Source organism: Streptomyces sp. NPDC006332 (assembly GCF_040612855.1).
Classification (GTDB): domain Bacteria; phylum Actinomycetota; class Actinomycetes; order Streptomycetales; family Streptomycetaceae; genus Streptomyces.
This window is the reverse complement of record NZ_JBEXRA010000019.1, coordinates 57,501-115,171: the sequence shown is the minus strand read 5'-3', so window position 1 is coordinate 115,171 and position 57,671 is coordinate 57,501. Positions and strand designations below refer to the sequence as shown.

At 71.3% G+C, this 57,671-nt stretch carries 50 protein-coding genes (2 of these 50 cut by a window edge); 37 read left to right on the top strand and 13 right to left on the bottom strand.

Annotation, left to right across the window (positions count from 1 at the left end):
- The 10 genes from leuS to ABZ027_RS19195 form a co-directional block, all read left to right on the top strand.
- On the top strand, positions 1-285 hold the 3' portion of the coding sequence (gene leuS / locus ABZ027_RS19240; protein ID WP_356769760.1) for a leucine--tRNA ligase. Its footprint begins 2,652 nt before the window's first position; only the last 285 of its 2,937 coding nucleotides appear in the window; its start codon lies off the left edge, out of view; the stop codon is at positions 283-285.
- Between the two features lie 154 nt (positions 286-439).
- The gene (locus tag ABZ027_RS19235) at positions 440-1,180 is read left to right on the top strand and encodes a hypothetical protein (RefSeq protein WP_356769758.1); all 741 of its coding nucleotides are present in this window, start codon (positions 440-442) and stop codon (positions 1,178-1,180) included.
- 71 nt (positions 1,181-1,251) lie between these two features.
- Positions 1,252-2,097, top strand: coding sequence for a DegV family protein (locus ABZ027_RS19230; protein WP_356769756.1), 846 nt, complete (start codon positions 1,252-1,254; stop codon positions 2,095-2,097).
- Positions 2,098-2,331: 234 nt separating this feature from the next.
- Positions 2,332-3,624 (top strand): ComEA family DNA-binding protein, encoded by a 1,293-nt coding sequence (locus tag ABZ027_RS19225; RefSeq protein WP_356769755.1) that lies wholly within the window; start codon positions 2,332-2,334, stop codon positions 3,622-3,624.
- On the top strand, positions 3,621-6,260 hold the full coding sequence (locus ABZ027_RS19220) for a ComEC/Rec2 family competence protein (RefSeq protein WP_356769753.1): 2,640 nt from the start codon (positions 3,621-3,623) through the stop codon (positions 6,258-6,260). The genes ABZ027_RS19225 and ABZ027_RS19220 overlap by 4 nt, the downstream gene beginning before the upstream one ends.
- A 4-nt stretch (positions 6,261-6,264) precedes the next feature.
- A complete protein-coding gene (locus tag ABZ027_RS19215) occupies positions 6,265-7,080 on the top strand; it encodes an arylamine N-acetyltransferase (RefSeq protein ID WP_356769751.1) in 816 nt (271 codons plus the stop codon).
- A gap of 113 nt (positions 7,081-7,193) precedes the next feature.
- Positions 7,194-8,075 carry a YceI family protein gene (locus ABZ027_RS19210; protein ID WP_356769749.1) on the top strand — a complete coding sequence of 294 codons (882 nt, stop codon included), beginning with the start codon at positions 7,194-7,196 and terminating at the stop codon, positions 8,073-8,075.
- A gap of 91 nt (positions 8,076-8,166) precedes the next feature.
- Positions 8,167-8,412, top strand: coding sequence for a hypothetical protein (locus ABZ027_RS19205; protein ID WP_356769747.1), 246 nt, complete (start codon positions 8,167-8,169; stop codon positions 8,410-8,412).
- 116 nt (positions 8,413-8,528) lie between these two features.
- On the top strand, positions 8,529-9,518 hold the full coding sequence (gene holA, locus ABZ027_RS19200; RefSeq protein ID WP_356769745.1) for a DNA polymerase III subunit delta: 990 nt from the start codon (positions 8,529-8,531) through the stop codon (positions 9,516-9,518).
- Between the two features lie 241 nt (positions 9,519-9,759).
- Entirely contained in the window at positions 9,760-10,158 is a 399-nt protein-coding gene (locus ABZ027_RS19195) for a nuclear transport factor 2 family protein (RefSeq protein ID WP_356769743.1), read from the top strand.
- Between the two features lie 193 nt (positions 10,159-10,351).
- Here the strand turns inward: ABZ027_RS19195 and rpsT are convergent, their stop codons facing one another.
- A complete protein-coding gene (gene rpsT / locus ABZ027_RS19190; RefSeq protein ID WP_030042978.1) occupies positions 10,352-10,618 on the bottom strand; it encodes a 30S ribosomal protein S20 in 267 nt (88 codons plus the stop codon).
- Positions 10,619-10,864: 246 nt separating this feature from the next.
- Between rpsT and lepA the strand changes: the two genes are divergently transcribed.
- Together lepA and ABZ027_RS19180 are read left to right on the top strand one after the other, a co-directional pair.
- Positions 10,865-12,733, top strand: a complete 1,869-nt coding sequence (gene lepA / locus ABZ027_RS19185; RefSeq protein WP_356769740.1) for a translation elongation factor 4 — start codon at positions 10,865-10,867, stop codon at positions 12,731-12,733.
- 271 nt (positions 12,734-13,004) lie between these two features.
- On the top strand, positions 13,005-14,879 hold the full coding sequence (locus ABZ027_RS19180; protein WP_356769738.1) for an AMP-binding protein: 1,875 nt from the start codon (positions 13,005-13,007) through the stop codon (positions 14,877-14,879).
- Positions 14,880-14,956: 77 nt separating this feature from the next.
- Here the strand turns inward: ABZ027_RS19180 and ABZ027_RS19175 are convergent, their stop codons facing one another.
- Positions 14,957-19,120 (bottom strand): HAMP domain-containing protein, encoded by a 4,164-nt coding sequence (locus tag ABZ027_RS19175; protein WP_356769736.1) that lies wholly within the window; start codon positions 19,118-19,120, stop codon positions 14,957-14,959.
- A gap of 351 nt (positions 19,121-19,471) precedes the next feature.
- On the opposite strand from ABZ027_RS19175, the gene ABZ027_RS19170 reads away from it, so the two are divergent.
- Together ABZ027_RS19170 and hemW are read left to right on the top strand one after the other, a co-directional pair.
- Entirely contained in the window at positions 19,472-21,334 is a 1,863-nt protein-coding gene (locus ABZ027_RS19170) for an ATP-binding SpoIIE family protein phosphatase (protein ID WP_356769816.1), read from the top strand.
- A gap of 135 nt (positions 21,335-21,469) precedes the next feature.
- On the top strand, positions 21,470-22,702 hold the full coding sequence (hemW, locus tag ABZ027_RS19165; RefSeq protein WP_356769734.1) for a radical SAM family heme chaperone HemW: 1,233 nt from the start codon (positions 21,470-21,472) through the stop codon (positions 22,700-22,702).
- A gap of 165 nt (positions 22,703-22,867) precedes the next feature.
- Here the strand turns inward: hemW and ABZ027_RS19160 are convergent, their stop codons facing one another.
- Both ABZ027_RS19160 and ABZ027_RS19155 read right to left on the bottom strand, forming a co-directional pair.
- Positions 22,868-23,680 (bottom strand): DUF3097 domain-containing protein, encoded by an 813-nt coding sequence (locus ABZ027_RS19160; RefSeq protein ID WP_356769732.1) that lies wholly within the window; start codon positions 23,678-23,680, stop codon positions 22,868-22,870.
- Positions 23,681-23,723: 43 nt separating this feature from the next.
- Entirely contained in the window at positions 23,724-24,455 is a 732-nt protein-coding gene (locus ABZ027_RS19155) for an MBL fold metallo-hydrolase (protein WP_356769730.1), read from the bottom strand.
- 170 nt (positions 24,456-24,625) lie between these two features.
- Between ABZ027_RS19155 and hrcA the strand changes: the two genes are divergently transcribed.
- The 10 genes from hrcA to ABZ027_RS19105 all read left to right on the top strand — a co-directional run bounded on the left by hrcA (position 24,626) and on the right by ABZ027_RS19105 (position 35,508).
- A complete protein-coding gene (gene hrcA, locus ABZ027_RS19150) occupies positions 24,626-25,642 on the top strand; it encodes a heat-inducible transcriptional repressor HrcA (RefSeq protein WP_356769728.1) in 1,017 nt (338 codons plus the stop codon).
- Positions 25,643-26,779 carry a molecular chaperone DnaJ gene (dnaJ, locus tag ABZ027_RS19145; RefSeq protein WP_356769726.1) on the top strand — a complete coding sequence of 379 codons (1,137 nt, stop codon included), beginning with the start codon at positions 25,643-25,645 and terminating at the stop codon, positions 26,777-26,779.
- A 145-nt stretch (positions 26,780-26,924) separates the two neighbouring features.
- The gene (locus ABZ027_RS19140; protein WP_356769724.1) at positions 26,925-28,007 is read left to right on the top strand and encodes a nitronate monooxygenase; all 1,083 of its coding nucleotides are present in this window, start codon (positions 26,925-26,927) and stop codon (positions 28,005-28,007) included.
- The gene (locus tag ABZ027_RS19135; RefSeq protein WP_356769722.1) at positions 28,007-28,765 is read left to right on the top strand and encodes a 16S rRNA (uracil(1498)-N(3))-methyltransferase; all 759 of its coding nucleotides are present in this window, start codon (positions 28,007-28,009) and stop codon (positions 28,763-28,765) included. The genes ABZ027_RS19140 and ABZ027_RS19135 overlap by 1 nt, the downstream gene beginning before the upstream one ends.
- A gap of 37 nt (positions 28,766-28,802) precedes the next feature.
- Positions 28,803-29,195, top strand: a complete 393-nt coding sequence (locus tag ABZ027_RS19130) for a VOC family protein (RefSeq protein ID WP_356769720.1) — start codon at positions 28,803-28,805, stop codon at positions 29,193-29,195.
- Positions 29,196-29,273: 78 nt separating this feature from the next.
- Positions 29,274-29,804, top strand: a complete 531-nt coding sequence (locus ABZ027_RS19125; RefSeq protein ID WP_356769718.1) for a hypothetical protein — start codon at positions 29,274-29,276, stop codon at positions 29,802-29,804.
- 74 nt (positions 29,805-29,878) lie between these two features.
- Positions 29,879-33,106: a S41 family peptidase gene (locus tag ABZ027_RS19120; protein ID WP_356769716.1), complete on the top strand. Its 3,228-nt coding sequence runs from the start codon at positions 29,879-29,881 to the stop codon at positions 33,104-33,106.
- 123 nt (positions 33,107-33,229) lie between these two features.
- Positions 33,230-33,583, top strand: a complete 354-nt coding sequence (locus ABZ027_RS19115; protein WP_356769714.1) for a histidine triad nucleotide-binding protein — start codon at positions 33,230-33,232, stop codon at positions 33,581-33,583.
- Positions 33,584-33,589: 6 nt separating this feature from the next.
- Complete coding sequence (locus tag ABZ027_RS19110) at positions 33,590-34,495, top strand: ribonuclease Z (protein WP_356769712.1); 906 nt, start codon at positions 33,590-33,592, stop codon at positions 34,493-34,495.
- A 20-nt stretch (positions 34,496-34,515) separates the two neighbouring features.
- The gene (locus ABZ027_RS19105; RefSeq protein ID WP_356769710.1) at positions 34,516-35,508 is read left to right on the top strand and encodes an adenosine deaminase; all 993 of its coding nucleotides are present in this window, start codon (positions 34,516-34,518) and stop codon (positions 35,506-35,508) included.
- Between the two features lie 10 nt (positions 35,509-35,518).
- Here ABZ027_RS19105 and ABZ027_RS19100 read toward each other — a convergent pair whose 3' ends face one another.
- A complete protein-coding gene (locus ABZ027_RS19100) occupies positions 35,519-36,862 on the bottom strand; it encodes an MFS transporter (protein WP_356769708.1) in 1,344 nt (447 codons plus the stop codon).
- A 209-nt stretch (positions 36,863-37,071) separates the two neighbouring features.
- Positions 37,072-37,854 carry an IclR family transcriptional regulator gene (locus tag ABZ027_RS19095; RefSeq protein ID WP_356769706.1) on the bottom strand — a complete coding sequence of 261 codons (783 nt, stop codon included), beginning with the start codon at positions 37,852-37,854 and terminating at the stop codon, positions 37,072-37,074.
- Positions 37,855-38,035: 181 nt separating this feature from the next.
- On the opposite strand from ABZ027_RS19095, the gene ABZ027_RS19090 reads away from it, so the two are divergent.
- From ABZ027_RS19090 to ABZ027_RS19045, 10 genes are all read left to right on the top strand, one after another.
- Positions 38,036-39,331, top strand: coding sequence for a glucarate dehydratase family protein (locus ABZ027_RS19090; protein WP_356769704.1), 1,296 nt, complete (start codon positions 38,036-38,038; stop codon positions 39,329-39,331).
- Positions 39,332-39,552: 221 nt separating this feature from the next.
- On the top strand, positions 39,553-40,674 hold the full coding sequence (locus ABZ027_RS19085; RefSeq protein ID WP_356769702.1) for a PfkB family carbohydrate kinase: 1,122 nt from the start codon (positions 39,553-39,555) through the stop codon (positions 40,672-40,674).
- A 150-nt stretch (positions 40,675-40,824) separates the two neighbouring features.
- Positions 40,825-41,883: a PhoH family protein gene (locus tag ABZ027_RS19080; protein ID WP_356769700.1), complete on the top strand. Its 1,059-nt coding sequence runs from the start codon at positions 40,825-40,827 to the stop codon at positions 41,881-41,883.
- A gap of 12 nt (positions 41,884-41,895) precedes the next feature.
- Complete coding sequence (ybeY, locus tag ABZ027_RS19075; protein ID WP_356769698.1) at positions 41,896-42,393, top strand: rRNA maturation RNase YbeY; 498 nt, start codon at positions 41,896-41,898, stop codon at positions 42,391-42,393.
- The gene (locus ABZ027_RS19070) at positions 42,390-43,700 is read left to right on the top strand and encodes a hemolysin family protein (RefSeq protein WP_356769696.1); all 1,311 of its coding nucleotides are present in this window, start codon (positions 42,390-42,392) and stop codon (positions 43,698-43,700) included. Before ybeY ends, ABZ027_RS19070 begins: the two co-directional genes overlap by 4 nt.
- Positions 43,697-44,056 (top strand): MmcQ/YjbR family DNA-binding protein, encoded by a 360-nt coding sequence (locus tag ABZ027_RS19065; RefSeq protein ID WP_356769694.1) that lies wholly within the window; start codon positions 43,697-43,699, stop codon positions 44,054-44,056. The genes ABZ027_RS19070 and ABZ027_RS19065 overlap by 4 nt, the downstream gene beginning before the upstream one ends.
- A 45-nt stretch (positions 44,057-44,101) precedes the next feature.
- Positions 44,102-44,452: a cytidine deaminase gene (locus ABZ027_RS19060; protein ID WP_356769692.1), complete on the top strand. Its 351-nt coding sequence runs from the start codon at positions 44,102-44,104 to the stop codon at positions 44,450-44,452.
- 286 nt (positions 44,453-44,738) lie between these two features.
- Positions 44,739-45,215: a hypothetical protein gene (locus tag ABZ027_RS19055; RefSeq protein ID WP_356769690.1), complete on the top strand. Its 477-nt coding sequence runs from the start codon at positions 44,739-44,741 to the stop codon at positions 45,213-45,215.
- A 204-nt stretch (positions 45,216-45,419) separates the two neighbouring features.
- Complete coding sequence (locus ABZ027_RS19050) at positions 45,420-46,766, top strand: beta-xylosidase (protein WP_356769689.1); 1,347 nt, start codon at positions 45,420-45,422, stop codon at positions 46,764-46,766.
- A 109-nt stretch (positions 46,767-46,875) separates the two neighbouring features.
- Positions 46,876-47,889, top strand: a complete 1,014-nt coding sequence (locus ABZ027_RS19045; RefSeq protein ID WP_356769687.1) for a DUF916 domain-containing protein — start codon at positions 46,876-46,878, stop codon at positions 47,887-47,889.
- Here the strand turns inward: ABZ027_RS19045 and ABZ027_RS19040 are convergent.
- Together ABZ027_RS19040 and ABZ027_RS19035 are read right to left on the bottom strand one after the other, a co-directional pair.
- The gene (locus tag ABZ027_RS19040) at positions 47,783-48,121 is read right to left on the bottom strand and encodes a P-II family nitrogen regulator (protein WP_356769685.1); all 339 of its coding nucleotides are present in this window, start codon (positions 48,119-48,121) and stop codon (positions 47,783-47,785) included. The genes ABZ027_RS19045 and ABZ027_RS19040 overlap by 107 nt on opposite strands.
- Positions 48,118-49,428 carry an ammonium transporter gene (locus ABZ027_RS19035; RefSeq protein WP_356769814.1) on the bottom strand — a complete coding sequence of 437 codons (1,311 nt, stop codon included), beginning with the start codon at positions 49,426-49,428 and terminating at the stop codon, positions 48,118-48,120. Before ABZ027_RS19035 ends, ABZ027_RS19040 begins: the two co-directional genes overlap by 4 nt.
- A 177-nt stretch (positions 49,429-49,605) precedes the next feature.
- Here ABZ027_RS19035 and era point away from each other — a divergent pair, with 177 nt between their 5' ends.
- On the top strand, positions 49,606-50,574 hold the full coding sequence (era, locus tag ABZ027_RS19030) for a GTPase Era (RefSeq protein WP_356769683.1): 969 nt from the start codon (positions 49,606-49,608) through the stop codon (positions 50,572-50,574).
- A 4-nt stretch (positions 50,575-50,578) separates the two neighbouring features.
- On the opposite strand, the gene ABZ027_RS19025 is transcribed toward era, so the two are convergent.
- Positions 50,579-51,433: a helix-turn-helix transcriptional regulator gene (locus ABZ027_RS19025; RefSeq protein ID WP_356769681.1), complete on the bottom strand. Its 855-nt coding sequence runs from the start codon at positions 51,431-51,433 to the stop codon at positions 50,579-50,581.
- Positions 51,434-51,552: 119 nt separating this feature from the next.
- Here ABZ027_RS19025 and ABZ027_RS19020 point away from each other — a divergent pair, with 119 nt between their 5' ends.
- Positions 51,553-52,407 carry an NAD-dependent epimerase/dehydratase family protein gene (locus tag ABZ027_RS19020; protein WP_356769679.1) on the top strand — a complete coding sequence of 285 codons (855 nt, stop codon included), beginning with the start codon at positions 51,553-51,555 and terminating at the stop codon, positions 52,405-52,407.
- Positions 52,408-52,498: 91 nt separating this feature from the next.
- Here the strand turns inward: ABZ027_RS19020 and ABZ027_RS19015 are convergent, their stop codons facing one another.
- The 4 genes from ABZ027_RS19015 to ABZ027_RS19000 all read right to left on the bottom strand — a co-directional run bounded on the left by ABZ027_RS19015 (position 52,499) and on the right by ABZ027_RS19000 (position 56,538).
- A complete protein-coding gene (locus ABZ027_RS19015) occupies positions 52,499-53,785 on the bottom strand; it encodes an MFS transporter (protein WP_356769677.1) in 1,287 nt (428 codons plus the stop codon).
- The gene (locus ABZ027_RS19010) at positions 53,782-55,098 is read right to left on the bottom strand and encodes a GH1 family beta-glucosidase (protein ID WP_356769675.1); all 1,317 of its coding nucleotides are present in this window, start codon (positions 55,096-55,098) and stop codon (positions 53,782-53,784) included. Before ABZ027_RS19010 ends, ABZ027_RS19015 begins: the two co-directional genes overlap by 4 nt.
- 82 nt (positions 55,099-55,180) lie before the next feature.
- Entirely contained in the window at positions 55,181-55,447 is a 267-nt protein-coding gene (locus ABZ027_RS19005; protein WP_356769673.1) for a protealysin inhibitor emfourin, read from the bottom strand.
- A gap of 20 nt (positions 55,448-55,467) precedes the next feature.
- Positions 55,468-56,538 (bottom strand): M4 family metallopeptidase, encoded by a 1,071-nt coding sequence (locus ABZ027_RS19000; RefSeq protein ID WP_356769671.1) that lies wholly within the window; start codon positions 56,536-56,538, stop codon positions 55,468-55,470.
- A 334-nt stretch (positions 56,539-56,872) separates the two neighbouring features.
- Between ABZ027_RS19000 and leuA the strand changes: the two genes are divergently transcribed.
- Positions 56,873-57,671 carry the start of a 2-isopropylmalate synthase gene (leuA, locus tag ABZ027_RS18995; protein WP_356769669.1) on the top strand. The gene runs 923 nt beyond the window's last position, so 799 of the gene's 1,722 nt are visible here — the first part of the coding sequence; it begins with the start codon at positions 56,873-56,875; its stop codon lies off the right edge, out of view.

The window sequence follows — 57,671 nt, the reverse complement described above, 5'->3', positions numbered from 1 at the left end:
CACATCGCCGAGGAGCTGTGGCGCAAGCTGGGCCACACCGACTCGGTCGTGCACCGGGACTTCCCGGTCGCCGACCCGGCGTACGTCGTGGACGAGACCGTGACCTGCGTGGTCCAGGTCAAGGGCAAGGTCAAGGCCCGCCTGGAGGTCTCGCCGTCCATCTCCGACGACGAGCTGGAGAAGATCGCGCTGGCCGACGACAAGGTCATCGCGGCGCTGGACGGGGCGGGGATCCGCAAGGTGATCGTGCGGGCGCCGAAGCTGGTGAACATCGTCCCGGCGTAGGCGGTCGTCGGCTGGGCCGGAGTGCCGGGAGCGTACGCATAGGGGTCGTCCCCTACGGGCAGGTTCGGGGTTTTTCTGGAACTCCGGGCCTGCCTGTTGCGTTTACCGTTGAGGAGAGGCGCGGAGTGCGCCGAGGCCGGTCGAGGAGGAGCTTGTGGACGCAGTGATCGCAGTAATCGCCCTGCTCTTCGTGCTCTTCGTGGTGCTCGGCGTCTATGCCACCGTCAAGGTGGTCGGTGCCGCCAAGCGCGGAGTGGACCGCACCATCACGCAGGCCCGCCGCACGGTCGAGGACCACACACTGCGCGCCAAGTCCTTCACGCAGATCGGCCCGGCGGGCGAGATCGCCCAGCTGCGGCTGAAGCTGCGCACGTCGATGCGTGCCACGCAGGAGGCGCTGGGCGCGGGAGTGCTCGAGGACGAATCACTCAAGGAGTCCCTCGGGCTCTTCGAGCGGCTCAGCGTGCACGGACACGAACTGGACCGCGAACTCAGGCGCCTGGAGTCCGAGCCCGACCGGACCACGCTCGCCGCACGGCTGCCCGGGCTGCGCGATCGCACCGAGCGCATCATCAAGTCGGCGGACTCACTGCGCTGGGCCACCCGCGACCGCGCCCACCGTTTCGCCGACGACGACCTGGACTCGCTGAGCACGCAGATCGACGTGGAGGCCGGCGCGCTGCGGCACTGGACGACCACGGAACCCACAGCCACCACACCGTCGCCCCCGTGGCCCGAGGCTCAGAGGGCAGAGGGCGCCTCGACCCAGCAGACCTGGCCCGAGACTTCCCGCGCCCGCGCCGCCGAGGAGCCGGATCGGCCCGCGATCACCCCGCCGGGCCCGCGGCCCACCTACCCCTGGCAGAAGAAGGCCCGCCCCGAGAGCACGACTTGATCCGGACACGGATGCCCAGGTGAGAGGGGCCGGGCTGCCGCGTGCGCGCTACGGCAGGTAACCTCCAGCTCATGTCCCGCCATGTCGCGATCGTCACCGATTCAACGGCCTACCTGCCGCAACGGACGATGGAGCGGCACGGCATCACCGCGGTCCCCCTGACCGTGGTCCTCGGTGACCAGGCTCTCGAAGAGGGCACCGAGATCTCGACCCGCTCCCTGGCCCAGGCCCTCCAGAAGCGACGGCCCGTCACCACGTCGCGGCCCAGCCCCCAGGTGTTCGCCGAGACCTACCGCAAGGTCGCCGAGTCCGGCGCCACCGGCATCGTCTCCCTCCACCTGTCCGCCGAACTCTCCGGCACACACGACGCGGCGGTGGTCGCGGCGCGCGAAGCGCCGGTGCCGGTGCGGGTGGTGGACACCGGCATGGTCGCCATGGCCCTCGGGTTCTGCGCGCTCGCCGCGGCCGAGGCGGCGGAGTCCGGTGGCACGGTGGACGAGGCCGTCACCGCGGCGGAGAAACGGGCCGCGGGCACATCCGCGTACTTCTACGTCGACACCCTCGACTTTCTGCGCCGCGGCGGTCGGATCGGTGCCGCGCAGGCCCTCTTCGGATCCGCGCTCGCGGTGAAGCCGTTGCTGCAGCTGCGCGGTGGCCGGATCGAGCCCTTGGAGAAGGTGCGGACGGCGTCGAAGGCCATCGCCCGGCTGGAGGAGATCGCGGCCGACCGGGCGGGCAGCGCGCAGGTCGACATCGCCGTCCACCATCTCGCCGCCCCGGACCGGGCGACCGCGCTCGCGGACCGGTTGCGGGCGCGGCTGCCGGACCTCGCCGACCTGCATGTGAGCGAGGTGGGGGCGGTGATCGGGGCGCACACGGGGCCCGGATTGCTGGGGGTTGTGGTCTCACCGCGTTGAGACGGGGCCTCCTGGGGGCGGGGGCTGTGCGCCGGGGCGGCGTGTCCGGCGGTGTGGCTGAGTGCGTGTCGTGGGCGTGGTGTGGGCGCCGGTGCGGGGGCGTGGGCGTTGGCCACTGCGTGCCGAGGGGGTCGCTCACTCCCATGGGTGGCGGAGTTATCCACAACCGGGTGGCAGTCCACGGGAAATGACCAAGATCATCGCGATGGCGGCGAGGTGTCAGATCCTCGGCACATGGCACTTCGATCACGTTCACGCACAGGCACCGCGACCAGTGGCCCGGGGCGCGGGCCCACCTCCGACGGCCGGACCCGTACCTCTTCACGGGCCACCACACGCACCCGTCACCGCCGTCCACCCACGCGCGGCCGTGTCGCCCGGCCCCGGCACGCGTCCGCCGACGAGCTCCGCCGCAGGGCGGAGGCGTTGTTCGCCGAACGCGCCGGGGAATGGCGGGAGTCGGGGAAGGGGCCGCCGGGCGGGGAGCAACGGGTTGCCGATGTCAGTGGCGGCACTGAGGGCACTGACGGCACCTATGTCAGTGACGGCACTGAGGGCTCTGGCGGCACCGATGCCCCCGACGTCACCGACATCAGCGGTGGGGGATTACGGGCCTCCGGCGCGGCCATAGGAGCTGTGGCCTCCCGTGACCACGTGGCCTGGGACGGCGTGGCGCCCCCCGACCGTTTGACCCGAGACGGCATGGCGCCCCCCGACCGCCGGTCCCCGAGGGGTTTCTTCGACGAGGTTGACACGGACGTGGGGTTCAGTGACCAGGCGGGGCCCGCTGTGGGCGGGCGGCGGGCGCGGCTCGGGTTGGCTCTGCGGGAGCGGTTGCCGGTGTGGCTGCAGACGCGATGCGGTCTGGAGCGGCGAGGTGTGTTCGCGCTGACGGTGCTGCTCGTCGTCGCCGGCGCGTTCGCCGTGCAGCACTTCTGGACCGGCCGGACCGAACCCGTCCGTGCGCCTGAGGTGGTGCGGGCGGCCCAGCCGTACGGTGCGGTGGAGCCCGGCGAGGAGTCGGCGCCCGCTGTGCCGGCCGGTGCACCGAGCGCCGCGGGCACGGCAGCCGCCGAGATCGTCGTGGACGTCGGTGGCAAGGTGCGCGAGCCCGGAATCCACAGTCTGCCGGCCGGTTCACGGGTCGCCGACGCGTTGCGAGCGGCCGGTGGAGTGCGGCCGGGGACGAACACCGACGGCCTCAACCGCGCCCGCTTCCTGGTGGACGGAGAACAAGTGATCGTCGGGGGCACCGCCGCCCCCGCGGTGCCCGGCTCGGGGGGCGCTCCCGCCGTCGGCGGTGCGGGCGGCGCCATGGCGGGCACCGGGCCGGCGGCCCCCGTCCTCCTCAACACGGCGACCGTGGAGCAACTCGACACCCTGCCCGGCGTGGGCCCGGTGCTGGCCCAGCACATCATCGACTACCGCACCCAGCACGGCGGCTTCCGTTCGGTGGACGAGCTGCGCGAGGTCAACGGCATCGGCGACCGCCGCTTCGCCGACCTACAAAATCTCGTACGGCCATGAGTACGCCGACCACGCCCACGCCCCACACGCCGCCCGACCCCACCACCGCCCCACCCCGTCACACTGTCCACGCCACCTCGGGAAAACGGCTCGGAGCCGCCCACCCACGGCAGGAAGGACCGACGGACCTACGGCTCGTACCGCCCGCACTCGCCGCCTGGGCGACGGCCTCGCTGACGCTGAGCGCGTCGCCGGGCCGGGTGATCGGCCTGGTGGCCGTATGCCTTGCCGCAGCCGGTGTCCTCCTGGTGTCCGCGCGGGTGCGTACTCGTCCCGCGCGGGTGACCTGGGCGCGGGTCTCGGTCGCCGCCGTGTTGCTCTGTGTCGCGGCGGCCGCGGCCTCCGCCGGGCTCCACGGGGCCGACCTTCGGCGGGGGCCGGTCCCGGCGCTGGCGCGGCAGTACGCCACGGTGACCGCGGAGGTCCAGGTGACCTCCGATCCACGGCTCACCCGCGCTCGGATCAGAGGGGACCACGCGGCACCGACGTCCGTGCTGATCAACGCCGACGTACGACGCGTCGAGACGCCGGACGGTACATCGGTGACGACTCGCGCGCCGGTGCTGATGTTCGTCGACGTGGCTGCCACGAGGACCGGTCCGCCTAACGTGGACGGGGCGCCGAGGAGACCGCGCGCTGACGCGGCAGGGGCGACGGAGGGCCCGTCTCCCGGCGTCGAGGGGCCGGGACGGTCGCCCTGGCTGGAACTGCTGCCCTCCACGAGGCTGCGGGTGACCGTGCGACTGGCGCCCGCGATGGTGGGTGGCGACCGAGTCGCGGCCGTGCTGCGGGTACGGGGCCGGGCGGCGCCGGACGTGGTGGGCGAGCCGTCGGCGCCGCAGCGGTTCGCGGGCCGGCTGCGGGCCGGGCTGAGGGAGGCAACGGACGGGCTGTCGGGGGACGCGCGGGCGCTGCTGCCCGGGCTGGTGGTCGGAGACACCGCGCGGATCACTCCGGAGCTGGACGAGGCCTTCAAGGAGACCGACCTGGCGCACACGCTCGCCGTCTCGGGCAGCAACCTCACCATCATCCTGGCCCTGCTCGTGGGGCCGCCCGGACTGGCCCGACTCGTCGAGCGGCGCGGGCTCGCGCCCCGGCTCGGGCTGTCGCTGCGGACGACCGCGCTGGCCGGCGGCGGGCTCACCCTCGGGTTCGTCGTGGTGTGCCGACCGGACCCGAGTGTGCTGCGGGCGGCGGCCTGCGGGGCAGTCACCCTGGTCGCGCTCGCCACCGGACGCCGCAGATCGCTCATCCCGGCACTGGCGACGGCCGTACTGCTCCTGGTGCTGTACGACCCCTGGCTGGCCCGCAGCTACGGCTTCCTGCTCTCCGTCCTGGCCACCGGAGCCCTGCTCACCCTCGCGCCGCGATGGAGCCGCGCGCTGCGGGCGCGTCGGGTGCCGCCGCGGCTGGCGGAGGCGCTGGCCGCCGCGGCTGCCGCGCAGGCCCTGTGCGCACCCGTCATGGCGGTGCTGTCGGCGCGGGTGAGTCTGGTGGCGGTGCCCTGCAACCTCCTGGTGGAGTTCGCGGTGGCGCCCGCCACGGTGCTGGGCTTCGCGGCGCTGGCCACGGCACCGTTGGTGATGCCGGTGGCCAAGGGGCTGGCCTGGTGCGCGAGTTGGCCGACGGAGTGGATCGCCCAGATCGCCCGCGCCGGGGCGGCGCTGCCCGGCGGGGGAGTGGACTGGCCCGGCACCTGGGCCGGGGCGGCACTGCTCCTCCTCGTCACGGTGGTCGTCCTGCTGCTCGGCCGCCGGCTGGTCGGACACCCCTGGCTGTGCGGGGCGTGCGGGCTCCTGCTCGTGCTGGTGGTGGTGCAGCCCCCGCCGCTGACCAGAGTGATCACGGGCTGGCCACCGCCGGACTGGCGGCTGACGATGTGCGATGTGGGACAGGGTGACGCGACGGTGCTCGCGGCGGGCGAAGGCACCGGGGTGGTGGTGGACGCCGGGCCCGACCCGGCGCTGGTCGACCGCTGTCTGCGGGCGCTCGGCATCACCAGGGTGCCGCTCGTGGTGCTGACCCACTTCCATGCGGACCATGTGGCGGGGCTGTCCGGGGTGCTGCGGGGGCGTTCGGTGGGCGCGATCGCCACGACGGGCTACGAGGAGCCCGTGGACCAGGCCGAGTTCGTACGCAGGGCGGCCGCGGACCGGCATATTCCGGTGACGCCTGCCCTGGCCGGAGAGCGACTGCGTACCGGTCAGCTGTCCTGGGAGGTGCTGTGGCCGCCCCTGCGCCCGGCACCGGAACCGGAGGGACCGAACGACGCCAGTGTCACTCTGCTGGTCCGGTCGGCGGGGCTGAGGTTCCTGCTGCTCGGAGATCTCGAACCCCCGGCTCAGCGGGCTCTGTTGCGGTCGCCGGCGAGCGTGGCGCTGGCCGGGGTGGACGTGCTCAAGGTCGCCCACCACGGCTCGGCCTACCAGGACCCGGACCTCATACGCCGGGTTGCCCCACGCCTGGCGCTCATCAGCTGCGGTGCCGACAACCCTTACGGCCACCCGGCTCCTGGCACGGTCGAGGCGCTGCGGGCCGGGGGCGCGACAGTGCTGCGCACCGACCAGGACGGAGCGGTCGCGGTGACGGGAGGTGAGGGCACGGGCGGCGGACAGCTCCAGGTGGCGCGAGACTGAGGCCATGGATTCCACACAGGTCGATGCCTATCTCCGCCGCATCGGCGTCGAGCGGCCCGCGCGGCCCACCCTTGACGTCCTGCGTGAGTTGCAGCTGCGCCATCTGCGGACGGTGCCCTTCGAGAACCTGTCGGTCCACCTCGGCGAGGAGATCGTGCTGGAGGAGAAGCGGCTGTTGGACAAGGTGGTGGGCGCGCGCAGGGGCGGGTTCTGTTACGAACTGAACGGCGCGTTCGGATCGTTGCTCACCGCCCTCGGCTTCGATGTCAGGTTGCTCGCGGCGCGGGTGCACGGAGACGAGGGGCGGCTCGGGATTCCGTACGACCATCTCGCCCTGCGGGTGAGGGCGGTGGACGGGAGCGAGTGGCTGGCCGACGTCGGGTTCGGGGCGCACAGCCACTATCCGCTGGCGTTCGAGGCGCGGGGGGAGCAGAAGGACCCGGGCGGCATGTTCCGGATCGTCGAGGTGGCCCAGCGGGGCGGGGTGGACGGGGTGGACCTTGATGTGGTGGTCGACGGCAGGGCCCAGTACCGGCTGGAGACACGGCCCCGGGTGCTCGGTGACTTCGTGGCCGGAGCCTGGTGGCACAGCACCTCGCCGGCCTCGCACTTCACGCAGTCGCTGGTCTGCTCACGGGTGACGGAGGACGGGGGGAGGATCACACTCAGCGGGCGCACCCTCAAGGTGACGGGCCCGGACGCGGCGCGGGAGGAGCGGGAGCTCGGTACGGACGAGGAGGTGCTGGAGGTGTACCGGGAGCGGTTCGGTATCGAGCTGGATGGCGTGCCGACAGTGCGAAATCCCAACCGGAGTGGCTAATACGGGCCAGACGGTTCGGTTTCCCACGATGTGAGCCCTGTTGCCTCGAATACCTCATCAGTGGTCGAATGCGTCTTCGGCAACACTGATATCAAGTCGCAGGGACGTCGAAGATGATCGGCCGCTGGCTGGGAAACCGTACTAACCGGGTGCAACGGGCGAGTCCGTGGGGGGCGCTGCAGACCCCGCCGAGTGCCGGGGTGCTCAGCTGCCGGGTGCTGGACCCGGTGAACGAGCCGGTGGCGAACGCCGAGTTCGCGGTCAGCGACGCCATGGGGCGCAAGGTGGTCAGCGGGGGTACGGATCCCTACGGGTCGTTCATGACGACGGTGCCGGCGGGGGAGTACCGGCTCGCGGTGTCGGCCGACGGGTACACGCCGTACCGGGCGACCGCGATGGTGGGTGAGAACGCGCTCGCCTCCCTCGGTGATGTGACCCTCCAGGTCGCCCAGCCGCTGGAACTGCCGGGGCCGGGTGACTGGGAGGTCGAGCTGGCGCACTCCTCGGTCGGCTTCACCGCACGGCACATAGGGATGGCCCGGGTCCACGGGCGGTTCAACTCCTTCGCGGGCGCGGTACGGATCGGCGACCGGATGGACCAGTCGGCGATGCACGTGGTGATCGACGCGGCGTCCATCGACACGAACGTGCGGATGCGGGACGACCACCTGCGGTCGGCGGACTTCCTGGACGTACGGCGGTTTCCGACGCTGGAGTTCTACAGCGAGCGGTTCGTGCACAAGGGTGGCAACCGGTGGGCGGTCACGGGGGCGTTGTCGCTGCACGGGGTGACGCGCACGGTCACGCTCGACACGGAGTACCTCGGCCTCGGGAACGGGATGGAGGGTGAGGTGCGGGCGGCGTGCCGGGCCACGACCGAGTTGCACCGGGACGACTTCACCGTGAGCTGGCAGACGATGCTGGCGCGGGGGATCGCGGTGGTGGGGCCGAGTATCCGCATCGAGCTGGATGTGCAGATCGTGCCCAAGGGCTGACACCGGGGCGCTGCGGGACCGGGCTCTCGGTCTGGGGTGGGCCCCACTGGGGGGATGCCTCGGTGCGGGTGCGGTGCCGGAGAATGGCGGCGTGAGCGATGTGAGACATGTGCTGGTGCTGCCCGACCGTGATGCCGCGGAGGAGGTGGCGGGGGCGCTCGGGGAGCGGTTCGGGGTCGTCGAGGAGCCGCGACTCGTCCGGGACGCGCTGGCCGGTGAGGACGACGCCGAGGACGCGCAGTGGCTCGTGGTCCTGCGGGACGAGGAAGAGCGGCTGGATCCCGGGGAACTGGACGCGTTCGCGGGGGAGTGGGACGGGTGGCGTGAGGAGCCGTAGGGGCACCGCCCGGGCTGCGGTGAGCCGGGCCGCCGGGGTGGGCGGGACGGCACGTCCGCTGTCGGACTCGCTGTCGTCGGGGCTCGTTGTCAGTGCCCCGTGCGATGCTTTACGCGATGGCCAGAAAGACTGCGAATGACGACCTCCTCGCCCCGGTGACCCTGGCCGTGGGCCAGGAGGACCTCCTGCTCGACCGTGCGGTGCGGGAGGTGGTGGCTGCTGCCAGGGCCGCCGACGCCGACACGGACGTACGTGACCTGACCCCGGACCAGTTGCAGCCCGGGACGCTGGCGGAGCTGACCAGCCCGTCGCTCTTCGCGGAGCGGAAGGTCGTCGTCGTGCGCGATGCGCAGGATCTGTCGGCCGACACGGTCAAGGACGTGAAGGCGTATCTCGGGGCGCCCGCCGAGGAGATCACCCTGGTGCTGCTGCACGCGGGCGGAGCCAAGGGCAAGGGGCTGTTGGACGCCGCCCGCAAGGCGGGGGCCCGGGAGGTGGCGTGCCCGAAGATGACCAAGCCGGCGGATCGGCTGGCCTTCGTGCGGGGTGAGTTCCGGACGGCCGGGCGCTCGGCCACTCCCGAGGCATGTCAGGTTCTGGTGGACGCCATCGGCAGCGATCTCAGGGAGCTGGCGTCCGCCGTGTCCCAGCTGGTCGCGGATGTCGAGGGCACCATCGACGAGGCGGTCGTCGGGCTCTACTACACCGGGCGGGCCGAGGCATCCAGCTTCACGGTCGCCGACCGGGCGGTCGAGGGCAGGGCCGCGGAGGCGCTGGAGGCGCTGCGGTGGTCGCTGGCCACGGGTGTCGCGCCGGTGCTGATCACCAGCGCGTTGGCGCAGGGGGTACGGGCGATCGGGAAGCTGTCGTCGGCGCGTGGCGGCCGCCCGGCCGATCTGGCGCGAGAGCTGGGCATGCCACCGTGGAAGATCGACCGGGTACGTCAGCAGATGCGGGGATGGACGCCGGACGGTGTCTCCGTCGCGCTGCGGGCCGTCGCCGAGGCGGACGCGGGAGTGAAGGGCGGCGGCGACGACCCCGAGTACGCCCTGGAGAAGGCCGTCGTCGCGATCGCGCGCGCGGCACGTTCCCGGGGGCGCGGGTAGGAACGCGGAGGACTCCCTGACGGTCGGCGGCCCCGTGTCCCGACGCGACCCGCCGCCTCGCTTCCCTGCCCCTCTCCACTGCGCCCCCAGGCCCCGTCTCGCCCGGTTCCGCCTCCACCTCCGCGACGCCTCCAGCTAATCCCGCCGACTCTCGTCCTCGCCCTGGTGTGCTCGCCCTCACACGGAGGAGAATCGGACATGCCAGCCGAAATCGCCGAGCAACGGAGAGGTGGCGGTTGTCATGGCTGAACACCCGCACGCAGCGCTCGTCCGCAAGGGGTACGAGGCTTTCACGCGTGGGGACATGGACACCTTGCGCGGACTGATGACAGCGGACTGTACGCATCATGTTCCCGGCAGCCACCCGCTCTCGGGTGACTTCAAGGGGCTGGACGCGACCATCGACATGTACGGCCGCCTCTACGAGGAGACCGGCGGGACCCTGCGGGTCGAGGTGGAGAGCGTGCTCGTGGACGGGCGGGGCCACGCGGTCGCCGTGCACCGTTTCTCGGGCGAGCGGCCCGACAAGCGGCGCATCGACGAGAAGGGGTGCATCGTCTTCCGGATCGTCGGCGACAAGATCAGCGACCTTGACGAATGCGTCGAGGACATCGACAGGGCGAACGAGTTCTGGGCGTGAGCCGATCAGGCACGCCGAAGGCCCCGGTGCCGCCCTGGGGAAGGGCGGGCGCCGGGGCCTTTGGTTCAAGATGTCACAACGGTGGAACCGCGCCCGCGTGGCGAACGCAGGCCGCGCGCGGTTCCGGGGTGCCGGACGGGAGCGGATGAGAGAGGGCCCGCTCGATTCCCTCCGGCGGTCAGATCAGAAGGGTTCAGCCCTTGAGGGAAGCGACCTTCGAAGCAAGCGCCGACTTCTTGTTGGCGGCCTGGTTCTTGTGGATGACGCCCTTGGAGACGGCCTTGTCGAGCTGACGCGCGGCAGCGCGCTGGTACTCGGTGGCCTTCTCGGCGTCACCCGCGGCAGCGGCCTCACGGGCCTTGCGGATCGCGGTCTTCAGGGAGGACTTGACGGCCTTGTTGCGCAGCCGCGCCTTCTCGTTGGTCTTGATCCGCTTGATCTGGGACTTGATGTTCGCCACGAATGAGCCTCTACAGGTTCAGGCACGCGAGAACGGGGACCGTTTGCGGTCCGCTCCACGTACCGGTGATTTCTTGATGACGCGCCTCCTGCTGAGAGGGCATGAGGCGCAGCCACTCAGAGTACCAGCGGCCCTCCGAGTGGCCCAAACCGATCGCACCGCCCCACGCGTGGGACCATGGAGGCTACGTATCGATCCGACCCGAGACCGCAGACACTGCGGACGCCTCAAGAATCAGGACCCTGCGTGCCCGCGATCCCTAGCCATGTGCCCGAGCCGAGCCGTACCGCCCCGGCTCAGATCCGCAACTTCTGCATCATCGCGCACATCGACCACGGCAAGTCCACGCTCGCCGACCGGATGCTCCAGCTGACCGGTGTGGTCGAGCAGCGGCAGATGCGTGCTCAGTACCTCGACCGCATGGATATCGAGCGTGAGCGCGGAATCACGATCAAGTCACAGGCGGTGCGTCTGCCATGGGCTCCCACCCATGACGAGAAGAACACGCACATCCTCAACATGATCGACACCCCGGGGCACGTCGACTTCACCTACGAGGTCTCGCGGTCGCTCGCGGCCTGCGAGGGCACCGTGCTCCTCGTCGACGCCGCCCAGGGCATCGAGGCCCAGACCCTCGCCAACCTCTACCTGGCGATGGAGAACGACCTCAAGATCATCCCCGTACTGAACAAGATCGACCTGCCGGCCGCCCAGCCGGAGAAGTTCTCCGAGGAACTCGCCAACCTCATCGGCTGCCAGCCGGAGGACGTCCTCAAGGTCTCCGCCAAGACGGGCCTGGGCGTCGACGCGTTGCTGGACCGGGTCGTGCAGGACGTCCCGGCGCCCGTGGGCGTCAAGGACGCCCCCGCCCGCGCGATGATCTTCGACTCGGTCTACGACTCCTACCGGGGCGTGGTCACCTACGTCCGCGTCATCGACGGCCAGCTCAACAAGCGCGAGCGCATCAAGATGATGTCGACCGGCGCCACCCACGAGCTCCTCGAGATCGGCGTCTCGTCCCCCGAGATGACACCTGCCGACGGCATCGGCGTCGGTGAGGTGGGCTACATCATCACCGGTGTGAAGGACGTCCGTCAGTCCAAGGTCGGCGACACCATCACCAGCAAGGAGAAGGGCGCCACCGAGCCCCTCGGCGGGTACAAGGACCCCAAGCCGATGGTCTTCTCCGGCCTCTACCCGCTGGACGGTTCGGAGTACCCCGACCTCCGCGAGGCACTGGACAAGCTCCAGCTCAACGACGCCGCCCTGGTCTACGAGCCGGAGACCTCCGCGGCCCTCGGCTTCGGCTTCCGCGTCGGCTTCCTCGGACTGCTGCACCTCGACGTCATCCGTGAGCGCCTGGAGCGCGAGTTCAACCTCGAACTCATCGCCACCGCGCCCAACGTGGTCTACCGCGTGATCATGGAGGACGGGAAGGAGCACACGGTCACCAACCCGAGCGAGTTCCCCGAGGGCAAGATCGACAAGGTCTTCGAGCCGGTCGTGAGGGCCACGATCCTCGCTCCCAGCGAGTTCATCGGATCGATCATGGAGCTCTGCCAGGCCCGCCGCGGCACCCTCCTCGGCATGGACTACCTCTCCGAGGACCGCGTGGAGATCCGCTACACGCTTCCCCTCGCCGAGATCGTCTTCGACTTCTTCGACAACCTGAAGTCCAAGACCCGCGGTTACGCCTCCCTGGACTACGAGCCCACCGGCGAGCAGGACGCCCAGCTGGTGAAGGTCGACATCCTGCTGCACGGCGACCGCGTCGACGCGTTCTCCGCCGTCACCCACAAGGACGCCGCCTACGCGTACGGCGTACGGCTCGTCGCCAAGCTGCGCGAGCTGATCCCGCGCCAGGCCTTCGAGATCCCCATCCAGGCCGCCATCGGCTCCCGGGTCATCGCCCGCGAGACCATCCGCGCCATCCGCAAGGACGTCCTCGCCAAGTGCTACGGCGGTGACATCTCCCGTAAGCGGAAGCTGCTGGAGAAGCAGAAGGAAGGCAAGAAGCGGATGAAGATGGTGGGTTCCGTGGAGGTTCCGCAGGAGGCCTTCATCGCCGTACTGTCCAGCGACGACAGCGCGGGTTCCGGCAAGGGCAAGAAGTAGCCCTCTTTCACCGCGAGAAACCGGGGCCTGCCGCGTGTCATCGCGGTGGGCCCCTACGCGTGCGTAGCGTCGCTCTCTGTGGGAAGTGACAGGCCGTCGCCCCTTACGCACCGGCCGGTCGCGCCTTACCCTGTCTCTGCTCGATGGTTACTCGCGAGTTAAACAACGGCTCGCGGGTGAGAACAGCCGCAAGCCCAGCCGCAAAGACCCAAGCCGCAATGACCCCAGCCGCACTGAGCCAGCCGCGCTGTCGCGGGCCCCGGAGGATGTCGTGAGCGACACACAGACCCTGATCGAGAACCGACCGCCGAGCGTGGCGAACCTCTTCCTGGAGCGGGTGGCGGCCACCCCGGACGCCGAGGCGTACCGCTACCCGGTACCCCCTGCCTCCGGTGAGGGCCCGGACGACTGGAAGTCGCTGAGCTGGGCGCAGGCCGCCGAGCGGGTCTACGCGGTCGCGGCCGGCCTGATCGAGCTGGGCGTACAGCCCGAGCAGCGCGTGGCGCTCGCCTCCTCCACCCGGGTCGAGTGGATCCTGGTCGACCTCGGCATCATGTGCGCCGGGGCCGCCACCACGACCGTCTACCCGCAGACCAACGCCGACGAGTCCGCGTTCATCCTGTCCGACTCCGACAGCAGGGTGCTGATCGCGGAGAACGCCGCCCAGCTCGCCAAGGCGGTCGAGAAGCGGGCCGAACTGCCCGACCTCACCCACGTGGTCGTCATCGACCCCGCAGGAGTCGAGACCGCCGACTGGATCCTCACCCTCGACGAGCTGGAGAAGCGCGGAGCCGCCCGGCTGGAGAAGGACCCCGACCTGATCAAGGAGCGGGTCGGCGCGATCACCAAGGACCAGCTCGCCACCCTCATCTACACCTCCGGCACCACCGGCCGCCCCAAGGGGGTGCGCCTGCCGCACGACAACTGGGCGTACATGGCGAAGGCGACCGCCGCGACCGGGCTGATCAGCGCCGAGGACGTGCAGTACCTGTGGCTGCCGCTCGCGCACGTCTTCGGCAAGGTGCTGACCTCCGGGCAGATCGAGGTCGGGCACGTCACCGCCGTCGACGGCCGGGTCGACAAGATCATCGAGAATCTGCCGGTCGTCGAGCCGACGTACATGGCGGCCGTGCCGCGCATCTTCGAGAAGGTCTACAACGGGATCGCCGCGAAGGCCCGGGCGGGCGGCGGCGCCAAGTACAAGATCTTCCAGTGGGCCTCCGAGGTCGCCCGCGAGTACGCCAAGGCCGCGCAGGACAACTTCCGGCGCACCGGATCGCCGTCCGTTCCCTTCGGACTCGGAGCCAAGCACAAGGTCGCCGACGCACTCGTCTTCGCGAAGATCCGAGAGGCGTTCGGCGGGAACCTGCGGGCGTGTGTGTCCGGCAGCGCCGCCCTGGCGCCCGAGATCGGCTACTTCTTCGCCGGCGCGGGCATCCACATCCTGGAGGGCTACGGGCTCACCGAGTCCTCCGCGGCCTCCTTCGTGAACCCCGGCGAGGCATACCGCACCGGCACGGTCGGCAAGCCGCTGCCCGGCACGGAGGTGCGGATCGCCGACGACGGCGAGATCCTGCTGCGCGGGCCGGGCATCATGGAGGGCTACCACGGGCTGCCCGAGAAGACCGCCGAAGTGCTGGAGTCGGACGGCTGGTTCCACACCGGGGACATCGGCGAGCTGTCGCCCGACGGGTATCTGAAGATCACCGACCGCAAGAAGGACCTCATCAAGACGTCCGGCGGGAAGTACATCGCGCCCGCGGAGGTCGAGGGGCAGTTCAAGGCGGTGTGCCCGTACGTGTCCAACATCCTGGTGCACGGGGCCGACCGGAACTTCTGCACGGCGCTCATCGCGCTGGACGAGGTCTCGATCCTCGACTGGGCGAAGGAGAACGGGCTGGAGGGCAAGTCGTACGCGGACGTGGTCGCCGCGCCGGCGACGGTCTCGATGGTCGAGGGATACGTGAAGGAGCTCAACGCGGGGCTTCAGCGGTGGCAGACGATCAAGAAGTTCCGGCTGCTGCCCAGGGATCTCGACGTGGAGCACGGTGAGATCACGCCGAGCCTGAAGCTGAAGCGTCCGGTTGTCGAGCGGGAGTACAAGCACCTGATCGACGAGATGTACGCGGGGTCGCGGGAGGCGTAGGGCGTGGCGGGGGCTGTTCGGCGGCTGACGGTCCGTTGTGGCTTGTCGCACAGTTCCCCGCGCCCCTTAGAAGCAGGTCACTCGTCCGTGGGCGGGACCGCGGTCTGCTCGGCGTCGGCGGGCCGCGGCTCGTCCACGCTCTCGGGGTCCAGGAGCGCGCACACGACGGTCAGCAACTGGTCGACGTCCACCGGCTTCGGCACGTAGTCGTTGGCGCCCCGGGCGATGGACTGCTCGCGGTCTCCCGGCATCACCTTCGCGGTGAGCGCGACGATGGGCAGGCCCGCCCAGCGCGAGGAGCGGCGGATGGCGGCGATGGTCTCGTAGCCGTCCATCTCCGGCATCATGATGTCCATCAGGACGAGTTCGACGTCCGGGTTGCGCTCCAGCGTCTCGATGCCCTCGCGGCCGTTCTCCGCGTAGAGGACCGGCATGCCGACCCGGCCCAGGACATGGGTGAGGGCGAAGACGTTGCGGATGTCGTCGTCCACGATCAGCACCCGGCGCCCGGGCAGGACCTGGCCGGCCCGCCCCCACTTCCACGCCTCCAGCTTGGTGGGCGCGGGCCAGGAGTCGTCCGGGTCGTCGTCGGCGGCGTAGGGCTCGGTCGGCAGTTCCTCCGGCCCCAGCGGCGTACGGTCCTCCGGGACCGGGCCGGTCGCCGGGTGGCCGGGGCTGACGACCGGGACGTACAGCGTGAAGGTGGACCCCTTTCCGGGGTCGCTCTCGGCGACGATACGGCCGCCGAGCAGGCCCGCGATCTCGCGGCTGATGGACAGCCCGAGGCCGGTGCCCCCGTACTTGCGGTTGGTCGTCCCGTCGGCCTGCGCGAACGCCTCGAAGATCACCGGGAGTTTCTCGGCGGCGATGCCGATACCGGTGTCGGACACCGCGAAGGCGATCACCTCGTCGCTGCCCTGGACTCCCCCGCTCTCGACTTCCCTCGAGGGCGACCCCCATCGGTGTTCGGGGTCCTTCACCCGGTTCACCCGCAGCTCGACCCGGCCCGTCGCGGTGAACTTGATCGCGTTGGAGAGCAGGTTGCGCAGGATCTGCTGGAGACGCTGCTCGTCGGAGTACATCTCGCGCGGTACGTCCTCGCCGACCGCCACCTCGAAGGCGAGCCCCCGGTCGATGGTGAGCGGCCGGAAGGTCGCGTGGACGTAGTCCAGCAGCTTGATGAGCGGGAGCCGCTTGGGGCGTACGTCCATCCGGCCCGCCTCGATCTTCGAGAGGTCGAGGATGTCGTTGATCAGCTGGAGCAGGTCCGAGCCCGAGCGGTGGATCGTCGTCGCGAACTGCACTTCCTGGTCGGAGAGATGGCCGTCCGGATTGTCGGAGAGCAGCCGGGCCAGGATCAGCAGCGAGTTCAGGGGGGTGCGCAGCTCGTGCGACATGTTCGCCAGGAACTCCGACTTGTACTGGGAGGACGTGGCCAGCAGGGCCGCCTTCTCCTCCAGTTCGGCGTTCGAGCGGCGCAACTCCGCCTGCTGCATCTGCAGTTCGTCCGAGCGCTCCTGGAGCTGCATGGCCAGCCGCTGGGACTCACCGAGCAGGGACTCGGTACGGGAGTTGGCGATGATCGTGTTGATGGCGACGCCGATGGTGTTCACGAACTGGTCGAAGAACGCCAGGTGCACATCGGAGAAGCGGGAGAAGGAGGCCAGCTCGATCACGCCGAGCAGTTTGTCCTCGAAGAGGATCGGGATGATGACCACGCTCGTCGGGGCGGCTTCCCCGAGCCCGCTGTTGATCTTGATGTAGTCCGGCGGGGCCTCCTCCACCAGGATCCGTTTCTTCTCCCGGGCGGCCTGCCTGACCAGGCCGTGCACGGGGAGTCCGCCGGTCTCCACGGTGGCCTCCTGGGCGGCCCCGTACCCGGCGATGAACGCCAGCCCCTTCGCGGGCACGGTGGTGCGCAGCGAGGTGCCGTCCTCGTCCGGGTCGGCCAGGAAGAACGCCCCGTACTGGGCGTTCACCAGCGGGGTCAGTTCACGCAGGATCAGGTCGGCGACCTCCATCAGGTCCCGGTGCCCCTGCATCAGCGCGGCCAGGCGGGCCAGGTTCGACTCGAGCCAGTCCTTCGCCCGGGTCGTCTCGCGGAGGTTGGCCACCATCAGGTTGATGTTGTCCTTGAGTTCGGTGACCTCGCCCTGCGTCTCCACGGTGATGGAGCGCGACATGTCGCCCTGGGCCACCGCGGAGGCCACCTCGGCGATCGCGCGGACCTGGGTGGTGAGGTTCAGCGCGAGTTCGTTCACGTTGGTCGTGAGGCGCTTCCAGGTGCCGTAGACGCCCTCCACCCGGGCCTGTCCGCCGAGTTGGCCCTCGGAGCCGACCTCGCGGGCGACGCGGGTGACCTCGGAGGAGAAGGAGGACAGGGTGTCGACCATCGTGTTGATGGTGGTCTTCAGCTCCAGGATCTCGCCGCGGGCGTCCACGTCGATCTTCTTCGACAGGTCGCCCTGCGCGACGGCGGTCGCCACCTGGGCGATGTTGCGGACCTGCGACGTCAGGTTGTCCGCCATGTAGTTGACGTTGTCGGTCAGGTCCCGCCAGACGCCCGAGACGCCCAGTACCTGGGCGCGACCGCCGAGCCGGCCGTCGGTGCCGACCTCGCGGGCCACCCGGGTGACCTCGTCGGCGAAGGCCCGCAGCTGCTCCACCATCGTGTTGACGGTGTCCTTCAGTTCGAGGATCTCGCCGCGGGCGTCGACGGTGATCTTCTTGGACAGGTCGCCGTTGGCGACGGCGGTGGTGACCTGGGCGATGTTGCGGACCTGCGAAGTGAGGTTCACCGCCATGAAGTTGACGTTGTCGGTGAGGTCCTTCCAGACGCCGGACACACCTCTTACCTGGGCCTGACCGCCGAGGTTGCCCTCGGTGCCGACCTCGCGGGCGACGCGGTTGACCTCGTCGGCGAAGGCGGAGAGCTGGTCGACCATCGTGTTGATGGTGGTCTTCAGCTCCAGGATCTCGCCCTTGGCCTCCACCGTGATCTTCTTGCCGAGGTCGCCCTGCGCGACGGCGGTCGACACCAGGGCGATGTTGCGGACCTGGGAGGTCAGGTTGTCGGCCATGAAGTTGACGTTGTCGGTGAGGTCCTTCCAGACGCCGGAGACGCCTCTTACCTGGGCCCGGCCGCCGAGGTTGCCCTCGGTGCCGACCTCGCGGGCGACGCGGTTGACCTCGTCGGCGAAGGCGGAGAGCTGGTCGACCATCGTGTTGATCGTCGACTTCAGCTCCAGGATCTCGCCCTGCGCGTCGACAGTGATCTTCTGGCTCAGGTCGCCGTTGGCGACGGCGGTGGTGACCTGGGCGATGTTGCGGACCTGGGACGTCAGGTTCGACGCCATGAAGTTGACGTTGTCGGTGAGGTCCTTCCACACCCCGGACACGCCCCGGACCTGGGCCCGGCCGCCCAGCTGACCCTCGGTGCCGACCTCGCGGGCGACGCGGGTGACCTCGTCGGCGAAGGCGGAGAGCTGGTCGACCATCGTGTTCACGGTCAGCTTCAGTTCGAGCAGCTCACCCGTCGCCTCGACGGTGACCGTGCGGGTCAGGTCGCCACGGGCGACCGCCGTGGTCACCAGCGCGATGTCGCGGACCTGGGCCGTCAGCCGGGACGCCATCGTGTTGACCGCCTCGGTCACGTCCCGCCAACTGCCGGACAGACCCGTCACCTTGGCCCGGCCGCCGAGCCGTCCCTCGGTGCCTACCTCGCGGGCGACCCGGGTCACCTCGCCGGTGAACAGGGAGAGCTGGTCCACCATCTTGTTCACGGCCTGACCCAGCCGGCGCATATCACCGCGTAACTGCCGACTGCCGTCGTGCAGATCGACCCGCTGGGTCAGGTCGCCGCCGGCCACCGCGTCCAGTACCCGGGCCGCGTTCGCCGCCGGCGCCACCAGGGCGTCGAGCACCTGGTTGACGTCGTTGACCCGGGAGGTCCAGGAACCCTGGCCCGGGCTCGCGCCGAGCCGTTCGTCGAGTCGGCCGTGCCGGACCACCTCCCGTTTCACGCGCTGCACTTCGGTGTTGAAGTGGGTGCTGCGGTCCATGATCTGGTTGAAGATGGCGGTCAGCTCGGCCACCGGGCCGGGACCCGACTCCGGCACCTTGGCGAAGTCCCCGTCCCGGGCCGCGGTCATCGCGGCGAGCAGTGGGCGCAGATCCGATGCTCGAATCCGGCCATCTTCGTGGCCGTCTTCGAGCACACGCGTAGCACTGTTCTCACTCATGGCGGCACTGTTCTCACTCATGGCGGCCCACTTCGGTAACTCGGCGCTTATGGGCGTGGTCAGTCTGTCACTCTGTCCGCATCGACTGAGGTGTATTCGTCCGAACCGTTCGGGGAGCTGCCCATGGGGGCCATTCCGACGCACCGGGAGACCGTTTCCCGCGCCTCTGACGCGCCCGTGCCCGCGGGCGCGTACCCGAGTGCCGAGGAACCTCGGCACGCCGTAGCGCCCCCACGCGGGCGCCTCGACGCGCCCCCGCGCGCCGAGGCACAACCGGCCACCGTCGCGCCCCCGCGCGCCGAGGCACAACCGGCCACCGACTCCACTCCGGCCACCGACTCCACTCCGGCAATGGACGCGTGTCCGGCCACCGGCTGCGCACCCGCACGCGCCGGGACGCCGGAGACACACGCCACCCTGCCCGGCAGTCCGCTCGCCCCGGGTGCCGCCCGCGCGCTGTTACGCGCCGCGCTCACCGAATGGGGCGAGCGTGAGCTGCCGGGTACCGAGCACCTCAGCGACCGGCTGGCCGGTGACGCGGTGGTGGTCGTCAGCGAACTCGTCACCAACGCCGTGGTGCACGCCGGCACCGACGTCGAGGTGAGCTGCCGGCTGGAAGCCGAGACGGGCGCCCTCGTCGTCGAGGTCCTGGACCGCCACCCCTCGCGCGCCCCACGGGACGCCGAACCGTCGTACGAGACACCGGAGCACGGCCGCGGGCTGCGGCTGGTCGCCGCGCTCGCCGAGTCCTGGGGCGTCACCTACCGCACGGGCGCCAAGACGGTGTGGGCGCGGCTGCCCGCGCACGCCGCCCCGTCCGCCGAGGAGAGCGCTCCGCACGCGGGGGAGCGCGGGCTGCGGGTCGCCGGGATACTCGCCCCCGAGCCGCAGCGCACCGAGCGGGAACGGGACTGGCTGGGCCGGGGCGCCCTGTCCTTCCTCGCCGAGGCCTCCGACCTGCTCGCCGGGCAGCTCGACGAGAACCTGGTGGCCGCGCTTGCCGGGCAGCTGATCGTGCCGCGGCTGGCCGACTGGTGCGCGGTGTGGCTGGAGGACGAGGTCACCGCCCGGGCCGGCTGGACGGCCGACGGGACCGCGGGCGCCGGGCCGCAGCTGGCCCGGGTGTGGCACGGCAGCGAGAACCGGATCGAGGAGCTCCGGCAGGCACTGGAGAAGGAACCGCCGCAACCGCCCGACCCGGCCCGCTCCGGACCCGTGCCCTTCCCCTGGCCGGCCCAGGCCCTCGGCCCGGACGGTTCCGCGCTCGCCTACCGCCTGACCGTGGGCGGCCGTCCGCTGGGTACCCTGGCCATCGGCCGGGCCGGACTGCTGAGCTTTCCCGACGAGATCACCGGGCTCGTCGAGGACCTCAGCCGCCGCGTCGCCCTGGCCGTCTGCGCGGCCCGCCAGTACGCCCGGCAGGCCACCATCAGCGCCGTGCTGCAGCGCGGCCTGCTGCCCGGCTCGGTCGCCGAGATACCGGGGATGCGCAGCGCCCTGGTGTACGAGCCGTGCGACAAGGGCGGGCCCAGCGGCGACTTCTACGACCTCTTCCCGGCCGGCGACGGACGCTGGTGCTTCGCCGTCGGGGACGTCCAGGGCAAGGGGCCCGAAGCCGCCGTGGTCATCGGCCTCGCGCGGCCCTGGCTACGGCTGCTGGCCCGGGAGGGCTACCGGGTGGCCGACGTCCTCGACCGGCTCAACCAGCTGCTCCTGGACGACGCGACGGAGGCCGCGGACGCGGCGGCCCGCGCGCTGGCCTCGGCGGGCGGCCGGCCGCCCGGTCCCGGCGACGGCCCGCAGACCCGGTTCCTGTCCCTGCTCTACGGCGAGCTGGCCCCGTTCCGGGGCGGAGTGCGCTGCACCCTCGCCTCCGCCGGACATCCGCTGCCGCTGCTGCTCGGCGCGGGTGGCGAGGTCCGTACGGCCGCACGTCCGCAGACGCTGCTCGGGGTCATCGAGGACGCCACGTACACCAGCGAGACCTTCGAGCTGCGGTCCGGAGACAGCCTGCTGTGCGTGACGGACGGGGTGACCGAGCGGCGCAGCGGCTCACGCCAGTTCGACGACGAGGACGGGCTGGCTCAGGCGCTGGCCGGATGCACGGGGCTGGACGCGGAGCAGATCGCGGAGCGCATCAAGCGGCTGGTCCACGAGTTCGGACCGCGTCCGCCGGAGGACGACCTGGCGTTGCTGGTCCTGCAGGCGGAGTAGGGGCCGTGCCGGTCTGGAAGAGGGGGGTGGGTGCTCCCGCCGGTGTGCGGGACAGAGGCAGGGGGCGGGCATTCCTGGCGGTGCGGGACAGAGGCGGGGTGTGGGTGCTCCCGGCGGTGCGGGACAATGGGGGACATGCCTTCCGCACTCCCCGACGGCGAGCCCGTGCCCGACGACGGCGCCCTGCCCGCGTCCGCGCTCGCCGGGGCGGCCGACCGTCCCCTCGGGTTCTACCTGCACGTCCCGTACTGCGCGACCCGCTGCGGCTACTGCGACTTCAACACCTACACGGCGACCGAACTGCGCGGCACCGGCGGCGTCCTCGCCTCCCGCGACAACTACGCGGACACCTTGACCGACGAGATCCGGCTCGCCCGCAAGGTCCTCGGCGACGACCCGCGCGAGGTCCGCACGGTCTTCGTCGGCGGTGGTACGCCCACGCTGCTGGCCGCGGACGACCTGGTGCGGATGCTGGGAGCGATCCGCGACGAGTTCGGCCTCGCGGCCGACGCGGAGATCACCACGGAGGCGAACCCGGAGTCGGTCGACCCGAGCTATCTGGCCACGCTCCGGGAAGGCGGCTTCAACCGGATCTCCTTCGGTATGCAGAGCGCGCGCCAGCACGTGCTGAAGGTCCTGGACCGCACGCACACGCCGGGCCGCCCGGAGGCCTGCGTCGCCGAGGCCCGTGCGGCCGGCTTCGAGCATGTGAACCTCGACCTGATCTACGGCACCCCGGGCGAGTCCGACGACGACTGGCGAGCCTCCCTGGCGGCGGCCCTCGGCGCCGGACCCGACCACGTCTCGGCGTACGCGCTGATCGTCGAGGAGGGCACCCAGCTCGCGCGCCGGATCCGCCGGGGCGAGGTCCCGATGACCGACGACGACGTCCACGCCGACCGCTATCTGATCGCGGAGGAGACCCTGTCGGCGGCGGGCTTCGACTGGTACGAGGTGTCCAACTGGGCCACGTCGGAGGCGGGCCGCTGCCGCCACAACGAGCTGTACTGGCGCGGCGCCGACTGGTGGGGCGCGGGGCCGGGCGCGCACAGCCATGTGGGCGGGGTGCGCTGGTGGAACGTCAAGCACCCGGGGGCGTACGCGGGGGCGTTGGCGGCGGGGCGGTCGCCGGGGGCCGGGCGCGAGCTGCTGTCCGAGGAGGACCGGCGGGTGGAGCGGGTTCTGCTGGAGTTGCGGCTGGTGGAGGGGGTGCCGCTGGATCTGCTGCGCGAGGCGGGGCTTGCGGCGGCGCGCCGGGCGGTGGGGGACGGGCTTCTGCAGGAGGGGGCGTATGCGGCGGGGCGGGCGGTGCTGACGTTGCGGGGGCGGTTGTTGGCGGATGCGGTGGTGCGGGATCTGGTGGACTGAGGTCGGGCTCTCCCCGGGGGGAGGGGGAGGGGGAGGGCGGAGGGCAGGGCGGGGTTTTCTCGCCCCCGCCGCCCCTACCCGTCCCGTCCCTGGGGGCTGCCGCCCCCTGGCCCCTGCTTCGGCCCTGAAGGGGCCTCGTCCTCAAACGCCGGACGGGCTGAATGCTCAGCCCGCACCCGGTGCCGTGACGAAGTCGATCAGTTCCTCCACTCGCCCCAGCAGTTCCGGTTCCAGGTCCCGGTAGGAACCCACCCGTTTCAGGATCGCCTGCCACACCGCGCCCGTGTTCTCCGGCCAGCCCAGCGCCCGGCAGACCCCGGTCTTCCAGTCCTGCCCGCGCGGTACGCGGGGCCAGGCGGCGATCCCCAGGGACGACGGCTTCACCGCCTCCCAGATGTCGATGTACGGGTGGCCCACCACCAGGGCGTGCTCGCTGGTGACCGCCTGGGCGATGCGCCACTCCTTGGTGCCGGGGACCAGATGGTCCACCAGGATGCCCAGGCGGGCGTCGGGGCCGGGTGCGAAGTCCGCCACGATGGACGGGAGGTCGTCCACGCCCTCCAGGTATTCGACGACCACGCCCTCGACGCGCAGGTCGTCGCCCCACACCTTCTCGACCAGCTCGGCGTCGTGCCGGCCCTCGACGTAGATGCGCCCGGCGCGGGCCACGCGGGCGCGTGCGCCGGGGACGGCGACCGAACCGGACGCGGTACGGGAGGCACGTACCGGAGCCTGCCCGGTCGGTCGGACCAGGGTGACCGGCCGGCCCTCCAGGAGGAAGCCCCGGGGCTCCATCGGGAAGACCCGGTGCTTGCCGAAGCGGTCCTCCAGGGTGACCGTGCCCGCCTCGCAGCGGATCACCGCACCGCAGAAACCCGACCCCGGTTCCTCGACCACCAGGCCGGGCTCCGCCGGGACCTCCGGTGCGGGCTGGGGCTTCTTCCACGGCGGGGTCAGGTCCGGAGAGTACTGGCGCATTCGGATGACGATAGGAGAAGACCGGGCCGTCCGGCCGTACGGGTCACCGCGACACGCCGAAGCGCTCCGCCAGCGCGTCCCGCTGTGCCCGTACGAACCCCGCGTCCACGACCGCTCCGTGACCGGGCACGTACCGAGCGTCCTCGCCGCCCAGCTCCAGCATCCGGTCCAGCGCGGCCGGCCAGCGCGACGGTACGGCGTCCGGGCCCGCCATGGGCTCGCCGGACTCCTCGACCAGGTCGCCGCAGAAGACCACCTCGGGCGAGCCCGGCACCAGGACCACGAGGTCGTGGGCGCTGTGGCCGGGCCCCACGTTCGCCAGCAGGACCTGCCGGCCGCCCCCCAGATCGAGGGTCCACTCGCCGGAGACCCGGTGCCGCGGCACCACCAGGGCGTCGACCGCCTCGTCCGCCAGGGCCTCCGCCAGACCGTTGCGCACCCCGTCCGTCCGCAGCTCCTCCCGCGCGACCCGCCCGTCGAGCACCGTGTCGATGCCCACCGCGCCGAACACCTCCGCCCCCGCGAACGCCGCGGTGCCGAATACGTGATCGAAGTGGGGGTGGGTGAGCGCGAGATGGGTCACACGATGACCGGCGAGCTCCTCCGCCGCCGCCCGCAGCCGCGCACCCTCCTGGAGGCTCGACCCGGCGTCGATCACGAGGGCCCGGCCCTCGCCGACGACCAGCCCCACCGTGCAGTCCCAGCCGGGCAGCCGACACCGCCCGACCCCGGCCGAAACCCGCTCCCATCCCAGCTCTTCCCAAGTCACCCTCATACCGCGACGCTAACCGGAGCGGCGCGCCGGGGCACGGCCTCGTGGGACCGGCCTTGCCCGGGGCGTACCCCACGGCCGTACACTGGGCCGGGGACGCTGGCACTCGGATATGACGAGTGCCAGGCCGGGAACCCAGGGGACTGGGGGACGACTTCTGGAGGTGGGCGCGGATGCTGAGTGAACGCAGGCTCCAGGTGCTGCGCGCCATCGTCCAGGACTACGTCGGTACCGAGGAGCCCGTCGGGTCCAAGGCGCTCACCGAGCGGCACAACCTCGGCGTCTCCCCGGCGACGGTCCGCAACGACATGGCCGCCCTGGAGGACGAGGGGTTCATCGCCCAGCCGCACACCAGCGCCGGGCGGATCCCCACCGACAAGGGGTACCGGCTGTTCGTCGACAAACTGGCCGGCGTCAAGCCGATGACCGGGCCGGAGCGGCGTGCCATCCAGAACTTCCTCGACGGCGCCGTCGACCTCGACGACGTCGTGGCGCGGACAGTGCGGCTGCTCGCGCAGCTGACCCGGCAGGTCGCCGTCGTGCAGTACCCCTCGCTGACCCGTTCGACCGTGCGCCACGTCGAGCTGCTGTCACTCGCCCCCGCGCGGGTGATGCTCGTGCTGATCACGGACACCGGGCGGGTCGAACAGCGGATGGTCGACTGCCCGGCGCCGTTCGGCGAGAGCCCGCTCGCGGATCTGCGGGCGCGGCTCAACAGCCGGATCGCCGGCCGTCGTTTCACCGACGTCCCGCAGCTGGTGGAAGACCTGCCGGAGGCCTTCGACATCGAGGACCGCGGCACGGTCACGACGGTGCTCTCCACCCTCCTGGAGACGCTCGTCGAGGAGAACGAGGAGCGGCTGATGATCGGCGGCACCGCCAATCTGACCCGCTTCGGGCATGACTTTCCCCTCACGATCCGTCCCGTCCTGGAGGCGCTGGAGGAGCAGGTCGTGCTTCTCAAGTTGCTTGGCGAGGCGGGGGATTCGGGCATGACCGTACGGATCGGTCATGAGAACGCCTATGAGGGACTCAACTCTACTTCTGTGGTCTCGGTCGGTTACGGTTCGGGCGGCGAGGCAGTCGCCAAGCTCGGCGTGGTCGGACCGACCCGCATGGATTACCCGGGAACGATGGGAGCGGTACGCGCAGTGGCACGGTACGTCGGACAGATCCTGGCGGAGTCGTAAGTGGCCACGGACTACTACGCCGTTCTAGGCGTGCGCCGCGACGCGTCGCAGGACGAGATCAAGAAGGCCTTCCGGCGGCTCGCACGCGAGCTGCACCCGGACGTCAACCCCGATCCGAAGACCCAGGAGCGGTTCAAGGAGATCAACGCCGCCTACGAGGTGCTGTCGGACCCGCAGAAGAAGCAGGTCTACGACCTCGGCGGCGACCCGCTCTCGCAGGCGGGCGGCGGCGGTGCGGGCGGTTTCGGAGCCGGCGGCTTCGGCAACTTCTCGGACATCATGGACGCGTTCTTCGGCACGGCGTCGCAGCGCGGCCCGCGCTCGCGGACCCGGCGTGGCCAGGACGCGATGATCCGGCTCGAGATCGAGCTGGACGAGGCCGCCTTCGGCACCACGAAGGACATCCAGGTCGACACGGCGATCGTCTGCACCACCTGCAGTGGTGAGGGCGCGGCGCCGGGCACCACCGCGCAGACGTGTGACATGTGCCGCGGCCGCGGTGAGGTGTCGCAGGTGACGCGGTCCTTCCTCGGCCAGGTCATGACCTCGCGGCCCTGCCCGCAGTGTCAGGGCTTCGGCACGGTCGTCCCGACGCCGTGCCCGGAGTGCGCCGGTGACGGCCGGGTCCGCTCCCGCCGCACGCTGACGGTCAAGATTCCCGCCGGTGTCGACAACGGCACCCGGATCCAGCTCGCGGGCGAGGGCGAGGTCGGGCCCGGCGGTGGTCCCGCCGGTGACCTGTACGTCGAGATCCACGAGCTGCCGCACTCGCAGTTCCAGCGCCGGGGAGACGACCTGCACTGCACGGTCACCCTCCCGATGACCGCGGCCTCCCTGGGCACCAAGGTCCCGCTGGAGACGCTGGACGGTCTGGAGGAGGTCGACATCCGGCCCGGCACCCAGTCCGGCCAGTCGATCCCGCTGCACGCCCGCGGTGTCACGCACCTGCGTGGCGGCGGACGCGGCGACCTCATCGTGCACGTCGAGGTGCAGACCCCGTCCAAGCTCGACCCCGAACAGGAACGGCTGCTGCGCGAGCTCGCCAAGCTGAGGGGCGAGGAGCGGCCGCAGGGGCAGTTCCAGCCGGGGCAGCAGGGGTTGTTCTCCCGGCTGAAGGACGCGTTCAACGGTCGCTGAGCCTGCCCGGCGGCGGGCCCCGAGGGCACCTCTGAGGGGCCCTCGGGGCACCGCTCAGAGGACTTGCCACCCGGAGACACCAGCGGCCCGTGCCGGGCGGAAGGCCGGATTCGGACTTGTTCGAGGGACGTGACAACATGCCGTCATGTCCTCCGCACTGACCGATCTCTTCCCTTACCCGATCGTGCAGGCCCCCATGGCGGGCGGCGTCTCCGTACCGACGCTCGCCGCCGCCGTGTGCGAGGCCGGCGGGCTCGGGTTCCTCGCTGCCGGGTACAAGACGGCCGACGGCCTGTACCAGGAGATCAAGCAGCTGCGGAGCCTCACCACCCGCCCCTTCGGCGTGAACCTCTTCCTGCCGCAGCCGGAGTATGCGGACCCCGCCGCGGTCGACGTCTACACCCACCAGCTGGCCGGCGAGGCCGCCTGGTACGAGACCGAGCTCGGCGACAAGGACAGCGGCCGCGACGACGGCTACGAAGCCAAACTCGCGGTGCTGCTCGACAACCCGGTCCCGGTGGTCTCCTTCCACTTCGGCGTCCCCCAGCCGGACGTCCTGGACTCGCTGCGCCGGGCCGGCACCCTCACCCTCGTCACCGCGACCACCGCCGAGGAGGCCCTCGCCGTGGAACGGGCCGGCGCCGACGCGGTGATCGCGCAGGGCGTGGAGGCGGGTGGCCACCAGGGCACCCACCGGGACATCCCCGAGACCGACGGCTCGGGCATCGGGCTGCTGTCGCTGGTCGCCCAGATCCGCGAGACGGTACGGATCCCGATCGTCGCCGCCGGCGGCATCATGCGCGGCAGCCAGATCGCCGCCGTACTCGCCGCGGGCGCGTCCGCGGCCCAGCTCGGCACGGCGTTCCTCGCCACCGCCGAGTCCGGCGCGAACGCCGTCCACAAGCACGCGCTGACCAACCCCCTGTTCGTCCGCACGGAGCTGACCCGCGCCTTCTCCGGCCGGCCGGCCCGCGGCCTGGTCAACCGCTTCCTGCGCGAGCACGGCCCGTACGCGCCCGCCGCCTACCCGGAGATCCACCACCTCACCTCGCCGCTGCGCAAGGCGGCCGCCAAGGCGGGCGACGCGCAGGGCATGGCGCTGTGGGCGGGACAGGGCCACCGGATGGCCCGCGAACTGCCCGCGGGGCAGCTGGTCGAGGTGCTGGTGGCCGAACTGGCCGCCGCGAAGGCGGCGTTGTCGTCCTGCCCGGCCACGGGTGACGTCTGATGACCGCGCCGGTCTTCGTGGTCGACCCGCTCGAGCTCCCCGACTTCTGCGGCGGGGAGCTCGTCCTCGACGGCCCGGAGGGACGGCACGCCGTCTCCGTGAAACGTCTGCGGCCCGGCGAGGACGTCGTCCTCACGGACGGGCGCGGGCGCTTCGCCGAGGGGGCCGTCAAGGCCGCCGAGGGCAAGGACCGGCTGGTCGTCTGCGGTCTGGAGATTGTCGAGGAGGAGCCGCGGGAACAGCCGCGCATCACCGTCGTCCAGGCACTGCCCAAGGGCGACCGGGGCGAGCTGGCCGTCGAGACGATGACCGAGACCGGCGTCGACGCGATCGTGCCGTGGGCCGCGTCCCGCTGCATCACGCAGTGGAAGGGCGACCGCGGCGCGAAGGCGCTCGCCAAGTGGCGTGCCACCGCCCGCGAGGCCGGCAAGCAGTCCCGCCGGGTCCGCTTCCCCGAGGTCGCGGAAGCGGCGACGACCAAGCAGGTCGCGGCACTTCTCGCCGAGGCCGACTTCGCCGCCGTACTGCACGAGGACCGCGTCTACGACAGTGCGCCGCTGGCCACCGCCGAACTCCCCACCGAGGGCGAGATCGTGCTGGTCGTCGGCCCCGAAGGGGGCGTCTCCCCTGAGGAGTTGGCGCTCTTCGCCGAGGCGGGTGCGAAGGCGTACCGGCTGGGCCGTACCGTGCTGCGTACCTCGACCGCGGGCACGGCCGCGACCGCACTGCTCCTCGGCCGCACCGGCCGATGGTCCTGACCGACCCTGACTGACCCTGACCGACAAGGGGAACACGGTGGAACTCGCCCAGGTACGGCTCCTCGTCTCCGACTTCGCCGCCTGCTACCGCTTCTACGACGAAGTCCTCGGCCTGAAGCCCCAGTCGGGGGCGGCGGACGGACCGTACGAGAAGTTCAGCGCCGCCACCGGCGCGGCCGGTGTCGCCCTCCAGGACCGGGCCATGATGGCCGAGATCCTCGGCGAACTCGGTGACCCGGCCGCCGGTCACCGCTCCCTGGTCGTCCTGCGCGTCGACGACCTCGACGCCTACTGCGAGCAGATCACCGGGCGCGGGGCCTGCCTCCTGCACGGCCCGTCCCCCATGACGGACCGGATGCGCGTCGCCCACCTCAAGGACCCCGAGGGCAACCTGGTGGAGCTTCAGGAGTGGCTGCTGCTGCGCGGCTGACGGGGCCTGCGCTCCGGGGCGCGTGAGTGGCCGTATGCGCTCTACCGTCGTGGGCCGGACGGTGGCAGGCTTCCCTTCATGGGGGCGTTGAGACGGACTTGGCGTCGGCCACGCGGACAGCGGGTGGTGGCCGTGGCGGGACTCGCCGTGGTCGCCGTGGGCGGAGTCGTGGCCTGTGAGCCGGGCGGGCTGAACACCGCGACGGTGGCCTATACGACGGATCAGACCGTGACGGCCGAGCTGGAGCGGCAGAAGGCCGACGTACGGTGGCTCAACTGCACGGCCTCGTACGACGACGGGGCGAGCCCGAGCCCGAGCGAGCACACCGTGGCCTCCGTCGACTGCAAGGGCGAGACGGACGACGGCAAGGACATCACCGTCACCGGCAAAATCACGCGTGCCGTCAGCGGCGCCTGTGTGCGCGGGGATCTGACCGCCAAGATCGACGGCAGGCAGTGGTTCCACGTGAACGGGCTCGGCAACTGCGAGGCGAAGACCACCCCGCCCGTCAGCCGGCCCGGACAGCCCGGGCCCACCGTCACGGTGACCGTCACCAGGACCGTCTGGTGCCAGGTCGACCCCTCCTGCCGACCCGTCGAGGGCAAGTGATCTTCCGGTGGCGGCGATTGGCCAAGTGATCGAAACCCCTGTTCTCGGGCGACGCGCGTGCATAGGGTGATCGGGTGACACAGCCAGCGACGTCGCCGTCTCCCGCGTACTTCCGGTATCCGCACCTGCACGGCGAGTCGGTCGCCTTCACCGCCGAGGACGACGTGTGGCTCGCCCCGCTCGACGGCGGCCGGGCCTGGCGGGTGAGCGCCGACAACGTGCCGGTGACCCACCCCAGGATCTCCCCCGACGGCACCACCGTCGCTTGGACCAGCACCCGCGACGGCGCCCCCGAGGTGCACATCGCCCCGGTCGACGGCGGCCCCGGCAAGCGCCTCACCCACTGGGGCAGTTGGCAGACCCAGGTACGCGGCTGGACCCCCGACGGCCAGGTCCTCGCGGTCACCACACACGGCCAGGCGAACCTGCGCCGCAAGTGGGCGCACGCCGTCCCGCTCGACGGCGGACCGGCCACCCGACTGCCGTACGGCCTCGTCGGCGACGTCGCCCACGGGGATTCGGGCACGGTCGTGGTGTCCTCACCCATGGGACGCGAGGCGGCCTGGTGGAAGCGCTACCGGGGCGGCACGGCGGGCAAGCTGTGGATCGACCGGGACGGCGACGGCGAGTTCGTCCGGCTGCACGAGGAGCTGGACGGGAACCTCGAGTACCCGGTGTGGGTGGGGGGCCGGATCGCGTTCCTGTCCGACCACGAAGGCGTGGGCGCGCTGTACTCCTCCCTCCCCGACGGCTCCGACCTGCGACGGCACACCCCGCTCGAGGGCTTCTACGCCCGGCACGCGGCCGGCGACGGCACCCGGGTCGTGTACGCCAGCGCCGGAGAGCTGTGGATCCTCGACGACCTGGACGGCGCCGAACCGCGTCGGCTCGACATCCGTCTCGGCGGTCAGCGCGTCGACCGGCAGCCGTTCCAGGTGAACGCCGCCCGCTGGTTCGGCTCCGGCGCCCCCGACCACACCGCCCGCGGCAGCGCGATCGGCGTCCGCGGTGCCGTGCACTGGGTCACCCACCGTTCCGGCCCCACCCGCGCGCTCGCCGCCGAGCCCGGCGTACGGGCCCGGCTGCCGCGCACCTTCCGCGCGGACGGCGAGGAATGGGTGGTGTGGGTGACGGACGCGGAGGGCGACGACGCCCTGGAGTTCGCGCCCGCCACCGGCCTCGCCCCCGGCGCCACCCCCCGCCGCCTCGCCGCCGGACAGCTCGGCCGCGTCCTCGGGCTCGCGATGGCACCCGACGGCAGCCGGGCCGCCGTCGCCGCGCACGACGGACGCGTACTGCTCGTCGAGCGGGAGACCGGCGAGGTCCGCGAGGTCGACCGCAGCGAGGACGGGGACGTCTCCGGCCTGGTCTTCTCACCCGACTCCAGCTGGCTCGCCTGGTCGCACCCCGGCCCGCTCCCGCTGCGTCAGCTGCGGCTCGCCAACACCACCGACCTGTCGGTCACCGAGGCGACCCCGCTGCGCTTCCAGGACTACTCCCCGGCCTTCACCCTGGACGGCAGGCACCTCGCCTTCCTGTCCAACCGCTCCTTCGACCCGGTCTACGACGAGCACGTCTTCGACCTGGCCTTCGTGGTCGGTGACCGCCCGCACCTGATCACGCTGGCGGCGACCACGCCCTCGCCGTTCGGTCCGCAGCGGCACGGCCGCCCCTTCGAGGCGCCCGACAAGGACGAGACCCCGGAGAGCGAGGGCACCCCGGCCACCCGGATCGACCTGGAAGGCCTGGCCGACCGGATCGTGCCGTTCCCCGTGGAGGCGGCCCGCTACTCCAACCTGCGGGCCGCCAAGGACGGGCTGCTGTGGCTGCGGCACCCGGTACGCGGAGTGCTCGGCTCCTCCCGGGCCACCCCCGACGACCCGGACCCGCACACCGAGCTGGAGCGCTACGACCTCGCCCAGCAGCGCATCGAGCATCTCGCGGTCGACGTCGACCACTTCGCGGTCAGCGGCGACGGCAAGCGGGTCCTCCTCTGGACGGGCGATCGCCTGAAGGTCGTCCCCAGCGACCGGCGCGCCTCGGGCGACGACGACAGCGACACCAACATCACCGTCGACCTCACCCGGATCCGGCAACTCGTCGACCCGTCCGCCGAGTGGCGGCAGATGTACGACGAGACCGGCCGGGTCATGCGGGACCACTTCTGGCGCGCGGACATGAGCGGCGTCGACTGGGCCGGCGTCCTCGACCGCTACCGCCCCGTCCTGGACCGGGTCGCCACCCACGACGACCTGGTCGACCTGCTCTATGAGGTCCAGGGCGAACTCGGCACCTCGCACGCCTACGTCATGCCGCGCGGCGGTCACGGCGGCGGGCCCCGCCAGGGGCTGCTGGGCGCGGACATCTCCCGTCACCAGGACGGCCCCGACGGGTCGGCGCGGTGGCGCATCGACCGCATCCTGCCGACCGAGACCTCCGATCCCGGCGCCCGCTCCCCGCTCGCCGCGCCCGGCGTCGCGGTCCGCGCCGGGGACGCGATCGTCGCGGTGGGTGGCGTCCCGGTCGACCCGGTGACCGGGCCCGGCCCCCTCCTCGTCGGTACGGCGGGCCACCCGGTCGAGCTGACCATCTCGCCGTCCGGCGGCGGCGAGGTACGGCACGCGGTCGTCGTCCCGGTCGCCGACGAGGAACCCCTGCGCTACCAGGCCTGGGTCGCGGACCGGCGGGCGTACGTGCACGAGAAGTCCGCCGGCCGCCTCGGATACCTGCACGTCCCCGACATGCAGGCGCCCGGCTGGGCCCAGATCCACCGTGACCTGCGGGTCGAGGTCGCCCGCGAGGGCCTGGTCGTCGACGTCCGTGACAACCGGGGCGGGCACACCTCCCAACTCGTCGTGGAGAAACTCGCCCGGCGGATCGTCGGCTGGGCGGTGCCGCGCGGGATGCGGCCGTACAGCTATCCGCAGGACGCGCCCCGCGGGCCGATCGTCGCCGTCGCCAACGAGTTCTCCGGCTCCGACGGGGACATCGTCAACGCGGCGATCAAGGCGCTGGGAATCGGCCCCGTGGTCGGTACCCGCACCTGGGGCGGCGTGATCGGGATCGACAGCCGCTACCGCCTGGTCGACGGCACCCTCATCACCCAGCCGAAGTACGCCTTCTGGCTGGAGAACTACGAATGGGGCGTGGAGAACCACGGCGTCGACCCCGACGTGGAGGTCGTACAACGCCCCCAGGACTACGCGGCGGACAGGGACGTCCAACTCGACGAGGCCATAAGGCTGGCCCTGGAAGCACTGGAGAACAGCCCCGCAAAAGCCCCGCCCACTTTGCCCACCTAAAAGGGGCGCGGGGCTGTATCGATGTGCGGCTCCGCCGCGTGGGCGCGACCAGCCCCAGACCACCCGCACCCGACGACGATACGATGCCCCACGAGATCATTCCCGCTAACCCCCGGAGGGACCATGGCAGGGGAACCCCAGGACGACTGCCTGTTCTGCAAGATCGTCGCGGGTCAGATCCCGGCGACGATCGTCCGTGAGACAGACACGACCGTCGCGTTCCGGGACATCAACCCCCAGGCACCCACCCACGTCCTGGTGATCCCGAAGGCCCACCACGTGGACGCCGCCGCGCTCGCCACCGAGGCCCCGCAGCTCGCCGCCGACGTCCTGCGCGAGACGAAGGCCGTCGCCGACGACGAGAAGCTGGAGAGCTACCGCACCGTCTTCAACACCGGCAGCGGCGCCGGCCAGACCGTCTGGCACGCCCACGCGCACGTCATCGGCGGTCGCGGCATGCAGTGGCCCCCCGGGTGAGCCGTCGTGTCCGTACGTGAGTTGGTGGTCCTCGGCACCGCGAGCCAGGTCCCGACCCGGCACCGCAACCACAACGGCTACCTGCTGCGCTGGGACGGCGAGGGAATCCTCTTCGACCCCGGCGAGGGCACCCAGCGCCAGATGCTGCGCGCCGGGGTCGCCGCGCACGACCTGAACCGGATCTGCGTCACGCACTTCCACGGCGACCACTCGCTGGGCCTCGCCGGGGTCATCCAGCGGATCAACCTCGACCAGGTCCCGCACGAGGTCACCGCCCACTACCCGCGCTCCGGGCAACGGTTCTTCGACCGGCTGCGATACGCCACCGCCTACCGCGAGACGGTCGAGATCGTCGAGGCGCCGGTCGCGGCCGACGGCGTGATCGCGACGACCGGCGGCCACACCCTTGAGGCCCGCAAGCTCTCCCACCCCGTCGAGTCGTACGGCTACCGCCTCGTCGAGCCCGACGGCCGCCGCATGCTGCCCGACCGGCTCACCGCGCACGGCATCAAGGGCCCCGACGTCGGCCGGCTGCAACGTGACGGCGTCCTCGACGGCGTCAGCCTCGACGACGTCAGCGAGACGCGGCGCGGGCAGCGGTTCGCGTTCGTCATGGACACCCGGCTGTGCGACGGCGTCCACGCGCTGGCCGAGGGCTGCGACCTGCTCGTCATCGAGTCGACCTTCCTCGACGAGGACGAGCGACTGGCCGTCGACCACGGTCACTTGACGGCCGGTCAGGCGGCCCGGGTCGCGCGGGACGCCGGGGTACGGCATCTGGTGCTCACGCACTTCAGCCAGCGGTACGCCGAGCCGGAGGAGTTCGAACGGCAGGCGCGTGCCGCCGGCTTCGAGGGTGAGCTGACCGTCGCCCACGACCTCCTGCGCGTCCCGGTTCCGAAACGGCGATAAACCAGCCGTACGATGCTTTGATGTCCCTCCCCAAAGCAGAACTGCACCTCCATATCGAAGGCACCCTGGAGCCGGAGCTGGCTTTCGAGCTGGCCGCCCGCAACGGTGTCGAGCTGCCCTACGCCGACACGGCCGCGCTGCGTGAGGCGTACCAGTTCGAGGACCTCCAGTCCTTCCTGAACCTGTACTACGAACTCATGGCCGTCCTGCGCACCGAGCGGGACTTCGAGGACCTCACCAACGCCTATCTCGCCCGCGCCGCCGCGCAGGGCGTACGGCACGCGGAGATCTTCTTCGACCCGCAGGCGCATCTCGCGCGCGGCGTCTCCATGGACACGGTCGTCGAGGGGCTGTGGCGGGCGCTGGGCGCCAGCGAGGCGAACCACGGCGTGTCCACGCAGCTGATCATGTGCTTCCTGCGGGACGAGTCCGCCGAGTCGGCGCTCGAGACGCTGGAGGCCGCCAAGCCCCACCTCCACCGGATCGTCGGCATCGGGCTCGACTCCGCCGAGGTCGGGCATCCGCCGGTGAAGTTCCGCGAGGTGTACCAGGCCGCCGCCGCCCTCGGTCTGCGGCGGGTGGCGCACGCCGGTGAGGAGGGGCCGCCGGAGTACATCATCGAGGCCCTGGACGTGCTCGGCGTGGAGCGGATCGACCACGGGCTGCGGTGCATGGAGGACGAGAAGCTGGTCGCCCGCCTGGTCCGCGACCGGATCCCGCTGACCCTGTGCCCGCTGTCCAACGTCCGGCTGCGGGCGGTGGACGTCCTCGCCGAGCACCCGCTGCCGGCGATGCTGGCGGCCGGGCTGCTGTGCACGGTCAACTCCGACGACCCGGCCTACTTCGGCGGTTACGCCGGCGACAACTTCGACGCCGTACGCCGGACGCTGGGCCTGGGCGAGGACCAGCTGCGGGAGCTGGCCCGCAACTCCTTCGTCGCGTCCTTCCTGGAACACGACGAGGAGCGGCGGGCGCGCTACCTGGCCGAGGTGGAGGCGTACGAGTTCTCCTAGCCGCCGTCCGTCAGGCTCCTGGGGGCGCCGACGCCTGCCGGGGGCCCGCCGTGTCGTAGGACTGCCGGGCGGGGGCGGCCGGGGCGTCGATCGGGATCTCCACGACCGGGATCTCCGCGACCGGCTGGTCGGGAACGACCTGGGCGAGCACGTCCGCCGGGGTGCCGGTCGACGCGGCGACCACGACGGCCGGCGTGCCGCGGCGACGCACCGCGCGGGACAGCAGGGGACGCCCGGTGGTGTGCAGGGCCACGGCGGTCATCGGGACGGTGATGACGAGCAGCCCGAGGGCGAGGATCACGCCCATCGCCGGGAAACCGGCCCGCGCGGACAGCAGGCTGCCGGCCAGCGGGCCCGCCGCGGTGCCGAGCGAGGACGCGGAACCGACCAGCACCGCCCAACGCCCGCGCGGGTCGAGGGAGGCGGCGAGGCCGAGCACGTACGACAGGACGATCGGGTAGAGCGTGTTCCAGGCGATCTCGCCGGTCGCGAAGCCGGTCAGGTCGGTGGCGGAGGCGCTGAGGGCGATGCAGCCCGCGATGAGGGCGGTGCCCGCGCCGACCGGCAGGGCCCGGCCCAGCCGAGACCCGAGCGCGCCCGCGCCCAGGACTCCCAGGAGACCCGCGCCCAGCGCCACGGCGAAGACGACGCCGACGGTGGCTTCGGACAGGCCCGCCTGGGTGAGACCTATGCGGCCGCTGACGCCCCACAGGGAGTTCTGCGCGAGGGACCACAGGAGCAGCGCGGCGGCCAGGACCAGCCCGGCACGGAGGTGGGGCAGCGCTTCCCGCGGGCTGCGGGCCTGCCGGGTGGCGGCCGTACGTTCCGGCAGGCGGCCGGTCACCGGCCAGACCGCCAGCGCGGTGAGGGCGATCGCGGCCGGCGGCTGCCCGTGCCCGGGGCCGAGGTGCGGCACCGTCAGGTAGACCACGCCCGCGAGGGCGGAGACGCTCAGCAGACCCAGGGTGGTGATGCGGTGCGGGTCCCGCTGGGCGGCGATTCCGGTGGCGGCGACCGTGGTGGCCGTACCGGATCCGAAGCCGCCCAGTACGGCGCCGGCGACGACCGCGGGGACGGACGAGGTGAGGGCGGCGGTGCCGTAGCCGAGGACGGCCAGCGTGAGTCCGAGGCGGGCCAGCGCCCGGGCGCCGATCCGCTCGACCCGGGAGGCGAGCGCGAAGCCCGCCGAGGCCGAACTCAGCAGCAGGGCACTGCCGACGGCGCCCGCCTGCGTGGCGGACAGCGGAAGACCGGAGTCCAGCCTGCCGACGGTGGTGGGGAGGAGGTAGGGGGCGAGGTACCCGGCCGTGAAAAGGGCAACGAGGGGCCAGGGCGTGGTGGTGCGGGCGAACACGGGCGTTCCCAGGGCATGCGAAAGAAGCGGCTCAGAAGGGGGTGGGGCGCAGGCCGTCGACGGACAGGAACGCGCGGCCAATTTGTATCAAGCACGCAGTGGGGAGAAGAAACGCGGGAGGTGTGATGTGGCACACGTTGCGTTTGGGGTGGGGGAGGCCGGGTAAACGAGAGCCTTCTTCCAGGTGGCCGTGGGTGGGGACCCCGCGGTCACCGCCAGTGCGGGGCGCCCCCCGCGCCCGGTGCCGCCGCCTCGATCTTGGCCCTGATCTCCCGCATCACCGCGACGATCCGCGCCTCGTGCTCCGGCGTCAGCCGGGCCACCGGCACCGAGCAGCTGACGGCGTCCTGGGCGGGGGAGTCGTACCGCAGGGCGAAGCCGAAGCCGACGATGCCGAGCACGCCCTCCTCGCGGTCCACGGAGTAGCCGCGGGACCGCACGCCGGCGAGGTCCGCCAGCAGGGACGACCGGTCGGTGTGCGAGTTCGGGGTGAGCGCCTCGTAGGGACCCTCGGGCAGCTCGGCGTCGTCCCGTTCGGCCAGCAGCGCCTTGCCCAGCGCGCCCGCGTGGGCCGGCAGGCGGCGTCCGACCCGGCTGATGGTCCGCAGGTACTCGTGCGACTCACGCGTCGCCAGATAGGTCACGCCCCGCCCGTCGAGCCGCCCCAGGTGGATCGTCTCGCCCAGCGCCTGGGACGCCTCGTCGAGATACGGCCGCACCACACGCACCCGCGGGTCGGAGTCGAGGTAGCTGGTGCCGGTGAGCAGGGCGTGGATGCCGATGCCGTAGAGGGAACCGGTGGCGTCCGTGCGTACCCAGCCGCGTGAGATCAGGGTCTTGAGCAGCGCGTACATCGAGCTGCGGGGCACCTCCAGTGCGTCCGCGAGCTCCTGGAGGCGCGCCGGCCGGTCACCGCGGGCGGCGAGCAGTTCGAGCAGTTCGACCGTGCGCGCGGCCGACTTCACTTCACGGACGCCGGCTGTCTCTGACATGGGTCGATGGTAAGCGGGAGTGCCCGATCCATTGACGGGGCTCGGTCGCGTATCTAACCTTCATCTTCATACGTAGATAGCGTCTACATGGGGAGATGGCCGGGAGGTGGTCGCACCCCCCCGCCCTGTCCGATCTCAAGCTGCCGCCGACCACCGGACCCGACCTCGTAGGAGCCGCCCTGTGACCCGCGATCTCACCATCACCGAGGTACGGCTGACGCCGATCCTGGTCGCCGATCCGCCGCTGCTGAACACCCAGGGTGTGCACCAGCCGTACACCCCCCGGCTGATCGTGGAGATCGTGACGGCGGACGGGATCACCGGTGTCGGCGAGACCTACGGCGACACGAAGTACCTGGAGCTGGCGCGACCGTTCGCCACCAAGCTGATCGGCCGTCAGGTCAGCGATCTGAACGGCCTGTTCACCGTCGCCGACGAGGTGGCCGTCGACGGGGCCCGCGTCACGGGGCAGGTCGACGTCGGTGGACTGCGGGGCGTCCAGACCGCCGACAAACTCCGCCTGTCCGTAGTCTCCGGCTTCGAGGTCGCCTGCCTCGACGCCCTCGGCAAGTCCCTCGGCCTGCCCGTGCACGCCCTGCTCGGCGGCAAGCTGCGGGACACGGTCGAGTACAGCGGGTACCTCTTCTACCGGTGGGCCGACCACCCGCAGGGCGTGGCCGCCGAGGAGGACGACTGGGGCGCCGCCGTCGACCCCGCCGGCGTCGTCGAGCAGGCCCGGAGGTTCACCGAGCGGTACGGCTTCACCTCCTTCAAGCTCAAGGGAGGCGTCTTCCCACCGGACGAGGAGATCGCGGCCATCCGCGCCCTGGCCGAGGCGTTCCCCGGGCACCCCCTTCGCCTGGACCCCAACGGGGCCTGGAGCGTGGAGACTTCGCTGAAGGTCGCCGAGGAACTCGGGGACGTCCTGGAGTACCTGGAGGACCCCACCCTCGGCACGCCGGCCATGGCCGAGGTCGCGGCCCGGACGGGAGTCCCGCTCGCCACCAACATGTGCGTGACGACCTTCGCCGAGATCAAGGAGGCGTTCACCCGCGACGCCGTCCAGGTTGTGCTCTCCGACCACCACTACTGGGGCGGGCTGCGCAACACGCAGCAACTCGCCGCGATCTGCCGCACGTTCGGCGTCGGGGTGTCCATGCACTCCAACACCCACCTCGGGATCTCGCTGGCGGCCATGACCCATGTGGCGTCCACCGTCCCGAACCTCCACCACGCCTGCGACTCGCACTACCCCTGGCAGTCCGAGGACGTCCTCACCGAACGGCTGACCTTCGAGGACGGCAGGGTCACCGTGTCGGACGCGCCCGGCCTCGGTGTCGAACTCGACCGCGACAAGCTCGCGCTCCTGCATCGACGGTGGTTCGACGACGACGGTTCACTGCGTGACCGCGACGACGCGGCGGCCATGCGGATCGCCGACCCGGAGTGGGCCGCGCCGCCGGTGCCGCGCTGGTAGCGGGCGCGGGGCGGACGAGCGCCACGGTGCTGGTCGAGGGGCCGGGCCGGGTGAGGGCCGCCGGACTGGACGGGCCCGACCACGGGCCCGTCGGGGCCGGTGGAGGGGCGTCGGACGGCGGGCTGGACGCGGTCTGCCGCCCGGCTCCGGTGTGACACCTGCGTGGTTGTCGGTGGCGTGGTGCAGACTGGCCTGATCCGAACCTCGTCAGGGAGCGCATCGTGATCGCGTCCACCGCGTCCATCGGAGAGGACCACCGCGACCAGCCCAGGGTCGACCCGCTGGCCGCCCTGCGCAGGCCGGACGACCCGCCCTGGGACGTCTACCTCACCGGCCCGGTGTTCCTCGACATCATCTTCACCGGGCTCGACTCCGCCCCGGTGCGCGGGACCGAGTCCTGGGCCCGCGGCATGGGGTCGAGCCCCGGAGGCGTGGCGAACATGGCCACCGCGCTGGCCAGGCTCGGCCTGCGCACCTCGCTGGCGGCCGCGTTCGGCGACGACCACTACGGCGAGTACTGCTGGGACACCCTGGAGCAGGGCGAGGGCATCGACCTCACCCCCTCCCGCAGGGCCCCCGGCTGGCACTCACCGGTCACCGTCTCCATGGCGTACGAGGGCGAACGCACCATGGTCTCCCACGGCCACGAGCCGCCGCCGGAGGAGCCCGCGCCGGACTGCCCGCCCCCCGCGCGTGCCGCCATCGCCTCCCTCACGCCCGGCACCCGCGCGCCCTGGATCGCCCAGGCCGCGGGAAAGGGCGCCCGGATCTTCGCCGACGTCGGCTGGGACGACACCGGGGCATGGGATCTGGCCGGGCTCGCCGACCTCGAACACTGCGAGGCGTTCCTGCCGAACGCGCAGGAGGCGATGCGGTACACCGGCACCGACTGCCCCCGGGCCGCGGCGCACGCGCTCACCGCTCACGTACCGCTCGCCGTCGTCACCCTCGGTGCGGACGGCGCGTACGCGGTGGACCGGCGGACGGGGGAGACAGCGGAGGTCCCGGCCATCGAGGTGGAGGCCCTCGACCCGACCGGTGCGGGGGACGTCTTCGTGGCGGGCTTCGTCACCGGCACGCTCGCGGGGTGGCCGCTCGCCGACCGGCTGGCGTTCGGCGGCCTCACGGCCGCGTTGTCCGTGCAGGAGTTCGGGGGCTCGTTGTCGGCGCCGAGCTGGTCCGAGATCGGCGCCTGGTGGCGCAAGGTGCAGTCGGTCGAAGGGCAGGAGCCGACGGCGCTGCGGCGCTACGGGTTCCTCGCGGGACTGGTGCCCGAGGAGGCCGGGCGGCCGTGGCCGTTGCGGCGGGCGGTGCCGACGATCGGGTTCGGCCGCTCGACGTGAGCGCCCTCACGGCCCTCGCCCCGGGCACCCGGCGGGGCGGTGAAAAGCCCTACGGCGTTGTCAGTGCACCGTCGTACCCTTGGTATCGCGAGGCCGCTCTCAGCTACGCGGCCGTGACGAGGAGGAACCGCAGGCCTACAGCGCCGGCCCATGACTCAGACACCCACAGCTCACACACCCGCGCAGGGGCAGGCCAAAGCGCAGTTCACCGTCCCCGCCCAGCACCCCATGGTGACCGTGCTGGGCTCCGGCGACTCCTTGCTGCGCGTGATCGAGAAGGCCTTCCCGGCCGCCGACATCCACGTCCGGGGCAACGAGATCAGCGCGGTCGGCGAGGCCGCCGAAGTCGCGCTCATCCAGCGCCTGTTCGACGAGATGATGCTGGTGCTCCGCACCGGACAGCCGATGACGGAGGACGCAGTGGAACGCTCGATCGCCATGCTCAGAGCCAGTGAGAACGGCGAGAGCGAGGGCCAGGAGACACCGGCCGAGGTGCTCACGCAGAACATCCTCTCCTCGCGCGGCCGCACGATCCGACCCAAGACCCTCAACCAGAAGCGGTACGTCGACGCGATCGACAAGCACACGATCGTCTTCGGCATCGGCCCCGCCGGCACCGGCAAGACCTACCTCGCCATGGCCAAGGCGGTGCAGGCCCTGCAGTCCAAGCAGGTCAACCGCATCATCCTGACCCGCCCCGCGGTCGAGGCGGGGGAGCGGCTCGGATTCCTCCCGGGCACGCTCTACGAGAAGATCGACCCGTATCTGCGCCCGCTGTACGACGCGCTGCACGACATGCTGGACCCCGACTCGATCCCGCGGCTGATGGCGGCGGGGACGATCGAGGTCGCGCCGCTGGCGTACATGCGCGGTCGCACCCTCAACGACGCCTTCATCATCCTGGACGAGGCCCAGAACACCAGCCCCGAACAGATGAAGATGTTCCTCACCCGTCTCGGCTTCGACTCGAAGATCGTGATCACGGGTGACGTGACCCAGGTGGACCTGCCCAGCGGCACCAAGTCCGGTCTGCGTCAGGTTCAGGACATCCTCGAAGGCCTCGACGACGTGCACTTCTCGCGGCTCACCTCCCACGACGTCGTACGGCACAAGCTGGTCGGCCGTATCGTCGACGCGTACGAGAAGTACGACAGCCAGAACGGTACGGAGAACGGCACCCACAAGGGCGCCCGTAACAAACGGAAGTAGACCAGCGCGACCATGTCGATCGACGTCAACAACGAGTCCGGAACCGAGGTCGACGAGCAGGCGATCCTCGACATCGCCCGCTACGCGCTCGCACGGATGCGCATCCACCCGCTCTCCGAACTGTCGGTGATCGTCGTGGACGCGGACGCCATGGAGCAGCTGCACATCCAGTGGATGGACCTGCCGGGGCCCACCGACGTCATGTCCTTCCCGATGGACGAACTGCGTCCGCCGTCGAAGGACGACGACGAGCCCCCGCAGGGCCTCCTCGGCGACATCGTGCTGTGCCCCGAGGTCGCCAAGAGGCAGGGCGAGGAAGCCGAGACGCAGCACTCCATGGACGAGGAGCTCCAACTGCTCACCGTCCACGGAGTGCTGCACCTGCTGGGCTACGACCACGAGGAGCCCGACGAGAAGGCCGAGATGTTCGGCCTCCAGGCGGCCATCGTGGACGGCTGGCGCGCGGAGAAGGGCCTGACCGGCCCGTCCCCCGCCCCGACCGTCTCATGAGCCCCGCCCTCGTCTCCGGCGCCATCGCCCTGGTCGTCGTCGCCTGGCTCGCCGCCTGTGCGGAGGCGGGCCTGGCCCGCGTCTCCAGCTTCCGCGCCGAGGAGGCCGTACGGACCGGCCGTCGCGGCAGCGCGAAGCTCGCCCAGATCGCCGCCGACCCGACCCGCTACCTCAACGTGGCGCTGCTGGTGCGCGTCGCCTGCGAGATGGCGGCCGCAGCGCTCGTCACCTACGCCTGTCTGCGGCAGTTCGACGGCACCACCGAGGCGCTCCTGGTCGCGATCGGGGTGATGGTCCTCGTCTCGTACGTCGCCGTCGGGGTCTCCCCGCGCACCATCGGCCGCCAGCACCCGCTGAACACGGCGACGGCGGCCGCGTACATCCTGCTGCCGCTGGCCAGGATCATGGGACCGGTCCCGTCCCTCCTCATCCTCATCGGCAACGCGCTCACCCCCGGCAAGGGCTTCAGGCGCGGCCCCTTCGCCTCCGAGGCGGAGCTGCGCGCGCTGGTCGATCTCGCGGAGAAGGAGTCGCTGATCGAGGACGAGGAGCGCCGCATGGTGCACTCGGTCTTCGAGCTGGGCGACACGCTCGTACGGGAGGTCATGGTCCCGAGGACCGACCTCGTCGTCATCGAGCGCTACAAGACGATCCGTCAGGCGCTGACCCTGGCGCTCAGGTCGGGCTTCTCGCGTGTCCCGGTCACCGGCGAGAACGAGGACGACATCGTCGGGATCGTGTACGTGAAGGACCTGGCCCGCAAGACGCACATCAATCGGGACGCGGAGAGCGAGCTGGTGTCCACGGCGATGCGTCCGGCGGCCTTCGTCCCCGACACCAAGAACGCCGGTGACCTGCTGCGCGAGATGCAGCAGGACCGCAACCACGTGGCCGTGGTCATCGACGAGTACGGCGGCACCGCCGGCATCGTCACCATCGAGGACATCCTCGAGGAGATCGTCGGGGAGATCACCGACGAGTACGACCGCGAACTCCCGCCCGTCGAGGACCTCGGCGACGACCGCCACCGGGTCACCGCCCGTCTCGACATCACCGACCTCGGCGAGCTGTACGGGCTGGAGGAGTACGACGACGAGGACGTGGAGACCGTCGGTGGCCTGCTCGCGAAGGCCCTGGGCCGCGTGCCCATCGCCGGGGCCTCGTCGGTGGTGGAGCTGCCCGACGGGCGTGAGCTGCGACTGACGGCGGAGGCAGCGGCCGGACGCCGGAACAAGATCGTGACGGTGCTGGTGGAGCCGGTGAGCCCGGCGGAGAAGCCGGAGGACGAGGAGACGGAACCGGAGTGAAGCCCCAGGAACTGCGCGCGTTCTGCCTGTCCTTCAACGAGGCCGTGGAGGACTTCCCGTTCCGGCCGGAGATCTCGGTCTTCAAGGTGCTGGGCAAGCTCTTCGCCCTGACCTCGCTGGACGCCCGGCCACTGACGGTCAACCTCAAGTGCGATCCGGAGGACGCGATCCGGCTGCGCGGCGAACACCCCGGACTGATCGTCCCCGGCTACCACATGAACAAGCGGCACTGGAACACGGTGACGGTGGACGGCGACCTGCCGGACGGGCTGGTCCGGGAGCTCGTCGAGGACTCCTACGACCTGGTGGTGGCGGGGTTGCCGCGCGCGCAGCGGCTTCGGCTGGACCGTGCGTGAGACCTGGTCCGACGGCGGCCCGGGCGCTCTTCGTATGCTCAGCTCATGACTGACAGCGCACTTGACCCCGAAGACCGCAAGATCGTCACCCTGGCCCGTTCGGCGCGGGCCCGTAACGGTGTGCCCGAGGGGGCGGCCGTGCGGGACGAGACGGGACGTACGTATGTGGCCGGGACCGTGGCCCTGGACTCGCTGAAGCTGAGCGCGCTGCGGACGGCGGTGGCCATGGCGGTGGCGTCCGGGGCGAGTTCGCTGGAGGCGGCGGCGGTCGTGACGGAGGCGGAGCGGGCCTCCGCGGAGGACCTCGCGGCGGTGCGGGACCTCGGTGGTGCTGGGACGCCGGTGCTGGTGGCGGGGCCTGACGGCGCCGTGCGCCTGACCGTCTCGGCGGGCTGAGATCCGGGGGCTCTGCCCCCACCGCCGTACCCCTCCGTTCGCCCTCGCCGGGGGCGGCGCTCTGCCCGCCCCCTGCGGCCTGCACGGCTGCCTCGCGTCGCATGCCCGGCGGGATGAGCGAGTAGGCCGGAAATCAACCTTGCGGGGGACTGCCGCCCGCGCATCAATGAAGGCATATCCCCTGACGGTCCATCAGATTCAAGCCGCGTGCAGCTGACCGCACCCACTGCCGAAGCCGACGGCCGTCAACGCGCACTCCCAGAGAACACGAAGGGAGCTCATCCCCATGAGAGCCAAGCGCACAACCACGGGTGCGGCATTACTGGCAGGGGCCCTCGCGGTCACCGGCCTCGCGTTCGCGCCCACCGCGGCCGCCGTCACCCCGACGACGGCGACGATCAACGCCAGTTGCGGACTGTTCGGCGGCGGGGCGGCCACCCTGACCGCGACGCAGAACGGCACCGCGGCCACCATCACCCTCACGTCCACCGCCATCAAGACGCCGCTCGCCCTGGGCAAGGACTCCATCACCGCCAAGCTCACCATGGTGAAGGCGGGCGGCGGCACCACCGTCTTCACCGGGAAGAAGAACCCGGCCATGCCCGCCCAGAGCCCGGTCACCGTCGGCCCGCTCAGCGGGACCGTGGCGCCCGGCGACACCCTGGAGTTCTACGGCGGCTCGCTGCAGATGACCATCTTCGGGATCACCGTCACCTGTACGGCGACCGAGAATCAGTCACCGGGCCCGTTCGTGTTCGACTGAGGGCCCGGCCGAGGTCCGGCCGGGCTCCCCGACGGCCGGACGGCCGAGCGCTCTCCTGAGTGATCTGTTCCGGATGCCGCAGAAACTGATGGTTCGTCAGTTCTCTGCGGCATCTGCATTGACTTCTCACGCGGCCTCCAGGTCAATGGCCCCCTGTCGGCGCAGACGAGCCGCTGCGCCCGCATCCCTCAGGAGGGGGCAAGCATGGGTCCGACACTCCGAAGACCGCACCGGCGTCGCTGGGCGTCGCTGCTGGCGGTGACCGCCATCGCGGTCACCGCGAGCGGGGCGCTGGCCTGCCCGGCCGGTGCGGCGGGCACGAACGTGGACTTCGCCACGCACTGCATCCCGCCCGCGATCGCGGGCATCCCGCCGATCGACGGCACCACCACCGGCAACGTCTCGGTGGACACCACCAGCCCCAAGGTCGGCGACACGGTCAAGGTGACCTACACCGTGGTCACCCCGGCCGCCGGCAACCCCACCGAACTCGACCTGCCGGCCGACATCATGACCCCGACCGGCAAGGTCACCCTCGGTGGCGCGCAGACCGGGGACGTGACGGTCGCGGGGCCGAAGAAGAACGCCCCGGTGCCCGGGAAGGATCCCTTCCCGTCGTTCTCCATGACCGGCACCTTCAAGGTCACCCAGCCCGGCAAGATCACGCTCTCGCCGGGCGACTACAACATCCACACCAGCTACATCATGGAGCTGGACACCCCCTGCACGGTGATCACTCCGCCCGCGCCGGTCTCCGAGACCGTCACCGCGACGGACTCGACCCCCGTCAACCAGCGTGCCATCACGCTGGGTTCGGCCTCCGGGAACGCGGGTGACAGCGTCACCGTCAACGGCACCGGCTTCACGCCCGGCGCGACCGTCACCCTGGCCGGACGCGCCGGGGACAAGCAGACCCAGGACACCGCGACCGTGACCGCGGACACCAAGGGCACCTTCAGCGGACCGCTCGTCGTCAAGGACAAGACGACGACCGGGATCGTCGCGTACGAGGGCGCCTCCTGGGACGAGGACAAGGGCGCCGGGCCCGCGGCCTACGCCGTGGGCGGCACCACACCGCCCACGCCCGACGGCAGCCAGAAACTGACGACGACTGTGAAGGCGGGGACGCTGTCCATGTCCCAGGCCGGCAACGCCGTCGGGCTGTCGGCGGTCGACTTCGGCAAGGGCGGGGCGTCGACCGGTTCCCTCAACAAGGTGACCGTCCGGGACTTCCGCGGCGGCCCCGCGGGCTGGTCCCTGACCGGCAAGGTCACCGACTTCACCAGCGCCAAGTTCACCGGTCCCGGCGCCAAGATCGACGCCGGGAAGCTGAGCTGGACCCCGGCCTGCGAGACCAAGGCCGGCAGCCCCAGCACCTGCAAGGCGGGCTCGGCCGGCCCGGTGGGCAGCTCGGGAGCGACCCTGGCGTCGGCCCCGGACGGCACGCTCACCGGCGGTGAGTTCACCGTGGACGCCGGACTCTCCCTGGACGTCCCGGCGTTCACCCCGGCGGGCTCCTACTCCGCTGTCCTCACGCTCACGCTCACCTAGGGCCTGTCAGTTTCCTGCGGCCTGATCCACACGACAGGCCCTGAGTCCGACGGCACGGGCGCCCGCACCCGCCCGTTGCCTCCATCCACGACCGCGGGGGGCCGCACCCATGCGCAAGTTCTCCGTCCTCCTCCTGGGCCTGCTGCTCCTGGCCGTGACCGCGGGATCCGCCCACAGCGCCGACAACGGCAGCTGGTCGGTCTTCCCGGCCTCCTCGCAGATCGCCGAGCGCCCGTACTTCTACCTCTCCGCCGACCCCGGTACGAGCCTGCGGGACAAGGTCGTCGTCGCCAACAAGACCGCCCGCCCGCTGACCTTCCGCCTCTACGCCGCCGATGCCTACAACACCGCCCGCGACGGCGGTTTCGCCGTACGGACGCAAGCGGAGAAGCACCGCGGGGTGGGCGCGTGGGCGAAGCCCGCCCGCACCCGGGTCACCGTCCCCGCGCACGGCAAGGTCACCGTGCCGTTCACCCTGACCGTGCCCGAGGGCGCCGAACCCGGCGACCACCCGGGCGCGTTGGTCGCACTCGACGAGCGGGTCGACAACGGCGACGGCTCCCTCGCGCTCGGCGTGCAACGGGCCGTCGGCGCCCGGATCTACCTGCGGGTCGGCGGGCCCACGCTCCCCGCGATCGCCGTCGAGGACGTCCGGGTCACCCACGACCAGCCGCTCGTCCCCGGCCTCGGCGACAGCACCGCCACGGTCTCCTACACCCTCCACAACACCGGCAACGTCACCCTCGACCCCAAGGTGGAGCTGCGCGCGCGGGGCCTGTTCGGGCGCACGCTGCTCACCCGCGACCTGGACCGGATCCCCGCCGAGCTGCTGCCCGGTCAGCGCGTACGGCTCAGCGAACCCTGGCGCGGCGCGCCCCAGCTCGACTGGGGCGACGTGACGCTCACGGCGAGCGCGCAGCACACCCGCGAGTCGGCGAACGCGTCCTTCTTCGCCCTGCCGTGGCTGGTGGCGGCGGTACTGGCCGTGGCCTCGGTGGTGGGAGCCGTCCTGCTGATCAGAGCGCGTCGGGGCCGCGCTCGCCCGTCCGCACCCGTACGACCGTCTCCACCGGCACCGCCCACACCTTCCCGTCCCCGATCTTCCCCGTCTGCGCGGCCTTGACGATCGCGTCGATGACGGCCTCGAAGTCGGCGTCCCCGACGACGACCTCGATCCGGACCTTGGGGACCAGGTCGACCTGGTACTCGGCGCCCCGGTAGACCTCGGTGTGGCCGCGCTGCCGGCCGTAGCCACTGGCCTCGGTCACGGTCATGCCGTGCACACCGAGCTCCTGCAGAGCGGTCTTGACCTCGTCGAGACGGTACGGCTTGACGATCGCGGTGATGAGCTTCATGCCTGGGGCTTGACCTTCTGCGCGGAGGGAAGGACGGACGCGGTGACCGGGGCGCCGTGGCCCAGGACGCCGTGATCGTATGCGGTCTCGGCGTGCACCGTAAGGTCCAGACCGGTGTACTCCTGCTCCTCGCTCGCGCGCAGGCCCACCGTCTTGTCGATCAGCTTGCCGATGCCGTACGTCACGAAGAAGGCGTACGTCCCCACCGCGAGCACGGCCACCAGCTGCTTGCCGAGCTGCGCCAGGCCCCCGCCGTAGAGGAGCCCCTCGGGCCCGCCGGTCATCGACTCGACGGCGAAGACCCCGATGAGGAGGGTGCCGATGACCCCGCCGACCAGGTGGACGCCGACGACGTCCAGGGAGTCGTCGTAGTTCAGCCTGAACTTCCAGCCCACCGCGTACGAGCAGACTGTGCCGGCGGCGAGACCGACGACCAGGGCGCCGAGCAGGGAGACCGAACCGCAGGACGGGGTGATCGCGACCAGGCCCGCTACCGCGCCGGACGCGGAGCCCAGGGTGGTCGGGTGGCCGTCGCGCTTCTGCTCCACGAAGAGCCAGCCGAGCAGGCCCGTACAACCGGCCGCGAGGGTGTTCAGGAACGCGGCCGCGGCCAGGCCGTTCGCGCCGAGGGCCGAACCGGCGTTGAAGCCGAACCAGCCGAACCAGAGAAGCCCCGCGCCCAGCATCACCATGGGCAGGTTGTGCGGGCGCATCGCGTCCTTCTTGAAACCCAGCCGCGGGCCGAGGACCAGGCACAACGCGAGGCCGGAGGCACCGGAGACGATCTCGACCGGCAGACCGCCCGCGAAGTCCAGGGCGCCGAGACCCTCCAGGATCCAGCCACCCGGACCCCAGACCCAGTGGGCGACCGGAACGTATACGAGCAACGCCCAGACCGGCACGAACAGCAGCCACGCGCCGAACTTCGCGCGGTCCGCGATCGCACCGCTCACCAGGGCGGCCGTGATGATCGCGAAGGTGAGCTGGAAGGTCGCGAACAGGAGGGTGGGGACGGTGCCGTGGACGCTGTCGGGGCCGAGGCCGGACATCCCGGCGTGCTCCAGAGAGCCGATGAGCCCGCCGCCGATGTCGTCCCCGAACGTGAGGGAGTATCCGGCGGCCAGCCACACCACCGTGACCAGGGCGATCGACACGAAGCTCATCATCAGCATGTTGAGGACGCTCTTCGTGCGGACCATGCCGCCGTAGAACAGGGCCAGGCCCGGGGTCATCAGCAGGACGAGGGCGGTGGCGGCGAGCAGCCAGGCGGTGTCGCCGGTGTCGATGCGCTCTGCGGCCAGGGGCACGGCGAGGATCACGGTCGTCTCCAACGGTGTGGGGGCTCGTCAGAGAGTCACCGGCCCGCGTTTCGAGTTGTGCACGGGTGTGTTTCCGATGCGTTTCGTTGCGTGCAGGTTTCGGGAAGCTCACGGGGAGGGCTGGGGGCGGACGCTTGTGCGGCGGGGCTCATTGGATCAGGGAGAATGGGCGCCATGAGCGTTCGCAGTCAGTCATCCGAGCCGTCGGCGTCGTCGGCCGCACCCCACCGCGCCGGCTTCGCCTGCTTCGTGGGCCGCCCCAACGCGGGCAAGTCCACCCTCACGAACGCTCTGGTCGGGCAGAAGGTGGCGATCACCGCGAACCAGCCGCAGACGACGCGGCACACGGTACGGGGGATCGTGCACCGGCCCGACGCCCAGCTGATCCTGGTGGACACCCCGGGGCTGCACAAGCCGCGCACGCTGCTCGGTGAGCGGCTGAACGACGTCGTACGGACCACCTGGGCCGAGGTCGACGTGATCGGTTTCTGTCTGCCGGCGAACGAGAAGCTCGGTCCCGGTGACCGCTTCATCGCGAAGGAACTGGCGGGGATCAAGAAGTCCCCGAAGGTCGCGATCATCACGAAGACGGACCTCGTCGACTCCAAGACGCTGGCCGAGCAGCTGATCGCGGTCGACCAGCTCGGCAAGGAGCTGGGCATCGAGTGGGCCGAGATCGTCCCGGTGTCGGCGACCGCGAACAAGCAGGTCGACCTGCTGGCGGACCTGCTGATCCCGATGCTGCCCGAGGGCCCCGCGCTCTACCCCGAGGGCGACCTCACCGACGAGCCCGAGCAGGTCATGATCGCGGAGCTGATCCGTGAGGCCGCGCTGGAGGGTGTGCGCGACGAGCTTCCGCACTCCATCGCCGTCGTCGTGGAGGAGATGCTCCCCCGGGAGGACCGGCCCGCCGACAAGCCCCTCCTCGACATCCACGCCTTCGTCTACATCGAGCGGCCCAGCCAGAAGGGCATCATCATCGGCCCCAAGGGCAAGCGGCTGAAGGACGTCGGCATCAAGTCCCGCAAGCAGATCGAGGCGCTGCTGGGGACGCCGGTCTTCCTCGACCTCCACGTGAAAGTCGCGAAGGACTGGCAACGCGACCCACGCCAGCTCCGCAAGCTCGGCTTCTAGGGCCCTAAGGGGCCGTCTCCTGCGGGGACAGGTCCTGCAGGCCCACCACCCGCAGGAGCTGCAGGCGTTCGTACGACTCCGTTCCCGGGCGGGCCGTGTGGATGATCAAGTGGTGGTGGTTGTCCTGATTGAAAAGGATCTCGCAGTCCAGTTCCAGGAGGCCTACCAGAGGGTGGCGGTAGCGCTTCGTGGACTGGCGGCGGACGGACACCTCGTGTTCAGCCCAAAGGCCGGCGAACTCCTCGCTGGACGAGCGTAGTTCGGCCACCAGCGCCGCTGGTTCCGGGTCGTCGGGGCGGGCCGCCGCCACCGCTCGCAGGTTCGCAACGTGGGTGCGGGCATGCGCCGGTACGTCCTCCGGAGGGAAGAGGTCGCGCGACGCCGGGTCCAGGAAGAAACGGCGGAGCATGTTGCGGTCCCGGGGCGGGCGGGCGAAGACGTCGCCGCTCAGCGCCCTCGACATCGCGTTCTGCGCCAGCACCTCGCCGCAGTCGCTCACCACCAGCGACGGAGTGTCGTGCAGCCGGTCGAGGACCAGCAACAGCCCCGGATTCACATGCGCGGGCTCATTCCCGCGCCGCGGCGGCTCCTCGCCGGTCAGGTGGAACAGGTGGTCCCGTTCGTCGTCCGTCAGACGCAGCGCGCGGGCCAGCGCCGTCAGCATCTGACGGGACGGACGCGGGCCCCGGGACTGCTCCAGGCGGGTGTAGTAGTCCACCGACATCCCGGCCAGCTGTGCCACCTCCTCGCGGCGCAGCCCCGGTGTGCGACGCCTGGCGCCCGGCGTCAGGCCCACGTCGGACGGGTTCAGCCGGGCGCGGCCACGGCGCAGGAAGTCGGCGACTTCGGCTCGGTTCACCCTTCCAGCCTGCGGCACCCCGCCCGGCTTATCCAGGGACTGCCGATCCCCCGATCAACGGGTCTCTCCCGCTCGTACCGGCTCCGCCCGAGGGTGGTCGGTGACGAGAGGAGCAGAACATGCTGACTTTGGTGACAGGTACGACAGGGCAGGTCGGCCGGCGCTTCGTGCCGAGGCTGCTGGCGCAGGCCCGGCCGGGGGAGCGGGTGCGGGTTCTCGTACGGGACGCCGAGCGCGGTGAACCCTTCGCCGCGCTCGGCGCCGAGGTCGTCGTAGGAGATCTGCGCGACACCGAGGCACTCGGCAAGGCCGTCGCCGGGGCCGACGCGGTCGTGAACGTCGCTGCTTCCTTCCGCGGAGTCCCCGACGAGGAGGCGTGGGCGGTCAACCGGGACGCGGCCGTGGAACTGGGGCGGGCCGCGCTGGCAGCCGATGTGCGGAGGTTCGTGCAGGTCAGCACGGCTCTGGTGTACGGCACCGGACGCGGCCGTCCGCTGACCGAGGACGACGAGAGCCGACCCGGTGGGAGCATGTGGGGCGCCTACCCCGAGTCCAAGGCGGAGGCCGAGCGGCGGCTGCTCGCGCTGGAGGGCATGGACGTGCGCGTCGGCCGGCTCCCCTTCGTCTACGGCGAGGGGGATCCGCATCTCGCGCAGTCCCTGATGTGGGCCAAGAACTGGGCGGCGAACCAACGGCTTCAGATGGGGCACCATGCGGATGTCGCCCAGGCGTTGCTGCGGATCCTGCATGCGCCGGGGATCGCGGGGCGGGTTTACAACATCGCCGACGACGCTCCGGTGACGGCGGTGGAGTTGCATCAGCTCAACGGGGCTGCGGTCCCGGACGAGTTGTACGGCCGGACCGACCCGGACCCGTGGCTCGTGATCACGTCCACGGAGCGGATTCGCCGGGAGCTGGGGTATCGGCCGGTGTATCCGTCGGTGTACGCGGCTCGGGAGGCTGGAGCACTGTGAGGGGGCCGGTGGTCTTCCGCGGGTCCGTTGTGGCTGGTCGTGCCACGCGGCGGTAGCCGCAATCGATACAGTTCCGCGCCCCTGACGCCGTTCAGTCCACGTTCCTTATACGGCCCACCAGCACCGCTCCCGCCAACCCGGCCGCCGCCGCCACCCCGTACAGCACCCGGTACCCCCCGAGGTGGGTGACGATCGGTGCGGCCAGGGCGGGGGCGGCCACCTGGGGCAGGGCGTTTGCCACGTTGATGACGCCCAGGTCCTTGCCCCGGTCCGACGCCTTCGGCAGGACGTCCGTCATCAGCGCGAAGTCGACCGACATGAACACGCCGAGGCCCACCCCCAGCAGCGCCGCCACGATGATCGCGCTCGGCCAGGTCTGCCATGCGGCGAGCAGGGCCGTGGCGGCCGCCATCAGTACCCCGGACCAGGCCACGAAGGGCTTGCGGCGCCCAACCCGGTCCGACCAGATGCCGCCCACGACCACCGTGGCCAGCAGCGCCACGCTGTCCACCGCGGTCAGGATCAGGACGCCCTGCTCGGGATCGTCGATGGGGGTCCCCCCGCTCGAGCTGGTTCGAGAGTGGGGGAGGAGACGGTCCCGCAGGTAGTAGAGGAGGTAGAGGATCACCAGCGCGTTGCTGAGATTGATCAGGAAGCGGGTCAGCCAGGCCCAGCCGAAGTCCGGGTAGCGGCGCGGGCTCAGCCAGAAGCCGCGCGCGAACGACCGCAAGGACCAGGGCGGCCGGCCCGTGGCCGCCAGGCTGAGATCTCGGTGGCGGAGCACGTACGGCAGCACACCCGCCAGCGTGAACACCGCGCACGCCGCATAGCCCGCCACGATGCCGCCTGTCGCCGTCGCCAGGCCCGTGCCGACGACCGCGCCGAGGATCTGCGCCGCGCCGATCCAGCCGCCCACCGCGCCCCGCTGGAGCCGCGGCACCCGGTCCGGCACGGCCGCCGTGACGGCCGCGAAGGCCGCGTTCAGCGTGAGCTGGACCAGACACCAGCCGAGCATCATGAGCCAGAGCCCGTCCGCGCCGGCGAGCAGCAGCAACGACAGCGCGCCGCCCGCCGTGCCGGCCACGATCCATGGGCTACGGCGGCCCCAGCGGGCCGTCGTGCGGTCCGACAGTGCGCCGAAGAACGGGTTCGCCGCCAGCGACACCAGCGCGCCCACGCCCGTCACCCAGGCCAGCAACGTCTCCTTCGACATACCGGCGCCGGGCGCGAAGTCTCCGGCCTGCCGGGCCAGCAGGATCTGGAGCGGGCCGTACCAGCCGACCCAGATCGCCACGTTGGCGAGGGAGAGGGACACCGTCCAGCCCTTGCCGACCCGCTCGACGGGCTCGGCCAGGGCGTCTGAACGGGGGGTCGTCACTTCTGCGCCCGGAGCAACTCCTGGTACCAGCCGTACGACGCCTTCGGGGTCCTGGCGAGGGTCTCGAAGTCCACGTGCACCAGCCCGAACCGCCGCGCGTATCCCTCCGCCCACTCGAAGTTGTCCATCAGCGACCACACGAAGTACCCGCGGACGTCCAGGCCCGCCTCCATCGCCTCGTGCAGGGCGCGGATGTGGCCGTCCAGGTAGGTGATCCGGTTCTGGTCGTCGACGCCCTCGTAGGAGCACCCGTTCTCGGTGATCACGACGGGCGGGAGCCGGTCGCCGTAGCGCTCGCGCATGCCGGTGATCAGCTCGGTCAGGCCCGAAGGGACCACCGGCCAGCCGAAGTCCGTCACCGGGACGCCCTCGATCTCCCGCACCGAGAAGGGGAGTTCGGCGGGGATCGTCAGCCCGCCGAACTCGATGTCCGCGCCCTGCGGGGCACCCACCCGGGTCGGCGCGTAGTAGTTGACGCCGTACCAGTCGAGCGGCTCCCCGATGATCTTGAGGTCGGCGGCCACGTCACCCGGCATCAACTCGCCGATGCCCTCCGGGTATTCGCCGAGCAGGACCGGGTCCGCGAACAGGCGGTTGAGCAGGAGGTCGTAGAAGCCGGCGGCCTCCAGGTCGGGCTGCTCCTGCGACGCCGGCCACGTCGGACCGTGCGAGTTGGCGATCCCGATGTCCGTGGCGCCGGCCGCGCGCAACGCCCGTACGGCCAGGCCGTGGGCCAGCAACTGGTGGTGGGCGGCCGGCAGCGCGTCGAACATCAGGCGCTTGCCCGGCGCGTGCGCGCCCAGCGCGTGGCCGAACAGCGTGTGCTCGGCAGGCTCGTTGATCGTGATCCACTTCCGCACGCGGTCACCGAGCCGGTCGGCGACGAGCGACACGTACTCGGCGAAACGCGACGCCGTGTCCCGTTCCAGCCAGCCGCCCGCCTCCTGGAGCGCGAGCGGCAGGTCCCAGTGGAAGAGGGTCGGGACCGGGCGGACGCCGGCCGCGCACAGCTCGTCGACCAGGCGGTCGTAGAAGTCCAGGCCACCCTCGGCGCGCACCCGCGGCCAGGAGACGGAGAAGCGGTACGCGTCCACGCCCAGGGCGGCCAGCAGGGCCACGTCCTCGCCGTGGCGGTGGTAGTGGTCGCAGGCCACCGCCGCGGTGGAGCCGTCCTTCACCCGGCCCGGCTCGGCCGAGAAGGCGTCCCAGACGGACGGCTCGCGCAGGTCCGCCGCTCCCTCGATCTGGTGGGCCGAGGTCGAGACGCCCCACAGGAAGCCGTCCGGGAACTGGGGTATCGGGTTCGTCGCCATGCGCCGGATCATCGGTACTGGCGGGTAGGGAAGTCAACGGGCAGGCGCGACAAACGGTCAACGGGCAGGCGCGACAGACGAGTTACGCGCCTTCCTTGAGTACTCGGGAGATCAGCCTGCGCTGCTCGTCGGTGAGCCGGGGATCGGCCGCGTACACCGTCCTGTCATCCACCGTGATCTGGTAGCGGAAGCCGTCCGGCACCCCGATCGGCGGGGTGCCCCGCCCCTCGGCGAGTGCCTTCTCGGCGAGGGTGTGCCATTCGTGGGCATCGGGCCGCCCCGAGGTGTCCACCTCGGCGTGCCGCTCGATGCCCGCGAACCCGCCCGTGCGCCGTACCTGAATACGCATGGTTCCTGTCTAGTACGGAGTCAGAGAATGCGCACCCCGACCTGCTCCCAGGCCTTCTCCACCGCCTGGAATTCATCGCCGCCGTCGCCGAAGCGCTCCCGGGCGGCCTTGACGGTCAGCTTGGCGAAGTCGCCGAAGAACGCCCGCTCCGTGAGCTCGCCGCCGGTCAGGGCGTCGTACCAGACCTGTCCCGCCTTCTCCCAGGCGTAGCCGCCGAGCGCGGTGGCGGCCAGGTAGAACGCGTGGTTGGGGATGCCGGAGTTGATGTGGACGCCACCGTTGTCGCGGCCGGTGCGGACGTAGTCGTCCATGGTCGCGGGCTGCGGGTCCTTGCCGAGGACGTCGTCGTCGTAGGCGCTGCCCGGTTCCTTCATGGAGCGCAGGGCCTTTCCGGTGACGCTCGGGGCGAGCAGTCCCGCGCCGATCAGCCAGTCGGCCTCGGCGGCGGTCTGGCCGAGGGCGTACTGCTTGATGAGCGAGCCGAAGACGTCGGACATCGACTCGTTGAGGGCACCCGGCTGCCCGAAGTACGTGAGGTTCGCCGTGTACTGGGTGACGCCGTGGGTCAGCTCGTGGCCGATGACGTCGATCGGGATGGTGAAGTCGAGGAAGATCTCGCCGTCACCGTCGCCGAACACCATCTGCTCGCCGTTCCAGAAGGCGTTGTTGTAGTTCTCGTCGTAGTGGACGGTCGCGTCCAGGGGCAGGCCGTCGCCGTCGATCGAGTGGCGGCCGTAGGCCTTGAGGTAGAGGTCGAAGGTGGCGCCGAGGCCGGAGTAGGCCCGGTTGACCGTGGCGTCCTGGCCCGGCTCCGAGCCCTCCGCGCGCACTTCGGTGCCGGGCAGGTCGGTCTTGTGCCCGGCGTCGTAGAGGGTGCGCAGCGGCTGGTCCGCCGGTGCCTTCGCGGTCGGCGTGGCGGCCAGGCCGAACTCGGCGCTCACCCGGCGGCGGCCGCGTTCCTGGGCGTCCCGGACCAGGGTCCGCTGTGCGGGTCCGGACAGGGCCGGGTCCTCGCTGCGGGCGAGCTTGTCGAGGAGGTGGGGTGGGACGATGGTGCAGAAGACGGGCTCGAAGCCCCCGTTGGTGGTCATGTCGGGCACCCTTGCACTGAGTCACGTGACTGTCACTACCCGCAACCATGATTGGTGAAATGTACTGACAGGGGTCGTCACGGGGAGTAGCGAAGTGGTATGGCGCACTTTTTGCCCCATAGGCCCCTTCTTGTGCGGGCGATCCCGCATACTGATACGGGCCCTCGCGCTTCGGGGCGTCTCGGCTAGCATGCTTCGCATCATGCGTTTCGGGCTGCTTCTCCTTAGCTGCCGCGGCGAGGGCCTGTAATCGAGGCCGACCCCCTCCCCGCGGAGTTTTGGCGTTCCGCCGTCGGCCGTCCTTCAGGACCCGCCTTCGAGGAGCCCCCGCATCATGGCGAACCGCCAGCAGCCCACCTCCATGCCGATCCACAAGTACGGCCAGTACGACCAGGTCGACATCCCCGACCGCACCTGGCCCGACAACCGGATCACCGTCGCCCCTCGCTGGCTCTCCACCGACCTGCGTGACGGCAATCAGGCCCTGATCGACCCGATGTCGCCCGAGCGCAAGCGCCGGATGTTCGACCAGCTGGTCAAGATGGGCTACAAGGAGATCGAGGTCGGCTTCCCGGCCTCCGGTCAGACCGACTTCGACTTCGTACGCTCCATCGTCGAGGAGCCCGGAGCCATCCCCGACGACGTCACCATCTCCGTACTGACCCAGGCCCGCGAGGACCTGATCGAGCGGACCGTGGAGTCCCTGAAGGGCGCCAAGCGCGCCACGGTCCACCTGTACAACGCCACCGCGCCCGTCTTCCGCCGGGTCGTCTTCCGCGGCTCCAAGGACGAGATCAAGCAGATCGCCGTCGACGGCACGCGGCTGGTCATGGAGTACGCGGAGAAACTGCTGGGCGCGGAGACCGAGTTCGGCTACCAGTACAGCCCGGAGATCTTCACCGACACCGAGCTGGACTTCGCGCTGGAGGTCTGCGAAGCGGTCATGGACGTCTGGCAGCCCGGCCCGGGCCGCGAGATCATCCTCAACCTGCCCGCCACCGTGGAGCGTTCGACGCCGTCCACGCACGCGGACCGCTTCGAGTGGATGAGCCGCAACCTCTCCCGCCGCGAGCACGTCTGCGTCTCGGTCCACCCGCACAACGACCGCGGCACCGCCGTCGCCGCCGCCGAGC

Coding starts and splice junctions, on each gene's coding strand:
- ABZ027_RS19225 (WP_356769755.1), top strand. CDS start 2,332: ATGGCACTTCGATCACGTTCACGCACAGGCACCGCGACCAGTGGCCCG.
- ABZ027_RS19125 (WP_356769718.1), top strand. CDS start 29,274: ATGGGGGCGTTGAGACGGACTTGGCGTCGGCCACGCGGACAGCGGGTG.
- ABZ027_RS19215 (WP_356769751.1), top strand. CDS start 6,265: ATGGATTCCACACAGGTCGATGCCTATCTCCGCCGCATCGGCGTCGAG.
- ABZ027_RS19105 (WP_356769710.1), top strand. CDS start 34,516: ATGTCCCTCCCCAAAGCAGAACTGCACCTCCATATCGAAGGCACCCTG.
- ABZ027_RS19040 (WP_356769685.1), bottom strand. CDS start 48,121: ATGAAGCTCATCACCGCGATCGTCAAGCCGTACCGTCTCGACGAGGTC.
- ABZ027_RS19095 (WP_356769706.1), bottom strand. CDS start 37,854: ATGTCAGAGACAGCCGGCGTCCGTGAAGTGAAGTCGGCCGCGCGCACG.
- ABZ027_RS19170 (WP_356769816.1), top strand. CDS start 19,472: ATGGACGCGTGTCCGGCCACCGGCTGCGCACCCGCACGCGCCGGGACG.
- ABZ027_RS19055 (WP_356769690.1), top strand. CDS start 44,739: ATGAGAGCCAAGCGCACAACCACGGGTGCGGCATTACTGGCAGGGGCC.
- ABZ027_RS19195 (WP_356769743.1), top strand. CDS start 9,760: ATGGCTGAACACCCGCACGCAGCGCTCGTCCGCAAGGGGTACGAGGCT.
- ABZ027_RS19230 (WP_356769756.1), top strand. CDS start 1,252: ATGTCCCGCCATGTCGCGATCGTCACCGATTCAACGGCCTACCTGCCG.
- ABZ027_RS19070 (WP_356769696.1), top strand. CDS start 42,390: ATGAGCCCCGCCCTCGTCTCCGGCGCCATCGCCCTGGTCGTCGTCGCC.
- ybeY (WP_356769698.1), top strand. CDS start 41,896: ATGTCGATCGACGTCAACAACGAGTCCGGAACCGAGGTCGACGAGCAG.
- ABZ027_RS19080 (WP_356769700.1), top strand. CDS start 40,825: ATGACTCAGACACCCACAGCTCACACACCCGCGCAGGGGCAGGCCAAA.
- era (WP_356769683.1), top strand. CDS start 49,606: ATGGGCGCCATGAGCGTTCGCAGTCAGTCATCCGAGCCGTCGGCGTCG.
- ABZ027_RS19020 (WP_356769679.1), top strand. CDS start 51,553: ATGCTGACTTTGGTGACAGGTACGACAGGGCAGGTCGGCCGGCGCTTC.
- ABZ027_RS19050 (WP_356769689.1), top strand. CDS start 45,420: ATGGGTCCGACACTCCGAAGACCGCACCGGCGTCGCTGGGCGTCGCTG.
- ABZ027_RS19135 (WP_356769722.1), top strand. CDS start 28,007: ATGACCGCGCCGGTCTTCGTGGTCGACCCGCTCGAGCTCCCCGACTTC.
- ABZ027_RS19210 (WP_356769749.1), top strand. CDS start 7,194: ATGATCGGCCGCTGGCTGGGAAACCGTACTAACCGGGTGCAACGGGCG.
- ABZ027_RS19010 (WP_356769675.1), bottom strand. CDS start 55,098: ATGGCGACGAACCCGATACCCCAGTTCCCGGACGGCTTCCTGTGGGGC.
- holA (WP_356769745.1), top strand. CDS start 8,529: ATGGCCAGAAAGACTGCGAATGACGACCTCCTCGCCCCGGTGACCCTG.
- ABZ027_RS19160 (WP_356769732.1), bottom strand. CDS start 23,680: ATGCGCCAGTACTCTCCGGACCTGACCCCGCCGTGGAAGAAGCCCCAG.
- ABZ027_RS19045 (WP_356769687.1), top strand. CDS start 46,876: ATGCGCAAGTTCTCCGTCCTCCTCCTGGGCCTGCTGCTCCTGGCCGTG.
- ABZ027_RS19220 (WP_356769753.1), top strand. CDS start 3,621: ATGAGTACGCCGACCACGCCCACGCCCCACACGCCGCCCGACCCCACC.
- hrcA (WP_356769728.1), top strand. CDS start 24,626: ATGCTGAGTGAACGCAGGCTCCAGGTGCTGCGCGCCATCGTCCAGGAC.
- hemW (WP_356769734.1), top strand. CDS start 21,470: ATGCCTTCCGCACTCCCCGACGGCGAGCCCGTGCCCGACGACGGCGCC.
- ABZ027_RS19005 (WP_356769673.1), bottom strand. CDS start 55,447: ATGCGTATTCAGGTACGGCGCACGGGCGGGTTCGCGGGCATCGAGCGG.
- ABZ027_RS19155 (WP_356769730.1), bottom strand. CDS start 24,455: ATGAGGGTGACTTGGGAAGAGCTGGGATGGGAGCGGGTTTCGGCCGGG.
- ABZ027_RS19000 (WP_356769671.1), bottom strand. CDS start 56,538: ATGACCACCAACGGGGGCTTCGAGCCCGTCTTCTGCACCATCGTCCCA.
- ABZ027_RS19140 (WP_356769724.1), top strand. CDS start 26,925: ATGTCCTCCGCACTGACCGATCTCTTCCCTTACCCGATCGTGCAGGCC.
- ABZ027_RS19175 (WP_356769736.1), bottom strand. CDS start 19,120: ATGAGTGAGAACAGTGCTACGCGTGTGCTCGAAGACGGCCACGAAGAT.
- ABZ027_RS19060 (WP_356769692.1), top strand. CDS start 44,102: ATGACTGACAGCGCACTTGACCCCGAAGACCGCAAGATCGTCACCCTG.
- ABZ027_RS19115 (WP_356769714.1), top strand. CDS start 33,230: ATGGCAGGGGAACCCCAGGACGACTGCCTGTTCTGCAAGATCGTCGCG.